Source organism: Streptomyces caniscabiei (genome assembly GCF_014930365.1).
Taxonomy (GTDB): domain Bacteria; phylum Actinomycetota; class Actinomycetes; order Streptomycetales; family Streptomycetaceae; genus Streptomyces; species Streptomyces caniscabiei.
In genome coordinates, this window is sequence record NZ_JABXWI010000025.1 from 57,672 (window position 1) to 114,454 (window position 56,783).

At 71.1% G+C, this 56,783-nt stretch carries 40 protein-coding genes, 1 tRNA gene and 1 riboswitch (1 of these 42 only partly in view); of the genes, 29 read left to right on the top strand and 12 right to left on the bottom strand.

Translation table 11 applies throughout. The annotated features are described in order from the left end of the window. Positions 1-312, top strand: partial view of a glycosyltransferase family 4 protein gene (locus HW837_RS42280; protein WP_193381362.1) — the final stretch only. The gene continues 804 nt to the left of window position 1, outside the view; only the last 312 of its 1,116 coding nucleotides appear in the window; the start codon falls outside the window, past its left edge; its stop codon occupies positions 310-312. A gap of 100 nt (positions 313-412) precedes the next feature. Continuing rightward, on the top strand, positions 413-1,456 hold the full coding sequence (locus HW837_RS42285; RefSeq protein WP_193381392.1) for a serine hydrolase domain-containing protein: 1,044 nt from the start codon (positions 413-415) through the stop codon (positions 1,454-1,456). 490 nt (positions 1,457-1,946) lie between these two features. On the opposite strand, the gene HW837_RS42290 is transcribed toward HW837_RS42285, so the two are convergent. Next, a complete protein-coding gene (locus HW837_RS42290; RefSeq protein WP_193381363.1) occupies positions 1,947-2,111 on the bottom strand; it encodes a hypothetical protein in 165 nt (54 codons plus the stop codon). 1,348 nt (positions 2,112-3,459) lie between these two features. Here HW837_RS42290 and casA point away from each other — a divergent pair. The 14 genes from casA (at position 3,460) to HW837_RS42360 (ending at position 28,104) form a co-directional block, all read left to right on the top strand. Beyond that, complete coding sequence (gene casA / locus HW837_RS42295; protein WP_193381364.1) at positions 3,460-5,073, top strand: type I-E CRISPR-associated protein Cse1/CasA; 1,614 nt, start codon at positions 3,460-3,462, stop codon at positions 5,071-5,073. Further along, the gene (gene casB, locus HW837_RS42300; RefSeq protein WP_193381365.1) at positions 5,070-5,678 is read left to right on the top strand and encodes a type I-E CRISPR-associated protein Cse2/CasB; all 609 of its coding nucleotides are present in this window, start codon (positions 5,070-5,072) and stop codon (positions 5,676-5,678) included. Before casA ends, casB begins: the two co-directional genes overlap by 4 nt. Further along, on the top strand, positions 5,675-6,931 hold the full coding sequence (gene cas7e / locus HW837_RS42305) for a type I-E CRISPR-associated protein Cas7/Cse4/CasC (RefSeq protein ID WP_193381366.1): 1,257 nt from the start codon (positions 5,675-5,677) through the stop codon (positions 6,929-6,931). The genes casB and cas7e overlap by 4 nt, the downstream gene beginning before the upstream one ends. Further along, positions 6,928-7,674 carry a type I-E CRISPR-associated protein Cas5/CasD gene (gene cas5e / locus HW837_RS42310; RefSeq protein WP_193381367.1) on the top strand — a complete coding sequence of 249 codons (747 nt, stop codon included), beginning with the start codon at positions 6,928-6,930 and terminating at the stop codon, positions 7,672-7,674. Before cas7e ends, cas5e begins: the two co-directional genes overlap by 4 nt. Further along, positions 7,671-8,336, top strand: a complete 666-nt coding sequence (gene cas6e / locus HW837_RS42315; protein ID WP_193381368.1) for a type I-E CRISPR-associated protein Cas6/Cse3/CasE — start codon at positions 7,671-7,673, stop codon at positions 8,334-8,336. The genes cas5e and cas6e overlap by 4 nt, the downstream gene beginning before the upstream one ends. Before the next feature lie 77 nt (positions 8,337-8,413). Then, positions 8,414-11,137, top strand: coding sequence for a CRISPR-associated helicase Cas3' (cas3, locus tag HW837_RS42320; protein WP_193381369.1), 2,724 nt, complete (start codon positions 8,414-8,416; stop codon positions 11,135-11,137). 3,486 nt (positions 11,138-14,623) lie between these two features. Next, a complete protein-coding gene (locus HW837_RS42325) occupies positions 14,624-14,734 on the top strand; it encodes a keywimysin-related RiPP (RefSeq protein WP_107050258.1) in 111 nt (36 codons plus the stop codon). Between the two features lie 26 nt (positions 14,735-14,760). Beyond that, a complete protein-coding gene (locus HW837_RS42330; RefSeq protein WP_193381370.1) occupies positions 14,761-16,599 on the top strand; it encodes a lasso peptide isopeptide bond-forming cyclase in 1,839 nt (612 codons plus the stop codon). 42 nt (positions 16,600-16,641) lie between these two features. Then, a complete protein-coding gene (locus HW837_RS42335) occupies positions 16,642-16,896 on the top strand; it encodes a lasso peptide biosynthesis PqqD family chaperone (protein WP_045563313.1) in 255 nt (84 codons plus the stop codon). Continuing rightward, positions 16,893-17,327: a lasso peptide biosynthesis B2 protein gene (locus tag HW837_RS42340; RefSeq protein ID WP_093791039.1), complete on the top strand. Its 435-nt coding sequence runs from the start codon at positions 16,893-16,895 to the stop codon at positions 17,325-17,327. The genes HW837_RS42335 and HW837_RS42340 overlap by 4 nt, the downstream gene beginning before the upstream one ends. Then, the gene (locus HW837_RS42345; RefSeq protein WP_193381371.1) at positions 17,324-19,333 is read left to right on the top strand and encodes an ABC transporter ATP-binding protein; all 2,010 of its coding nucleotides are present in this window, start codon (positions 17,324-17,326) and stop codon (positions 19,331-19,333) included. The genes HW837_RS42340 and HW837_RS42345 overlap by 4 nt, the downstream gene beginning before the upstream one ends. Positions 19,334-19,479: 146 nt before the next feature. After that, positions 19,480-26,220, top strand: coding sequence for a golvesin C-terminal-like domain-containing protein (locus HW837_RS42350; protein ID WP_193382722.1), 6,741 nt, complete (start codon positions 19,480-19,482; stop codon positions 26,218-26,220). Continuing rightward, positions 26,204-26,632, top strand: a complete 429-nt coding sequence (locus HW837_RS42355) for a hypothetical protein (RefSeq protein WP_143110757.1) — start codon at positions 26,204-26,206, stop codon at positions 26,630-26,632. The genes HW837_RS42350 and HW837_RS42355 overlap by 17 nt, the downstream gene beginning before the upstream one ends. A 296-nt stretch (positions 26,633-26,928) precedes the next feature. Continuing rightward, positions 26,929-28,104 carry a beta-propeller fold lactonase family protein gene (locus HW837_RS42360; RefSeq protein ID WP_193382723.1) on the top strand — a complete coding sequence of 392 codons (1,176 nt, stop codon included), beginning with the start codon at positions 26,929-26,931 and terminating at the stop codon, positions 28,102-28,104. A 32-nt stretch (positions 28,105-28,136) separates the two neighbouring features. Here HW837_RS42360 and HW837_RS42365 read toward each other — a convergent pair whose 3' ends face one another. After that, positions 28,137-28,406, bottom strand: coding sequence for a GntR family transcriptional regulator (locus HW837_RS42365; RefSeq protein ID WP_093791033.1), 270 nt, complete (start codon positions 28,404-28,406; stop codon positions 28,137-28,139). 180 nt (positions 28,407-28,586) lie between these two features. Between HW837_RS42365 and HW837_RS42370 the strand changes: the two genes are divergently transcribed. Together HW837_RS42370 and HW837_RS42375 are read left to right on the top strand one after the other, a co-directional pair. After that, positions 28,587-28,934 (top strand): hypothetical protein, encoded by a 348-nt coding sequence (locus HW837_RS42370; protein ID WP_045563317.1) that lies wholly within the window; start codon positions 28,587-28,589, stop codon positions 28,932-28,934. Continuing rightward, positions 28,934-29,302 (top strand): hypothetical protein, encoded by a 369-nt coding sequence (locus HW837_RS42375; protein WP_045563318.1) that lies wholly within the window; start codon positions 28,934-28,936, stop codon positions 29,300-29,302. The genes HW837_RS42370 and HW837_RS42375 overlap by 1 nt, the downstream gene beginning before the upstream one ends. A 71-nt stretch (positions 29,303-29,373) precedes the next feature. Here the strand turns inward: HW837_RS42375 and HW837_RS42380 are convergent, their stop codons facing one another. Continuing rightward, the gene (locus tag HW837_RS42380) at positions 29,374-30,759 is read right to left on the bottom strand and encodes a chloride channel protein (protein ID WP_193382724.1); all 1,386 of its coding nucleotides are present in this window, start codon (positions 30,757-30,759) and stop codon (positions 29,374-29,376) included. Between the two features lie 191 nt (positions 30,760-30,950). Here HW837_RS42380 and cyaB point away from each other — a divergent pair, with 191 nt between their 5' ends. Continuing rightward, positions 30,951-31,523 carry a class IV adenylate cyclase gene (gene cyaB, locus HW837_RS42385; protein ID WP_193381375.1) on the top strand — a complete coding sequence of 191 codons (573 nt, stop codon included), beginning with the start codon at positions 30,951-30,953 and terminating at the stop codon, positions 31,521-31,523. Between the two features lie 87 nt (positions 31,524-31,610). Here the strand turns inward: cyaB and HW837_RS42390 are convergent. Continuing rightward, positions 31,611-31,684 (bottom strand) — tRNA-Met (locus HW837_RS42390). Positions 31,685-31,806: 122 nt separating this feature from the next. Then, the gene (locus tag HW837_RS42395) at positions 31,807-32,964 is read right to left on the bottom strand and encodes a dihydrofolate reductase family protein (protein WP_193381376.1); all 1,158 of its coding nucleotides are present in this window, start codon (positions 32,962-32,964) and stop codon (positions 31,807-31,809) included. Positions 32,965-33,013: 49 nt separating this feature from the next. On the opposite strand from HW837_RS42395, the gene HW837_RS42400 reads away from it, so the two are divergent. The 5 genes from HW837_RS42400 (at position 33,014) to HW837_RS42420 (ending at position 38,268) form a co-directional block, all read left to right on the top strand. Continuing rightward, positions 33,014-33,556: a MarR family winged helix-turn-helix transcriptional regulator gene (locus HW837_RS42400; protein ID WP_045563325.1), complete on the top strand. Its 543-nt coding sequence runs from the start codon at positions 33,014-33,016 to the stop codon at positions 33,554-33,556. Between the two features lie 206 nt (positions 33,557-33,762). Next, a complete protein-coding gene (locus HW837_RS42405; protein WP_045563326.1) occupies positions 33,763-34,422 on the top strand; it encodes a GTP cyclohydrolase II in 660 nt (219 codons plus the stop codon). A gap of 138 nt (positions 34,423-34,560) precedes the next feature. Continuing rightward, entirely contained in the window at positions 34,561-35,673 is a 1,113-nt protein-coding gene (locus HW837_RS42410) for a PP2C family protein-serine/threonine phosphatase (RefSeq protein WP_045563327.1), read from the top strand. A gap of 263 nt (positions 35,674-35,936) precedes the next feature. After that, positions 35,937-36,098: riboswitch (cyclic di-AMP (ydaO/yuaA leader) on the top strand. 10 nt (positions 36,099-36,108) lie between these two features. Continuing rightward, entirely contained in the window at positions 36,109-37,170 is a 1,062-nt protein-coding gene (locus tag HW837_RS42415) for a M23 family metallopeptidase (RefSeq protein ID WP_045563328.1), read from the top strand. 153 nt (positions 37,171-37,323) lie between these two features. After that, entirely contained in the window at positions 37,324-38,268 is a 945-nt protein-coding gene (locus HW837_RS42420; protein WP_093791030.1) for an aldo/keto reductase, read from the top strand. A 57-nt stretch (positions 38,269-38,325) separates the two neighbouring features. Here HW837_RS42420 and HW837_RS42425 read toward each other — a convergent pair whose 3' ends face one another. From HW837_RS42425 to HW837_RS42440, 4 genes are all read right to left on the bottom strand, one after another. After that, on the bottom strand, positions 38,326-39,684 hold the full coding sequence (locus HW837_RS42425; RefSeq protein WP_193381377.1) for a PrsW family intramembrane metalloprotease: 1,359 nt from the start codon (positions 39,682-39,684) through the stop codon (positions 38,326-38,328). A 77-nt stretch (positions 39,685-39,761) separates the two neighbouring features. After that, on the bottom strand, positions 39,762-40,637 hold the full coding sequence (trmB, locus tag HW837_RS42430) for a tRNA (guanosine(46)-N7)-methyltransferase TrmB (RefSeq protein ID WP_234442855.1): 876 nt from the start codon (positions 40,635-40,637) through the stop codon (positions 39,762-39,764). Positions 40,638-40,699: 62 nt separating this feature from the next. Next, the gene (gene lhgO, locus HW837_RS42435) at positions 40,700-41,911 is read right to left on the bottom strand and encodes an L-2-hydroxyglutarate oxidase (RefSeq protein WP_060884142.1); all 1,212 of its coding nucleotides are present in this window, start codon (positions 41,909-41,911) and stop codon (positions 40,700-40,702) included. A gap of 208 nt (positions 41,912-42,119) precedes the next feature. Then, complete coding sequence (locus tag HW837_RS42440) at positions 42,120-43,544, bottom strand: NsdA family TPR-like regulatory protein (protein ID WP_045563333.1); 1,425 nt, start codon at positions 43,542-43,544, stop codon at positions 42,120-42,122. 714 nt (positions 43,545-44,258) lie between these two features. On the opposite strand from HW837_RS42440, the gene HW837_RS42445 reads away from it, so the two are divergent. Together HW837_RS42445 and HW837_RS42450 are read left to right on the top strand one after the other, a co-directional pair. Continuing rightward, positions 44,259-46,352, top strand: a complete 2,094-nt coding sequence (locus HW837_RS42445; protein WP_193381378.1) for an asparagine synthase-related protein — start codon at positions 44,259-44,261, stop codon at positions 46,350-46,352. Positions 46,353-46,531: 179 nt separating this feature from the next. Further along, positions 46,532-47,302, top strand: coding sequence for a hypothetical protein (locus HW837_RS42450; protein ID WP_060884144.1), 771 nt, complete (start codon positions 46,532-46,534; stop codon positions 47,300-47,302). A gap of 37 nt (positions 47,303-47,339) precedes the next feature. Here HW837_RS42450 and HW837_RS42455 read toward each other — a convergent pair whose 3' ends face one another. Next, complete coding sequence (locus tag HW837_RS42455; protein WP_193381379.1) at positions 47,340-49,253, bottom strand: sigma-70 family RNA polymerase sigma factor; 1,914 nt, start codon at positions 49,251-49,253, stop codon at positions 47,340-47,342. A gap of 358 nt (positions 49,254-49,611) precedes the next feature. After that, positions 49,612-50,406, bottom strand: coding sequence for a TetR/AcrR family transcriptional regulator (locus tag HW837_RS42460; RefSeq protein WP_060884145.1), 795 nt, complete (start codon positions 50,404-50,406; stop codon positions 49,612-49,614). 480 nt (positions 50,407-50,886) lie between these two features. Here HW837_RS42460 and HW837_RS42465 point away from each other — a divergent pair, with 480 nt between their 5' ends. Beyond that, the gene (locus HW837_RS42465; RefSeq protein ID WP_193381380.1) at positions 50,887-52,251 is read left to right on the top strand and encodes an NAD(P)/FAD-dependent oxidoreductase; all 1,365 of its coding nucleotides are present in this window, start codon (positions 50,887-50,889) and stop codon (positions 52,249-52,251) included. A 229-nt stretch (positions 52,252-52,480) separates the two neighbouring features. Beyond that, positions 52,481-54,151, top strand: coding sequence for an ATP-binding SpoIIE family protein phosphatase (locus HW837_RS42470; RefSeq protein WP_045563338.1), 1,671 nt, complete (start codon positions 52,481-52,483; stop codon positions 54,149-54,151). Between the two features lie 119 nt (positions 54,152-54,270). Here HW837_RS42470 and HW837_RS42475 read toward each other — a convergent pair whose 3' ends face one another. After that, entirely contained in the window at positions 54,271-55,551 is a 1,281-nt protein-coding gene (locus tag HW837_RS42475) for an MFS transporter (RefSeq protein WP_193381393.1), read from the bottom strand. Positions 55,552-55,702: 151 nt separating this feature from the next. On the opposite strand from HW837_RS42475, the gene HW837_RS42480 reads away from it, so the two are divergent. Further along, on the top strand, positions 55,703-56,269 hold the full coding sequence (locus HW837_RS42480; protein ID WP_193381381.1) for a MarR family winged helix-turn-helix transcriptional regulator: 567 nt from the start codon (positions 55,703-55,705) through the stop codon (positions 56,267-56,269). Positions 56,270-56,783: the final 514 nt, after the last annotated feature.

Below are 56,783 nucleotides of genomic sequence, written 5' to 3' on the forward strand. Positions count from 1 at the left end.
TTCACCAACCACGACCTACTGGTCATGCCCTCCACCACTCTGGAGGCCATGGGCCTGGTCGCACTGGAAGCCCAAGCCTGCGGCCTCCCCGTCCTCTACCAACCCGTACCCGGCCTGAGCGAAGCCCTCGCCGCCTCCGGCGTGGCAACCGACTTCACCAGCCCCGCAGCCCTCACACGCGACCTGGACCGGCTACGCACGACACCTGGCCTGCTTCCGGCTCTGCGCCGGGCGGGCCACGCGAACGCCGCCCGTTACCCGCTCTCCGCCACCGCGCAGGCCCTGACCGATGTGGGCCGCCAGCTCACCTAGGACCACCCTGACCAGCTGGCGTCCGACACGCCATTGCCACACCCCACCCACGCCCGTCACTACGCTGACCGGCGGGATGCCCACGGCGAACAGGGAGACCATGACGTACCGCACCGACCGCATCGAAGCCCTGCTCGACGAAGGCGTCCGCTACAAGGTCTACCCCGGCGCCGTCTGGGCCGTCGGCGACGCCTCTGGCATCCACGCCCACGGCACCACCGGCGTCCTCGACCCCGACGTACCGCACGCTCCGATGCGTCCCGACACCGTCTTCGACGCCGCGAGCCTCACCAAGATCCTTGCCGTCTGGTCCTCCATCGGCGCACTGTGGGAAGAAGGCAAACTCGACCTCGACTCTCCCCTCGGGGAGTTCTGGCCGGAGGTCGACGGCCACCCGCTCGCGGCCGTGACGGCTCGCCAACTCCTCACTCACACCGCAGGGGTCCCGCTACGGGCCCAACTGAAGAACCTGTACGGCACCGACCCCCAGGACATCCGCGACGGCGTACTGCACGAAGCCCTCCACCGCCCACCGGGCGAGGCCGTCGAATACACCGACCGAGCCGCACTCATCCTCGGCTACCTCGCCGAACACATCTCCGGCCAGCCCCTCGACCAACTCGCCACGGAACGGACCTGGCAGCCCCTGGGCATGAAAGCCACTTGCTTCGGCCCCCTACCCGCCGCGACGGTCGCCCGGTGCGCGCCCACCGAACTCGACCCGGACACCAACACCCACCTCAAGGGCACCGCCCACGACTTCTCCGCCCGCCTCCTCGGCGGCGTGTGCGGCATCGCCGGCGCCTTCACCGTCCTCGACGACCTGGCCCGCTTCCTGCGCTACATGTTGAACGACAACGCTGTCCCCGAGCGAGCGGGCTTCGGGTCTGCCTGGTCCGAGGCGTCGCTCAGTGTCCAGACCGGCTCACTTGCCCCCGCACGTGGGCTGTTCTGGCATCCCGCCCCCGGTGCTGATCCAGCCGACGACATCTGGGTGCACTACGGCTTCACGGGAACCGGCATGTGGATCTCACCCCGGCGCCGACGGTGGGCAATTCTGTTGACGAATAAGCTCTACTACACCCGCGACCGCCAACCCCTGACGGATGTCCGCAATGTCTACCGAGCGCTCGCTTTCAACTGAGGCGGCTGCTTTGAGCGGAGTGGGCCACAGAAGCCCACGACTTGCCAAGTTCCAGAGGGAGACGCGTCAACGCTAATGTCACGGCGGAGAGCGTGCCGAAGCCATGGCCAGGCGTTGAATCATGCGCGTATTCCCCTCTCTTGCGTGGCCCGCTCTCGTTGCGTAAACGGCCGGAGTAGTCAAGTGTGGGCGATCGCGAACTCACTGTAACGAGCGCAATGGGCATCCACCGCACCAGAGTGCGCCGTTCGCTCCCGTAGCAACTGGCCCGCCGCCACGAGGCACCCCGCTGTACGACCGGCGGATACCGCTTCAGAAGCGCGATCAGGCCAGGAAGGCCCCTGCCACCACTCCGTTCCGAACGGAACGCCGCGCCCTTTTGTCGCCAGGCCAGCCGCAGAGATCCAACCCAGTGGTGGCAGCGGCGCGACTGCCGAACGCCCTGGCTTGGTGCCGACCGCCCGCCTCCAAGTCGGAGCGAGCGCAGAGATCAGCCGTGGTGTTCCTCCTGCTCGTTCTGCAAGGCGTCGCGCACGGATCGCCAAGCGCGGATTGCGTTACCGATGTCCACCAACAGCCCTCGGAGTTGGCGAATCAGAACCCTCGCGGCACAAATGGCAGCAATGACTTCGAATTCCACCGCGAGCCCGCTCATTGGCTGCTCCTCACCTCGGGCACCAGCCTCTCCGCCTCGCGCCGCGAAGTCTGTACCACGCTAGGTACATTTCGTGATCACCCTCGGATTCGCCCACGCGATCAGGCAGACATGCGGCTGAACTGAACGAGCCGAGCCTCTTTGAGGCGCCGCGTACAAGACTCGCCGCCGTGAAGGCGCGTGTCCGCATCACAGTTGATGCATTTGCTGATCTTGAAGATCCGCGTCACAGAAACGAGGCTGAGTCGATGCGCCCAGGCTGACCGTCGAACGGGCCGGTGTCTGTAGGGTTGGGCCTACTTTTTGTGATCTTGGATGGATCCGCAAGTGCGGCCTGTCCAGAGTGTTCCGGTGCAGTTCATGCGGGGTGCTCTGCGTGAGCGGACGGTTCGGCAGGAGCCGTCATGCACCGAAGCCTGATGTGCGGGGAGGTGCTCCTGACCAGGCGGTTCCGGACGTGGGGAAAGCGTCCGGAACCAACCTCATGTTCTGGCCAGGACTCCAAGGACGGGTGACCTCCGCGGATGCGAAGCGAACGCGACGGTCTTGGCCTTGATCGTCGATCAGTGTGGGCGACTTCCGCGGGTGCGGAGCAGACCAAATCGACCCTCTCACGCGGGCGTTCACCACCGGGTGACCTCCGCAGGCGCGGAGCCAACGACGGCACGCTCAAGTCGTTGTGGGCGCAGCGCGGTGCACCTTCGCGGGCGCGGAGCGAACACCGCGTTGCCGAGCTGGCGCACCTGCTCCCGCGGGGTACCTCCGCGGACGCGGAGCCAACGGACGCACTCTCTACGCCACGCACCGGCCCCTCGAGGCACCTCTGCGGACGCGGAGCCAACCATGCGCTCGCCTACCAGAGTTGGGCCATTGGCGGGGCACCTCCGCGACGCGGAGCCAACCGGCACCGCGTCCTGTACCTGAACTCCCAGTTCGGGGCACCTCCGCGGACGCGGAGCCAACGCGTACGAGCCCGACCAGGTCGCGGAGTAGGTCGGGGCACCTCCGCGGACGCGGAGCCAACCCTTGCTGACCTGCATGGTTAGGGGTGCTTTGCCATTTTGTGCGTTACGACAAGCCCGTTCTTTCGATCGTGACCTATCGCAGTCGTGGGACATGCATTTAAGTCACTCGATCGGGTGGGCGGGGGTGTGAGTCTCCGCTGATGCGGAGCTGGGAGATATTGCGGAGATTTGCCCCATACGTCCCTGGGTTACCTCTATGTGTGCAGAGCGTGTCCACCTGGACTGTATCGGGCGGCTCTGACAGTTGGGGTGAGTTCGGAGGTTCCGGTTGCGCCGGTTCCATACGTCCCCTTAGCGTCACTCCCTGCTTGACGTCGGCGACTATGCGTGAACTCGTCGGTGTTCGGGCGCTGTTGGCGTTTCCGAGAGTGGGAGGAGGGGGGATCTTGCGTGCTTTCATCGCGGCTGACCAGCCGTGCGTCACGCTGGTGTTCCGTCGGGACGCGGATCCCGAGGAGTTGGCGGCCTTGGTGCCGGGGGCTGAGCCTGGTGGTCGCCGAGGAGTCGGTCTGCGCACGGCACTTCTGGCCGCTCATGCTGTGGCGGACCTTGAGGTGGCGAACCCGGCGGTGGAGTCGATGCTGCGGCGCCTTCTGACCGCGCTCGCGGTCCGCGCCGGCGGCCTTGATGTGCCCGACCGGGATGAATGGGAGGAGCGCTTCGACGCGCTGCTGTCGGCGGGCCGGTTCGATGCGGGGGCCGTGAACACGTACTTCGACCGGTGGCGGCACCGGTTCGATCTCTATGATCCGCACCGGCCGTTCCTCCAGGATCCCCGTCTTGCGGCGGAGTGCTCGCGCCAGGCGCCGCCCGGGAAACTGGTGATGCCGAGGCCGTCGGGATCGAACCAGCCTTGGCTCGACCGGACGCCGCAGGATGTCCCCGTACCGTCGGACGAGGCCCTGGGCTGGCTGCTCGCCTGGCGCGGCTACGGCCCGTCGGGCACGGGGGCCCAGCGCCGGCACGGCGGCGTGAACTCCAAGAACATGAAGGCCGCGCCATTGCGGGCGCTGGTGTCTTTCCACCCGCTGGGCGGCAGTCTGTTCACCTCACTCGTCCTGGCGTGCCCCCCGCCGACTGGAGGAGAAGATCCGGCACAGGATCTCGCGCCGTGGGAGCGCGAGGAACTCGAAGACCCCCTGCTGCCATCACCCGTGTGCGGGCCCGTCTCGCTGCTGACCGGCCGGAGCGCCCACCACGTCCTGCTGTCTGCGGACGAGACGGGAGCGGAGACGACAGGCTGCTGGGTGGCCTGGGCCACGCGGACGGATCTGCCCGCGGCCAGGGATCCGTTCGTCATCGACCGCGCCAAGGGTGGCCCGGTGCGGGCGAGTTGGCGCCGTTCCCTGCTGAGGGATTTCGACGCCTTCATCCACGCGAAGAACCCCGCCGCGGCGGGCGTCAAGGGGCAGATTCTTCCGGCTTGGCTGTCCGCGTTCGCCGACCTTCCCGAGGAAGTCCTTGACGGGCTGGGGCCGGTGCGCGTGCGGGCGCTGGGCTGCCACCAGGAGAAACAGGAGAAGGACGAACACTGGTACGCCGTGACGACCCCGGCGAGCATCGCCGCGTTCCTTCCTTCCCGGCATCCGCAACGCGCCGCCCGCGTGGCCGACACCCGCAGAGCGGCGGAGGGCGCGGCGGCCGATCTGGCCAGGGCTCTTCGTACGGTGTGGAAGCACCTGGCGCCCGGTGAGAAGTCCTGCCCGTGGGCGGATGAGGCGACCGCCGCGTACTGGGACCGCGCCGAGGCGCTGTTCTGGCCGGCGATCAGCCACGACAGCGCCGAGGTGCCCCGGTTTCGCGGCCTGGCCCTGGAGATCTACGACGCCATCACCCGGCCGGCCGCGATCACCCCGCAGGGGTTGCACCCGGTGGCCCAGGCCCGCACCCAGCTCACCCACCCCCGGACTCCCGGAAGGAGGGCGAAGGCCGCGTGACCACCGAGTCCCCGCCCGCCCCGTCGGTCAAGAAGAACCCGCTGGAGTCGTTCGAGCGGTTCATGCGCACCGTCCGTAGCGCGTGTGCCACCCCGGGCGGCCGCGCCGCCTTGCGTGACGGCCTGGCCGAGGAACTGTCCTCCCCGTGGCGGCTGTACATGCATCTGCTGCCCGCCGGAGGGATCCCCTCCTACGCGCCCACCCGCGAGGCCGAACTCCCGTATCTGCTCGTGGCCTGTCTGTACGCGGTCCACGACGCCCCCAACCCCCGCACGGCGAAGTCGAACCCCCCGCCCGCTGCGAAACCGGCGGAGATGTGGCAGAACCTGGGCTGGTCCTACGCCCGCGCCGCACGCACGGGCGCGATGCGCCGGGAGAACGCCGCCGACGCGCTGTCGCACCTGGCCGAACTCGGCAGCGAGGACCTGTACCGAGAGCTTCCCGGCGCGATCTCGCTGCTGCGCTCGCAGCAGATCCCCGTCAAGTGGCCGGTGCTGCTGCGGGATCTGACCCGCTGGCCGAAGTGGGCGGACGACGTCCGCGTCGAATGGGCCCGCGCCTACCACACCCCCACCATCCGCACCGCTGAGGAGAAGACCAAGTGATCAACTTCGGCCCCGGAAACCTGCACGTCGATCTCCACCTGATCCAGTCCTACCCCTACTCCAATCTCAACAGGGATCGGCAGGGGGCTCCGAAGTCCGCGCGCTACGGCGGTGTGATGCGCGCCCGCAATTCATCGCAGAACGGCAAGCGGCACACCCGTACGGCTGTGGAGAGGGCGGTCGGCATCCGGGCGTTGCGGACCCGTGGCGTGCCACAGGCCGTCGCCAAGCGGCTGGCAGCACGCGGCTGGCAGCCGGAACTGGCCCGGGCCGCTGGGCAGATGCTGATTCTGGCGGCCGGGGTGAAGGGGCTGGGCATCACCGACTCCGGTGGCACCAACGCCCTGCTGTTCCTGCCGGAGAGCGCACTGGACGAACTGGCAGACCTCGCCGACGGCCACCGAGGCGACATCACCCAGGCGGTCTACGACATCGAGGCCGAAGCGGCGAAGGCGGCGAAGAGGACCACCCGCAGGAAGGCGGACGCCGACCTGGAACCGGCAGCGGACGACGAGGAAGAGCCCGCCGTCGGCGAGGGCAGCCCGCTGGCCAGGTACGCGGCCAAGATCCTGCCGAAGGCGGCGGTGCTCACGATCCTTCAGTCGAAGAACGCCTCGGTCGCTGCCTTCGGCCGCATGCTCGCCAACGAGTCCGGCTCCATCGTGGACGGCGCGGTGCAGATGGCGCACGGACTGAGCACTCACGCGGCCAGCACCCAGCTGGACTACTTCACGGCGGTCGACGACATCCTCGAAGAGGAGGGCACCGAGCGCGGCGCCGGGCACATGGGGGACCAGCGCTACACCTCGGCCACCTTCTACCGCTACACCTCCTTGAACGTCACCGAACTTGTGCGCAACCTCGACGGCGACACCCAGACCGCCCAGGCCGTACTCGCAGAGTTCATGCGCGCCTTCATCACCACGGTCCTGCCGGCCAAAGCCTCCGGCACCGCCCCGTTCACCGTGCCGCACCTGACCTACGCCGCACTGCGGTCGGACCGCCCGGTCAGCCTGGTCGGCGCCTACGAGACCCCGGTGCCCGACAGCGCCGAGGGCTACCTGCCCCGCTCCATGCAGCGGCTGAACGACCACGCCCGGGCCCACCACCGCTTCCTGGGCACAGGGGGACTGATCACCCACGCCCACAGCGGACTGACCGACGATTCCTTCGACGCGCTGGGCGACCGCCTCGACGGCCTGGACGAGCTGATCGCCCGCGTGAGCGACACCGTCACCAAGGAGCTGGCGTGAGCGGCGGGCTCCTGCTCCACCTGTCCGGACCCTTGCAGTCCTGGGGCTCGGACGCGGACTTCGAAGTACGCACCACCCACCGCTGGCCCACCCGCTCCGGCCTCACCGGACTGCTCGCCTGCTGCCTGGGCCGACCCCGCGACAGCGACAACACCGACCTCGCCGAGCTGTCCTACACCATCCGCGTGGACCGGCCGGGCCAGCGGGAGATGGACTTCCACACCGTCGGCGGCGGCTACCCCCGCCATCTCACCCCGCCCACCGCCGACGGCAAGTTCCGCAAGCTGAGGGAGGGCACCATCCTCACCCAGCGCCAGTACCTGACCGACGCCGCCTTCACCGTCGCCGTCACCGGCCCCCGGCCCACGCTCGCCCCGTGCACCCAGGCCCTCCAGCGTCCCCGGTTCGCCCCGTACCTGGGGCGCCGTTCCTGTGTTCCGGACACCCCGATCCTCATCCGGTCCGACGTGAGCGACCCGGTGGCCGAACTCGACCGTCTGCCGCTGCACCGCACCCCAGCGCGGTACGGCGCCCGAGAGCCGGTGACGTTCCTCTACGACGCCGCCCCCGAGCCCGGAGCCCTGCCGGACACGGAGATCCGCGACCAGCCCGGCCCGCACCGCCACTTCACGGGCCGCCCCGTGTGGGAGCGGCAACGCCCGCTGCCCGACGCCGACGACGCGGGCCGGGGCACTGACTGGCTCACCGCACTGACTGATTACCGAGAGGCAGCCGCCGCATGACCACCACCCCGACGGCCGTCACCCAGACGGTGCACCTGGCCCGGCTCCACCTTGAGGCCCGCAGCCGGGACGTCCACCGTGACCTCAAGGACGCCACCCGCCTGCACACCACCGTCCAGGCCCTGTTCCCCGACGCCCTCGGACCCGCCCCCAGGACGGCCACGAACACCCTCTACCGCATCGAGCGCGAGCAGGCCGGTGCGCTGCTGCTGATCCAGTCCACGCTGCCCATCAACCGCAACGCCCTGCCCTCCGGCTACGCCAGCCAGGTCGAATACCGCGACCTGGGCCCGCTGCTCAACTGGGTGGACGAAGGCCGCGTCGTGCGGTTCCGGATCGACGCCAACCCGATCAAGAGCGTGCCGGTGCCCGGTGCCCGGCGCGGCAGGCGCGTGCCCGTCTCGGGCGAGGATGCCCTGGCCTGGTGGGAGCGCCAAGCCGGCCGGGCGGGACTGGCCAACCAACTCGTCCTCGACCTCCCGCAGCCCGACGTGCTCGGCTCTCGCACTGATGCCAAGGGGATCCGGTTGCGTGCCATGCGCTTCGAGGGCGTCGCCACCGTCACCGACCCCGAGGCCCTGCGCACCGCGATCACCACCGGCATCGGCCAGGGCCGCGCCTACGGCCTGGGCCTGCTGTCCATCGCCCCCTACCGCCCCTGACCCCCACCGTCCTTGCCACCCGGCCCCGGCCGACGCCGGGGCCGGGTGGCCCGTCCGTACGAAAGGAATCAGGGCGCGTGTCCGCTCCGTTCGAGCCCCGGCTGTGGGGCAAGGAACGCGGTCTTACCCACCCGTATCCGCTGGGCTGCCACGCCATCGACGCCGCCGTGATGGCGGCAGCCTTGTGGGACCGCTACCTCACCCCCCGCCAGCGCACGGTCATCGCCGACGGCTGGGGACTGACCGAGCCCGAGGCCCGCACCTTCGTCATCTGCCTTGCCGGCCTCCACGACCTCGGCAAGATCACTCCCGGCTTCCAGGGCTGCGTGCCGGGCGCCGGTCCGCTCACCGGAGAACCCGGATACGAACCCGCACTCGCCAACATCAGCAGTCCGAGCCACCAGCGGGCTACCCACCTTGTCCTGCCGGAACTCCTGCACCGCCTGCACCGTCTGCCGCTCAATGGCCGTCCCACCCGCGGTGCGGCCCACCAGATCGGCCAGCTCCTCGGCGGCCACCACGGCACCTACCCGATCGCCCTCTCCCATCAGGGCAGCGAACTCACCTGCCCGCTCGCCGCCGCACCCGGCTTGGGGGAGAAGGCGTGGGACGAGCAGCGCGAACACCTCATGTACCTCATCCACGACCTCTTCGGCACCCCCACCTGGCCCACCCGCCCGGCCACCGGCCCCGCCGCAGCGGTCACCACCGGCCTGGTGATCCTGGCCGACTGGCTCGTCTCCCAACTGCCCTGGATCCGCGCCCGCCAGCGCCGCTGGGACCGCGACCGCACCCACGACTGGCACGCCCACGCACGACGCGCCCGCCGCGCCGCTCCCAAGACACTGCGCGAAGCCCAACTCGTCCCACCCACCTGGCGACGCACCCGCAGCTTTCGCAACCTCTTCCCCCACCTGCGCGGCAAGACCCCGCACCCCCTTCAGACCAGCCTCGCCCAGTCCCTCCCAGCCCTGGCGAAGAACGGCCCCGGACTACTGCTGATCACCGCTCCGCCCGGCGAGGGCAAAACCGAATGTGCCCTGTTCGCCGAACGCGTCATGGGGCCGTCTGCCGGCACCAAGGGCCTGGCTTTCCTGCTGCCGACCATGGCCACCACCGACGCCATGTGGGCCCGCGTCCGCGCGTACACCCGCGCCAACTGCCGTACTCCGCCTCCCATCACGCTGCTGCACGCGATGGCCTGGCTGGACGCCGACTACACCCCTGACCAGCTCGTCACCGCGACCAGCAGCCCGGACATCGTGGCCGAATGGCTGCGCGGCCGCCACCGCGGCTTCCTCGCCGGCATCGCCGTCGGCACCTGGGACCAGGCCGCCCTCGCCGTCCTCCCGCACCGGTTCATGGCCCTGCGCTGGCTCGGCCTGTCCGGAAAGACCGTCATCATCGACGAGGTCCACGCCTACGACGCCCACGGCCACGCGCTGACCCTGCGCCTGCTCGAATGGCTCGGCGCACTCGGCGTCCCCGTCGTCCTGCTGTCCGCCACCGTCACCGGCGACACCGCCGCAGCCCTCATCCACGCCTACCGCCGCGGCGCCGGACACCACGACACCCCACCGATCAACCCCAGCTACCCCGGCTGGACCCACACCGACCACACCACCGGAACCATCACCACCTCACCCACCCTCGGCTCCAACCGAGCCCACCCGCTCACCATCGACACCATCACCTGCACCCACACCCACAACCCGGACCGCGCACGAGGCCGCGCCCGCGCCGTCCTCAACCTCCTCGCCCCCCTCGAACAGGCCCACAAGGGCTGCGCGTTGATCATCTGCAACACCGTCGCCGACGCCCAAGCCACCCGCGACCTCCTCGACACCACCTGGGCAACCAGCACCGACCGGCCCCTCGTACGGATCCTCCACGCCCGGATGCCCGCCCGGCAGCGCACCGCAATCACCCGCCGCCTCCAACGATGGACCGGCCCCAACGGCAAACGCCCCAACCGGCCATTCGTCGTGATCACCACGCAGGTCGCCGAACAGTCACTCGACGTCGATTTCGACCTCGTCATCAGCGACCTCGCCCCACTCGCCCTCCTCCTCCAGCGAGCCGGCCGCGGCCACCGCCACCCCCGCACCGACCGCCCCACCTGGGCGAACACACCCCGCCTGGCCGTCCTCATCCCCTCCGGCCAACTCCCCCCGCCTGCCTGGGGAGACGTCTACCCGGCCTCCCTCCTACGCCGCACCCGCGACCTCCTCACCACCCTCGACGGCGAACCGGTCAACGTCCCCCAAGACGTCCAACGCCTCGTCGACCAGGTCTACGGACCCGAGTTCGCGGGCGCCGACGACACCGCCCGCCTCGCCGACGACACCCAACGCGCCGCCACAGCTCACCTCACCGCCATCCCCGCCCCGGCAGCCGTCCGCGACCTGCACCCCCTCACCAACACCGATGAACACCCCGACCAGATCACCACCCGCCTCGGAGCCGACAGCATCCGTATCCTGCCCACCTACCTCACGCCCGACGGCAACCACTGGCTCCACCCCACCCACCACACCCCCCGAACCGCCCTGCCACAGCACATCGACCCCAACGACCGCCACACCATCAGAGAACTGATGCAGACCACCATCCCCGTCAACCGCCAATGGCTCACCGGCCGTGGCCCCGCCACTCACACCCCCGACAACTGGTCCCACATTCCCGGCCTACGCGACCTCATCCTGCTCCCCCACCCGGTCACACGCACCGCCATCAACCCCTACCGGGCAGCAGGAAGAGCCATCAGCCTCGACCCACAGAACGGCCTCGTACGCCAGTAACCAGGCTGGTCCCCGGCCCTGAGCCACGCACCTTGATAACAAAATGGCAAAGCCGACTTGCCTGTGCAGGTCAATAAGGTCTGCTCCGCACTCGCAGAGGTCACCCGTACCACGCGTCGGCGCGCCAGTCGGGGGACGTGTCTGCTCCGCACCTGCAGAGGTCACCCGAAGTTGACCGCGTACGCCGAGGTCCCCAATGAGTCCGCTTCGTACTCGCGGAGGTCACCCGGACGCGAACGTTTTCAGCCTGGAGAACGGTGTGTCCACTCCGCACCCGCAGAAGTGACCCGCAGTTGCCCGGGCAGAAACTGTCAGCGTCGAGGTCTGCTCTGCACCCGGAGGGGTCACCCAGTAGGCCGGTTTCCCTCATTGGTCCTGCAGGCAATTGCTCCGCACGCGTGGAGGTCGCCCGGTGATTTCCGTGCAGTGCTGCACGGCCAGTCTGCCCGCTCTGCGTCCGCAGAGGTGGCTCCGACCCGACGGGTCAGGCCGTCGGCATCAGTGGATCCGCTTCGTGTTGCGGAGGCTACTCTCAGCTTGTGGCTACGGATGCCTCGGCTGCCAGCTTCGCATCCGCAGAGGTCACCTGGGCTTGATCCGCTTTGACGGACATGCTCTCGGGGCTGAACCCCTGATCTCGAATGTCCGTCAAAGCGGATCAAGCCCATCGATACACCACCTCAGCGGACGTGACCTTCGTTCGAACGACCATGAGGTGGCCGCAGTCTGCTTCGTAGCAGCGGAGGTTACCTGCGGACGTTGATCGTGGAAGACACATGGCACATGTCTGCTCCGCACGTGCGGAAGTCACCCGTTGAACGTGGGCTTCACGACCCCGAATTCGTCGTCTGCTCCGCACCCGCAGAGGTCACCCGGGGTTCGGCGCCTTCGCGCACGCCTTCCCCATGCTGCTCCGCAGCTGCGGAGGCCACCCTCCGCCGAACAGGCCGGACGACTTGGCGAGGTCGTCCGCTCCACACCCGAGGAGATCACCCGTCCTGCTCGCTCACGACCTGGTCGTCCGGGAGTCCGCTCCGCACTCGCGGAGGTCACCCGTGCAACAACGAGAAAGGCGACAGGCTGCCTACGTCCGCTCCGCACTCGCGGAGGTCACCCGGCGTACGAGCAGATACGCGAGCACATGATCGCGTCCGCTCCGCACCCGCAGAGGTCACCCCTGGACGATCGCTGGGCTGATCATTAAGCACTGGTCTGCTCCGAGCCCGCGGAGGTCAACCGAAGCTGACGGCCTACAGTGAGGTCCCCAACGAGTCTGCTCCGCAACGGCGAGGTCACCCGCACGACTTCTGGAAGATGGACGCCATGCGCCGATCTGCTCTACCCCCGCAGAGGCCACTCGATCGCCGCGACGTAGAGGATGTCGATCATCCAGTCTGCTCCGCACCTGCAGAGGTCACTCGGCCGCCAACGGCCGAGTCTGTGGCTCCAAGTGGTCTACTCTGCCCCCGCAGAGGTCACCCGTTCTCGCCCGTGTTTCGCCCTAGATCATCTGGTTTGCTCTGCACTAGCGAAAATCACCTGGGGTCCGGCGCCTTCGCGAACGCCCCCCCATGCCGGCTCCACACTCGCAGAGGTCACCCGTCATCGAGCCAGTGGAGAACGTACATGTCGTCGCCTGCTCCGCTCTGCGGAGGTCACCCAACCCAGAGGGCCCCGCCGTACCAACCGGGGCTGTTCGCTTCGCACTCGCAGAGGCCACTCGGAAGGCGAAGTCACGCTGCTGAGCTGGTCGTCGTCCGCTCTGCACCTGCGGAGGTTACTCGCGGGCCGTCTCGAAGTGGACTCCGCTGTTCGTGTTCGCTCCGCACCTGTGGAGGTGCCCACCATGCCGGTTTCCGCACGTGGCTGCGTATGCTCCGAGCCGCGGAGGTAACTCGGGATCGGTGGGGTGAAGATCCCGAATCCAGAGGTCAGCTCCGCGTCCGCGGCGGTCACCCGTCGACCCCGTACTCCAGCATCTCGCTGTCGGCGTCAGCTCCACACGCGCGGAGGCCACCCGATGTACGCCTATTTCGCGAAGCACTTCATCAAGCCCGCTCCGCCTCTTGGTCGAGGTTCTCTGCGGACGCTGATAGTTGAGGCGGTGTGGCACAGGTGGGCTCCGCTCCCGCAGAGGTCACCCGCCGTCGACGAGGGAGGGCGGTTGGACGAGCTGGTCTGTTCCGCATCTGCAGAGGTCACCGTGCGGTGCCGGAACTGCCCTACTGGGCGCCGAAGTCTGCTCCGCCCCCGCAGAGGTCAACCGTACTTCGCCGACCCCACGCCGGACATCAAGGCGTCTGCTCAGCAGCAGAGGTCACCCGTTGGGCATTACTGCGAACACGGAAAAGGCAGGGGCTGCTCCACACCTGCAGGTACGCCACGCCGCCCAGCGCTTCTCGTTTGCTCCGCTCCCGCAGAGGTCGCCTGGCTTCCGCAACTATGTCGGTGTCGCGGGCGCTGTCTGCTCCGCGCCCGCGGAGGTCACCCGGCCCAGCCGGTCTGGTTGATGTCCCACCTGTAGTCCGCTCTGCGCCAGCGGAGGTCACCCGATGCCAGCTTCGAGACACACTCCGATCGCATCCTCCGCTCCGCGCTCGCGGAGGTCAACCGGCGATTTGACATCACGGTGGAAGGGCCTAGCGTCTGCTCCGCACGCGGAGGTCACGCGCGATCCCGGCCGCCGTCGGCGCCGTACTTGATGAGTCTGCTCGGCAAGTAGAGCCGCGCCAAATGGAGCAAATGCACTGGTCATCAGCCTCTCTTGCGTGAGCGATGCGTGAGCGGACGGTGCAGCACGAGCCGTCACGAGGTAGATCGCCCGGGAGCCTGAACGTGCTCTGACCTGGTGGTTCCGGATCTCGAAGCACCGTCCGGAATCACCCATCACGCCATGGCCAGGACTTTTAATCCATTGGTTGTGGGTTCGAGTCCCACAGGGCCTACGGTTCGCGGGTGGGGGTTACCCCCTCTGACCTGCTACGCGGCGCTCGGGTCGGCTTCGGTCGGCTCGGGCGCCGCGGTGTTTTCGGGGTCGTGTGCGAGGTCTTCGCGGACTCGTAGGGGGAGAGGCCCCGTTGCCGAGAAGTGCGCTCCTCGGTCACCGCCCAAATGGAGCATGCGCCGAGCGGAGTGCGCCCCGGCGGCTCCCTTCAGGGTCCCGTCGTCGAGGCGGGGGGAACGGATCCGCGTACGGGGTCGACGCACTGGTGGAAGCGTTCTTTCGAGCGTGTGTGCCTGCGTGTGCCATCGATGGTGGAACTTTTGACCAACTCGTCGCTCGGCTGAATTTTCCGACGTCATGTGCAATTTGCATACAATCACACTCTCTTGGGCGGTCTTGTGCCGGCATACGGCTGTGCAGATAGCTAGGTGATGCGCCCGCTTCCGCCCCGGGCTTCGGATGAGCCCCGTGCACGCCACCAGCGCACTCGCTGCTCTGTGCGCCGGCAGGAAGCGGTCGCGAGACCGAGCAGAGGAGAGATCATGAAGAAGGCCTACGAAGCGCCGACGCTGGTCCGACTCGGGACCTTCCGCAAGAAGACCGGGCTCCTGCAGAGCTCCGGCAACGACCGTCTCATCCTGAGCAAGAACTGACGGCCGACGGTCCCTGACCTGACGTCATGACGCAACCGCACACAAGTGCGGGGACGGGTCCCGGCGACGCGGACTTCGCGGTCTTCACCGACCGTGCGGACGCGGCCGCCGTGGCCTGCTCCTTCGCCCGCCCCGGAACACGGACCCTGGCCCACGCCTCCGGCCGGCCCTGGCTGGTCGGCCGGTGGGCCGACGAGGAGATCGTCACCGCGCGCGCCGGCCACGCGGCACTGGCCGTCATCGGCTGCTGCCCGATCGACGCCACCGAACTGCGGCGCCACGCGGCACGGTTGCGCGATCCCGCCGAGGTCGGCGCACTGGCCCGGTCCCTCCCCGGAAGCTTCCACCTCGTCGCCGCTCTCGACGGCCGACTCAGGGTGCAGGGCACCGCGTCCGGGCTCCGGCTCGTCTTCCACGCCCAGGTGAACGGCGTGCGGGTGGCCGCCACCCGCGCCGACCTGCTCGCCCACGCGCTCGACGCGGAGCCCGACGCGGAGCAGTTGGCGGTCCGGCTGCTGTGGCCGGTTCCCTACCCGCTGTTCGAGACGTCCCTCTGGCGCGAGGTCACCGCCGTCCCACCGCAGGACGCGCTGCTCATCGGGGCGGACGGGCACAGTGCCCGCCACGCGCGCTGGTGGACGCCACCGGAGCCGGTCCGCCCGCTCGCCGACGGTGCCCCGTCGGTCCGGGAGGTCCTCACCGCCGCCGTCGACGCCCGTACCAGCCGAGGCGGCGTGGTCAGCTGCGACCTGTCCGGCGGACTGGACTCCACGTCCGTCTGCTTCCTGGCCGACCGCTCGGCCGCCCGCGTGGTGGCCAGCACCTGGCCGGGGCGCGATCCGGCCGACACCGACCTGCACTGGGCCGAGCAGGCGATGAGGCATCTGCCGGACGTGGAGCACGTGGTGTGGGACGCCGACGCCTCGCCGCTGGTGTACGACGAACTGCTCTCCATCGACGACCTGCTGGACGAACCCACCATCGGCGTCATGGACCGCTCCCGGGTCCTGCACCATCTGCCGGGCCTCGCCGAGCGGGGCAGCAGGCTCCATCTCACCGGCATCGGCGGCGACCACGTGGCCTGGTGCTCCGAGGCGTACTACCACCGACTGGCGCGCACCCGGCCGCTGTTCGCGCTGCGACAGCTACGCGGCTTCCGGGCCCTGTGGCAGTGGCCGCTCCGCGACACGCTCGGCGCCCTGGCCGACTCCCGCCCCTACGGCACATGGCTGGCCGACGCGGCAGGGCGCCTGCGTGACCCGGTCCCCGCCACCGTCACCACGAGCCTCGGCTGGGGAATGCCCCCACGCCTGTTCGACTGGGTCACCCCCGACGCCGAACGGGCCGCGCGCAGGGCGCTGCGCGAGGCGGCCACGACCGCCACACCGCTGCACCCGGACCGCGGGCTGCACGCCGACCTGGAGCAGATCCGCTCCTGCACCCGCATCATCCGCCAGTGGGACCGCATGGCCGCGAGAGCCGGGCTGCCGATGGCCTCGCCGTTCCTCGACGACCGCGTCATCGAGGCGTGCCTTGCCGTACGACCGAGCGAACGCGTGTCGCCCTGGCGGTACAAGCCGCTGCTCACCGCCGCCATGCGAGACGTCGTGCCCGAGGCGTGCCTGCGACGTACCAACAAGGCCGCCGCCTCCATGGACGCCGCCGAAGGGCTGCGCCGGCACCGCGCCGACCTGATGGCGCTGTGGGAGGACTCCCGGCTGGAGCGGCTCGGCCTGGTCGACGGGAACGCGCTGCGCCGGCTCGCCGAGCGCCCCTCCACCCCCGGGCTGCGCGACGCCATCCTCTACTCGACCATCGCCACCGAGGTCTGGCTGCGCGGCCTGACCCGCGCTCGTACCCCCTGAGAACGCCCCCTGAGAACGCCACCGGAGAAAGGCAGTCGCACCATGGCTTTGCGGTTCGGTCCTGATGTCTCCACCGCGGAGACCGAGTACGGCACCGTCCTGCTGGACGAGCGCGGAGGCGCCTACTGGGAGCTCAACCCCACCGCCACGCTGGTGGTCAGGACACTCCTCGACGGCGGGGACGAGGCCGCGGCGGCCGACGCGCTGGTCGCGGAGTTCGACATCGACCGAGCCCGGGCGGAGCACGACGTCACGGCGCTCGTACGGGAACTGCGGGAATCGGGGCTGGCCCGATGACGACCCCCAGCTCCCTGGAGCGTCCCACCGGAGTGCCCTTCGCCCGGCGTCTGGCCGCCCGTCTCGTACTCCTGCCCGCCCTCGCGCTGTCGCTGTTGCCCCCGCGCCGCATCCGCGCCGTGCTCGAACTCCTCCGCCGCGGAGCCGCCCCGGCCCCCGCCGCGCGGGCCAGGGGGGCACGGGACGCGATGTGCGCCGTCAGCCTGCGCTGCGCCGGGCCGAAGGGCTGCCTGCCCCGGTCCCTGGGGGCCGCCCTGCTGTGCCGGCTCGGCGGGACCTGGCCGACGTGGTGCACCGGAGTGCGCGTCGTGCCTCCCTTCACCGCGCACGCCTGGATCGAGGCGGACGGCCACCCCGTGGACGAGGGCGTGCCGGACGACTACTTCACCCGGCTCATCGTCGTCCCCGCCTCGAACCGAACGGCCCGATGAGCGACAGCTCCGACGACACCTCCGGTCACAGCCCAGGCGGCGGCTCCGAGGGCCACGACCACGCCGTGTCCGGGGGCGACCGCTCCACCCGCGCCGCCGTCCTCACCCTGTTCCGGCTCACCGTCGGCCACCGGGCGTCCATCGCCGTCGCCTCGGCGCTCACCCTCGCGGGCTCGGCGCTGGGGCTGGCGCAGCCACTCGTCGCGAAACAGGTCGTGGACGTCAGCGGGCGCGGCCAGGCGGTGTGGACACTGCTGCTGCTCCTCGCCGTCCTGTTCGGCGCCGAAGCGGCGACCGGTGCGGTGGGGCGCTTCGTCCTGGAGCGCACGGGCGAGGGCGTCGTACGACAGCTGCGGCACAGCCTGGTGGCACGGCTGCTCCGGCTGGAGATGCGGGAGCACGACCGGCACCGCGGTGGCGATCTGATCTCCCGGGTGACCGTCGACACCACGCTGCTCCGGGAGGTCGTCTCACAGGCCCTGGTCGACCTGGTGACCGGGGCCCTCGTCGCGGCCGGCGCGATCGCCCTCATGGTGTGGATCGACGCCCTGCTGCTGCTCCTGGTCGCGGCGACGGTCGGTGCCGCCGCCGTGGTGGTGGCGTCACTGCTGAAGGGCATCCGGGCCGCCTCCGAGCGACTGCAGTCGTCCATCGGCGCGATCGCCGCCGACCTGGAGCGCGCGCTCGGCGCCCTGCCGATGGTCCGGGTGCACCGGGCCGAGGAGCGGGAGGCCCGGCGTATCGGTGAGCGGGTCGAGGCGGCGTACGACGCGGGGGTGCGGACCGCGAAGCTCGCGTCGGTGATGAGCCCGGCGGTCGAACTCGCCGTCCAGGGGTCCTTCCTGCTCGTCCTGGTCATCGGCGGCCTGCGGGTCAGCGGCGACAGCAACTCCCTCGGTGACCTGGTCGCCTTCCTGCTGTACGCCTCCTATCTGGTCCTGCCCCTGTCCTCGGTCTTCCGCGCGGTCGGCCTGATCCAGCGCGGCATGGGGGCCTACGAACGCATCGAGCGGGCACTGTCCCTCCCGGCGGAGCCGGTGGAGCCCTCGGAGTCCGTGAGGCTTCCGGTGTCGGTGGTGTCGGTGGTGTCGGTGGAGCGTCCGTCGACGGCCGAGCGGGTGCGGGTGTCCGACCCCGCCGTGCGGGCCAGGCCGCGCGAGGAACCCGCGCTCGCACTGCGGGGCCTCACCTTCGGCTACGACCCCGACCGGCCGGTGCTGCGCGGCGTGACCTTCACAGTGCCCCGCCGGCACCAGACCGCTCTGGTCGGCCGGTCGGGAGCCGGGAAGAGCACGATCTTCGCCCTGGTGGCCAGGTTCTACGAACCGGACTCCGGGGCTCTTCTCTTCGACGGGCGGCCCGCCGCCGAGCTGACCCGCGCCGAGTGCCGGGCGCGGATCGCCGTCGTCGACCAGAACACCCATGTGGTCCACGGAACGCTGTGGGACAACATCACCTACGCCGTGCCCGACGCCACCGAGGCCGACGTGCGACGCGTCGTCGAACTCGCCCAGCTCGACGACGTCGTACGGCGGCTGCCCGACGGCCTGTCCGGGCTGCTCGGCGAGCGCGGCAACACCCTCTCGGGAGGCGAGCGCCAGCGCGTCGCCCTGGCCCGGGCCCTGCTCGCCCGTCCTCAGCTGCTCCTCCTCGACGAACCCACCTCGCACCTCGACGCCATCAACGAGACCGCGCTCGCCACCGTGATGAGGGACGTGGCCCGGGAATGCGCCCTCCTGGTGATCGCACACCGGCTCTCCACCGTCCAGCACGCCGACCAGATCGTCGTCCTGGACGACGGCCGCACCAGCGCCTGCGGCACGCACGACGAGCTGCTCGCCGGCAGCGCCATGTACCGCGACCTGGCAGCCGGGCAGATGCTCCGCCCGCCCTCCTCCCCTGATGCCCCATCGCCCCTCGGGCGTGTTCTGGACGGGACGGACGGGACGGGCGGCTCGGACGGAGTGGGCGGGGCGGGCGACGGACTGCGGATCGTCCGACGGTGACAGCTCAAGGGCCTGGGCCGGGCGTTTTCGTTCGGATGGCGCACACGGCGACCGAATGTCACGCTATGTAATTTCTCTATCGTCCGACTGTAATGATCAGGTCCGTGGGTCGCCTCGGGATTCCCTCCCGTGCCTGGAGCTGACGCATGCCCCGCAGCCGGTTCCCTCTCGTCCTCCTCGTCGTCGGCTCCGTTCTGACGACCTTGCTGGGTGCGCAGGCCCCGGTCCGTGCGAACGGACCGGACGGAGGAGGGTCCGGCAGGGCGGTGCCCGCTCCCGTGTGGCAGGGCGAACCCGGACGGCATCCGGGCGGGCTGCTCCCGTCCGGAGAGCCGTTGCCCCACCGGCTGCCCCCTGCCTCGGGTACGAGGGACGCTGCCATGGACCGGGCCGAGGGCCCACCGCGCGGGGCGACCTACTTCGCGCCCACGACCCCCCTGCGCTGGGGCCCCGGCGACAGAGCCGACGTGCCGGTCACGGTGACTGACACGGGCCGACAGCCCTGGCGGGCCCAGGACATCGCCCTCGGCGTGCGGTGGTACCGGCCGGACGGCTCGGAGTACACCTACCGGCGGGGCGAACGGCCGGTGGAGCATCTGGCCGCGCTCCCCGAGGACTTGGCGCCGGGCGAGTCCGCCGAGGTGCGGGCCGACGTACGGGCCCCCTCTCTGCCCGGCTCCTCGGCGGCCCGTACCTCGCTGTTCCTCGCCTGGGACCTGTACGACCGGCGCAGTGGAACGTGGCTGTCGGAGGCCGAGCCTCCGACAGCGCGGGTGGGCCAGGCGCGGGAGCGGGTCGTCGTCGAGCGTCCCGGCTCCGACCACCTGGGGCTGGAGCGGTTCTACCAATACACCCGCGCCGAGGCCGGTGTCGGTGCCGGGATCGCCGTCAACGCGGCCGGCGGCAACGCGGCGACGAGCTGGAACCTGTTCGCCCACCCGAGCCTCGGCCCCGCCGCCTTCCTGCGGCTGACCCACAACACTCAGGACGCCTCCGACACGGTCGCCGGCCCCGGCTGGTCGGTGTCGGCCTCCACGCTCACCCGCCTCGGGTCACCGCTGCACTTCGCAGGGGGGCCGCACGGCGTGCCGGGCTTCCCGAAGTCCGTGCACCTGATCGACGGGGACGGCACGGGGCACACGTTCCGGCTCGACCGCCACGGCAGTGCCGACTCCCGCGACTGGGACTACGCCCACCCGGCGGGCGTGCACTTCCATCTCCAGCGCACCCGTGGCGTTCCGGACCGGCGCTGGGTGTTCACTCGGCCAGACCGTACCCAGTTCTTCTTCTCCGCACAGGGGCGGCCGACCGCCGTCGTCGACCGCAACGGCAACACCCTCCGCTTCCACTACGGGGGCGGGGACGGGTTCTTGGTGCCCCCCGTTCTGCGCCGGGTGACCGACGCGTCCGGGCGCCGGGTCCTGACCCTGGAGTACGGCGACGGTGGCGACGGCGGGTACGGGGGCGTGGCGGTACGGCGGCTGGTGTCCGTCACCGATGTGCACGGGCGGCGGGTGGAGTTCTCGTACGGCAGGGGCGGGTCGCTGCGCGAGGTCACGGACGCCGCCGGGTCGGGCGTGGCCCGCTCGCTGGTCTTCGCCTACGACCGGTCCTCCGACGGCACACCCCGGCTGACCGGGGTCACGGACCCGAAGGGCGGGCGCACGCGCATCGGTTACGAGGAGAGGCGCGAGCGGGAGGGAGTGCGCGCCGGCGCGGCGGGCGTAGGCGCGGTGGCGGGCGCGGGCGCGGCCCATGGCCGGGTGACGACGATCACCGACCGCCTGGGCGGCGTCACCCGCCTCGACCGAACTGCCGGGGGCCATCGCGACGGGAGCGCCAAGGGGCACGACGACCGGGGTGCGAAGGCGCAGGCGGGCGTGCGAGGCCACGACGACCGGCGCACGAAGGGCCGCTGGACCACCGTCACCGATGCCACCGGTGAGCGCACCGCCTTCCGCCTCGACGGCTTCGGCCGAGCCGTGGAGTCCCGCAACGCCAAGGGCGAGGCGACCAGGCTGGCTTGGGACGCCGACAACAACGTGCGGCGCCTGGAGGAGCCGGGCGGGGCGGTGACGACCTGGCGCTACGACCAGCGCACCGGCTATCCGCTCGAGATCACCGGCCCGTTGGAGAACGCCCAGGACCCCGAGGACCGTGCCTCCACCGGCCTGACCTACCGCACCGCGCTGCGCGGCCATGTCGCCGATCTGGTGGAGAAGGTCTCGCCGGAGGGCCGCCGTTGGACGTTCGGCGTCGACGGGTACGGCAACGTCGTCTCGGTGACCGACCCACGGGGCAACACCGGGGAGGCCGACGGCAAGGGGGCCGGATCGGAGAGATCACGGGGGCCGCGCAGGGCGCCGTACACCTCGTACAACGTCTACGACGACCGCGGACGCCTGCTGGAGAGCACCGATCCGCGCGGCCATGCCACCCGCTTCGCGGAGTACGGCCCCACCGGCCACCCGGCACGGGCGATCGACGCGCTGGGGCACCGGACCCGCTTCCGATACGACGCCGTCGGCGCCGTCACGGCCGTCACCGATGCCAAGGGCCGCACCAGCCGCTACGAGTACGACCTGCTGGGCCGCCCGCTCGGCGCGGTGCTGCCGCGTGACCTCGGCGCGGAGGACGAGGACAAGCGATGGATCCGCGTCCCCGCACCCGCGTACGACGCCAACGACAACGTCGTACGCGCCATCGACCCCAACGACGCGGTCACGACGGCCACTTACAACGCCGCCGACCGCCTGCTCAGCGTCACCGATCCCCGCGACACCCCCGACGGCCCCCAGCGCACCACCCGTTACGCCTACGACCGCGTGGGCAACCGCGTCGCCGCGACCACTCCGCGCGGCCACCGCAGCGTCTTCCTCTACGACGAGCTGCACCGCCTGATCGAGACCACGGATCCGCTTCAGGGCCGTACGACGTATGTGTACGACCGGGCAGGAAACGTCGCGTCGGTCACCCGGCCGCGCACGAACGCCAAGGCCGAGCAGGCCGATCGTGGCCATAGCCAGGGCCGTGGCCGCGCCCGGGTCCGCCCGCCCGTCCCCGACCAGCGGTTCACGTACGATCTGGCGCACCAGATCAGCGCCGTCACCGACGCCGAGGGCAACGTGGTGCGCAACGGCTACGACCGCGACGGCCATCTGATCTCCGTCACCGACCAGTGCGGGGCGACGACGAGGACGCGACTGGACGCGGTCGGCGCGCCCGTGGAGATCCGGGCCCCGCACCGCCTGGGCGACGAACGCCGCTTCGACTGTTCCTGTCCTGAGGGACAGAACTGCGAGGTGCCCGAGGAGCGGATCAAGTACCGGACGACGCGCTACGCGTACGACGAGGCCGGCAACCGGACGAAGATCTTCACGCCCCGCTCGGTCGCGGAGAATGACGAGGACCTGGCGCAGGAGACGGTCTACGACGCCCTGAACCGGGTCTCCGAGCAGATCCTGCCGCACGACCCGAAGGACCCCGACCTCAAGGACCGGCAGCGCGTCACGAATGTCTACGACGAGGTCGGGCAGCTCACCGAGGTGCACACGCCGCCGTCGGGGAAGTCCACCGACCGGAGCGTCACCCGCCACACCTACTTCGACGACGGCCTGCTCCGCCGCAGCACCGACCCCTGGCAGATCCGCACCGACTACTCCTACGACCCGGTGGGCAACCAGATCAGCCGCACCCTCACCGGTGACGGCGGTGGCGCGAACCGCACGATGAGCTGGGAGTACTACCCGGACGGCAAGCTGAGGCGGCATCGCGACTCCGGCACCCCGGCGAGCCGCGAGACCGTCCTCACCGACAACTCCGACACGGGCCGCACGACCCCCACCGGCCGGTGGACGCTGGAGAAGGCCGACCCCGACCAGAACCCGGACGTCTTCGGCACGGACTACCACACACACCCCGCCGAGGACCGCTCCGCCTCCTTCGCCTGGAACCTCGCGGTGCCGAGCGACGGAACGTACCGGGTGCTGGCCCGCTGGCCCCACCACGACCGGGACGGCAAGCGGGGTGGCCGCGGGGAGTTCGTGATCCCGCACGAGGACGGCCGGGCGACGACCGTCGCCGTGGATCAGAGCACTGCCTCCGGTGGTGCGGAGGGCGGGGGCGGGTGGCGGGAACTGGGCCGGTTCGCGTTCAAGGCGGGTGAGCAGTACGCGGTCACGCTGGCGGGCGCGGAGGAGACCGCAGGGCGGTTGGTGCTCGCCGACGCGGTGGAGCTGGTCAGGACGGAGACGGAGCCCGGGGCGAAGCGTGACGCCGCGGACGACGAAGCGCGTGAGTACCACTACGGCTACGACCCCGACGGCCTGGTGACCCGCATCGCCGAGGGCCCGCAGCCGGAGCCGTCCCGCACCTGGACCGTCACCAACGACCCGTTGGGACGCCCATCCGCGGTGGAGGAACGGGCGCGGGGCGACGAGACCCCACGCACGGCCCAGTTCACGTACGACCCCGACGGCAACCTCACCGACCACCAGGTGACGGCGGCGGGCCGTGACCCGGAGACCTCCCACTACACGTACAACACCCTCGGCCTGCTCTCGGAGGCGCTGACCAAGGGCCCCTCCACGGACGGCGACGAGAAGAAGACCACCTTCACCTGGTGGCCCACCGGCCGCATCAACCGCCAGACCAAGGACAACGGCAACACCGTCGACCACTGGCACTACCTCGACGGCGCGCTGGCGGTGCAGGAGGAGAAGAAGGACGGCGGCGGCGGGGCCCTGGTCTCCCGCCACGAGATCGACTACGACCCCGACGGCAACCGCACCCGTGACGCCTCGCTCAAGATGGACGCCGACGACCATGGGCGCACGCTGGACACGGTGGCGACGTACACGTACGACGCGCGCAACCGCAGCACCGAGGTCAAGAAGGTGGACGGGAACGGCGGCCCGGACCGCACCGAGACCTACCGCTACGACCAGAACAACAACGTCGTCGAGCAGGAGGTCGGTGGGGTCGAGTCCGTCTTCGACTTCGACCGGGACAGACTCCTGTCGTCGACCGCCGGGGGCGTCGCATCCTCCTACCTGTACGACGTGTACGGCCGCCTCTCCCAGGTCACGACCGGTGGCGACCCTGCCCAGAAGAACGTCTACGACGGCTTCGACCGCCTGATCGAACACCGCACGCCGAAGGCGCGAGGTGGCCCGACGTCGCTCGTCACCCGCCACACGTACGACGCCTTCGACCGCCGTACGAGCACGACGACGGACGCGGGCGGCGGCGACAAGGAACGGACGACCGACTTCCACTACTTGGGGCTGGGCGAGCAGCTCCTCACGGAGGAGAAGGACGGCAAGCTCAGCAAGGCGTACCAGTACGGCCCGGCGGGCGAACGCCTCTCCCAGGTCACCTTCGACACGGAGGGCACGAAGGACCCCGACACGGTCTTCTTCGGCTACGGCCCCCACAACGACGTCGAACACGTCACGGACGACAGCGGCGACACGAAGGCGACCTACGGCTACACGGCATACGGGCAGGCGGACGAGAAGTCCTTCACGGGCATCGACAAGCCTTCGTCGTCGGCCGACCCCACCTCGGAGCCCTTCAACTTCTACCGCTTCAACTCCCGCCGCTGGGACGGCGGTTCGGGCACGTACGACATGGGCTTCCGGGACTACAACCCCGGGCTGAACCAGTTCCTGTCCCGCGACATGTACAACGGCGCCCTGTCCGACCTGAACCTCTCCACGGACCCCTGGACCCAGAACCGCTACGGCTTCGCCGGCGGCAACCCGATCAGCAACGTGGAACTGGACGGCCACCTGTTCGGCATGTCGTGGAGCGAGCTCGCGCACACGGTACTGGACGTGGTGGGCATGGTCCCGGTGGTCGGCGAGATCGCCGACGTCGCCAACGGGGTGCTGTACCTGGCGGAGGGCAACTACGTCGAGGCGGGGCTGTCGCTCTCCTCCGCGATCCCGGTGGTGGGCAACGCGATCGGCGCGGCGAAGCTGGCGCGGAAGGCGGGGGAATTCGCGGACGAGGCGGTGGACGCGGGGCAGGCGTTGAACAAGGGGGGGAAGGCGGACGATGCGGGGGCAGCCGGTACGTCGGGAACCCCTGCGACCCCGGCTCAGCCTCGGGCGGCGGAGGGCGCCTCCTGCCCCCTCCCGTCGAGCTTCGTCCCCGGCACCCGCGTCCTCATGGCCGACGGCGCCACCAAGCCCATCGAGGCCGTGCGCAAGGGCGACCGGGTCATGGCCGCCCAGCCGGGCGACGAGAGGCCACTGGCCCGCGAGGTGACCGCCACGATCACGAGCGCGGGGGAGAAGGAACTGGTCCGGGTGACCGTCGACACCGACGGGGCGAAGGGCGACCGGACCAGCACGCTGACGGCCACGGGGAACCATCCGTTCTGGGTGCGGAACACCGGCCGGTGGACCAAGGCCGTTGAGCTCGCCGTTGGGCAGTGGTTGCGAACGTCAGCGGGTACGTATGTGCAGGTCGCGGCGGTCGAGGGCAGTAGGCGAAGCGCCCGGGTCCACAACCTCACCGTCAGGGACGCGCATACGTACTATGTGCTGGCGGGTGAGACACCGGTCCTCGTCCACAATTCGAACCCCTGTGGTCCCCTCGAACCGGAATCAGTGAACATCGCCCAGCACTCGGCGCAACGGGCAGCAGCGGGTGACGGATCGCATTATGTGCGAGGTATCGACCCGAGGGCCACAGCCGAGTACGTAGACGGAGTCCTCACGGGTGATGTTCCCAATCTGCAAGTCAGGTACCTGAAGAGAGGGCGCGTGGGGTACTGGGACCCTGACAAGGGGGCCGTGGTCATCGAGGATCCCAGTACGCAGGGGGGAACGGTTTTCACACCCAAGACTGGAAAGAAGTACTTTGACGAACTCGAGTGACTCCACGAACTGGAGAGTTGACGAATTCGGCGGGATTCTGGAAATTAGTCCGGAGCGGTTCGCAATCGTCTTCCAGGTTGCCAAGGAGCTGCCGAACATTTCGGACCGAGTGATCCACTCCCAAGGGTGCACGCGTGCGGATGCGGACGACTTCCTGCGCATCCTCCGTCTGACGCGGGGTGAAATCGACCAGGCCACGGCCAACGTCCGACTCCGCGTGATTTCGGAAAGCCGTGAGCAGCCGCTCCTCAATGCAGAATCGGCAATCGAGATCGTGGCTGCCCCGGAGGACATCATGAAGTGGCGGCGCATGCTCGAAGCAGCCTGTGCGTCGCTGGGGCCCGACGAATTGTTCTTGCGGAGTGGTTACCGTGAGGAGGAAGTGAGAGAGGTGCTCGATTTCCTGATGTGAGAGTTCTGCCTGCCCGTCCCGTCGGTGACCGGCGGCGCGAAACGGCGCAGGGCTTGCTTGGCCATGACGGGCTCGGTTGGTCTCATTCCAGAGTCCTGACAACTGCGGGAGGTGGCTCGTGCGTGAATGTGGGCGAGGTCAGCCATTCGCCTCGGTCCGCGTGCGCCTGCGGCCGGGATCGTGATTCCGTCCAAGCAGGGATCTTGGCTGTTGTCACAGGCCTGGCACGTGCGGTGCCCCCTGAGATGTGCGGGCGGCCAAACCCACGTCGAGCATCCACCGTTGAGGGGTCTGCCATGCGGAAGAGACCAACCGTCGTTGTTGCCGCCGTGCTCGGCTGGGCCGTTCTCTCGGTGAGTGCCCTGGGCGGATCAGCCACAGCCGAGGTGGAGGGCCGAGGCACCCAGGGTGCGTTGCCGTTGCCCGGTTACGGCGCCGCCGTCGTCGACCAACTGCACCGGCAGGTCTACGTCAGCGGTGGCGCGGTTGGGCAGAGCCTGGCCGTCGTGGGGCTTCCGGAGAGGAAGCGGGTGGGGTCTGGCCCAGGCAGGGACGTCCAGCTGGTCGACGGTCAGCAAGGTGCCCACGGGATGGCGCTGAGCCAGGACGGCAAGTCGTTGTTCGTCGCCCTCGCCGCAGGAGACGCTGTCTCCGTGATCGACACCGAGACGTTGAAGGAGACCGCCCGGTATCGCGCCGGAGCCGACCAGAATCACCTTTGCCCGACCCACCTGGCCCGCATCGGCACCGTCCTGTGGATCGGCTACGGCTGTGACGCGTGGGAGGGCGGTATCGCGCGGCTCGACACCGCCGCCGAGAAGCCCGAGATGGAGCTCGACCAGCAGGGCGCCACCATCCGCTTCGAGCGGGCCCCCGTACTCGCCGCGCCCGCGGTTGACAGTGCGGCCACCAGGAACATCGGCCAGACCATCGTGGCCAGTCAGCCGCACCTCAGCCCCGTCCGGCTGCTCGCCTACAGCATCGGCGCCGACGGGAAACTGACCCTCGACGCCGACGAGCGGCGCGGCGGCAGCAACCTCAACGACCTGGCGCTCACCCCCGACGGCTCACGCCTCCTCACCGCGGCCGGATCAGAAGACCGCGTCCAGGGCTTCACCGCTCGCACGGGCGAGGGACTCGGGGACAAGGGCGCCTGGTTCACACAGCAGGCCCCCGTCGCCGTGGCACCGTCCCCGGACGGAACCCTGATCGCGACCGGCGTACGGTCCGCCGGCCCGAAGGGGAAGCAGGTCAACGTCTACCCCCTCGACGGCACCGTGCCCGCATGGTCCGCAGCACTCCCGCGCCACGAACGTCTGGCCGACCGAGGCCTGGTCTGGCTCCCCGACGGCTCCGCCCTGGTCGCCGTCACGACCCGCGACGACGATCCGGCCCCGCGGCTCGACATCCTGAAGCCCTCTGCCCCCGGCGATTGGCCGAACGGGTGGTCTCTGTCGGATTCGGAGCTGTGACGCCTCGTCCATGCCCGGTGCGAGCGGCCCCTTCAGCCGTCCAGCCCGCCCTCTTCGGCGGTGCCGTCCGCTGAGTCCGGCATCGCGATGACATACGTCCCCTTGGCGGGCAGGGTGGCGACGAGCCCCCGTTTCCGGAGTTCGACGACAGCTCGGCGCACTGTGCCGATGCTGACGCGATACAGATCGGTCATAGCTCGCTCGCCCGGCAGCGCGGCCCCTTGCGGCAACTTGCCGGAGGCGATGTCCGCGGCGATGGCGTCGGCGAGTTTCACGTACTCGTAGCGCGGAAGCTCCGTCATCCCTCCACCGTGCCGCAGCCTTACGCGTACCGCAGGAGTGGAACGCGTCCCGACGCAGAGAGACGCGGAAGTAATCGGAAGGGTGCAGGGGGACGCAGTTAGCGGTATCGTCGAGATCAGAAGACCCCGGCGAGGCGGCAACCTCCCGGGGCACGGCCAACGCTTACAAGGAGCGTCGACATGACCGACCTTATCCCCCGCGCCCTCCAATGGCTGCGCCTCCTCTTCTCCCCCGGCACCGGTAAACGGCGCCTCACCCGCCACCGTCCCTACCTCTGCCTGCACGTCACCGCCGTACGCCACCCGGCCCCCGCCCCCGCGCTCTCCGGACTTCCCCGGCACCGTTCCCCGTACGGCCTCCACGCCCCGATCGACGGCTCCGCGTCCGCCCTGGTCCGTCCCTACCTCGCCGCACACGAGGAGGAGGCCGCCCTCCAGCAGCGCCGCCGGCTCGCGCTCGTCCTCGCCGCGGACTTCGGGGTCGACCTCGATCAGCACCTGGTCGGCATGCGGGAGGTGGCCGTCTGATGGCACACGTCAACGGCACGCCCCCCGTGCCCGGCTGCGCGCCCACACTCCGTCTCCTGCCCTGGCCGTCGCCCGAGGGCAAACCCTGCTATCTGGTGACCGACCGCAACGGCGGCCACGTCTCCCGCGTCGCCGACGCATTGGAGGCCACCCAACTCGCCACCGGCACCGACGTACTCGACCTCGCCCGTGCCGTGCTGGACGACCCGGCCTCGCCGTACACCGAGGTCCGCTACGCGGGCATCCGTCTCGCCGAGTGCCTGACGGACGCCCTGCGCGTCGCCGAGTCCCGGGGCTTGCGCCTGCCCGTACCGGACACCGACGACGTCGAAGTCACCGAAGAGAACGGACGCGGGATGCAGGCGTAGCCCGCGCGCTCTGTCTCCCTTTCCGGTCGGCCGGTACCGCGCCGACCGGAACGGGAGACAGAAGCGAACAACTACACCTCTCGTCGCCCTGACCCTGACCCTGACCCTGACCCTGACCCTGACCCTGACCCCGCCCCTGGCGTCGGCGTCGGCAGCGGCGTAAGCCTCGCCGTAGTCACGTACGACACCACCACCGCCACGATCACCAGCGGCATGACCGTGATCCCCTGGGCCCCGATCAGCAGCGTCGCCAGCAGGACGGAGACCAGCGGCAGGCGCAGCATCGCGGCGCTCATCGCTCCGATGCCCATCGCGAACCCCGCGACCAGGCTCAGCCCCGGCAGATGGGAGCAGAGGATGCCGCCCGCCGCGCCCACGAACATCGCGGGGAAGATCGGTCCACCCCGGAAGGCGCTGAGCGACGCGCAGTAGGCGAGGCCCTTGCACAGCACCAGCAGCACCAGCGCTCCCACCGAGTACGCGGCGCTGTGGGCGAGGAACGGGTCCAGCGCCGTCTGCCCCGAATACAGCACGTCGGTGGCCGGTTTGCCGGTGCCCTCCGCATAGCCGATGGCCAGCCCCGCCACGATCAGGCCGACGACGACCGTGGCCGTGACCCGCCGCCGCTCGACGTGCGTCTTGAGCCGCACGGCGAGCCACCGAATGCCCGCCCCCACGAGCGCGGCCGACAGCCCGATGACAAGGGCCCAGCCGAACTCCGCCGCTGTCGGGCGAGTGGCTTCGGGGACATCGTTCAGGGCCAGCGAGTAGGTGCCCAGCCCGCTCCAGGAGCCCAGTCCGACGAAGATGAGCGCGCCGACGCCCGCGGCCAGCAGGCCGGGCACCAGCACCATGGCCATCATCGGCCCGCCCAGCCCGGAGGCCTCCATCAGGAGGAACGCGCCCAGCAGCGGCGACCCCAGCAGCGAACTGACGGCCGCGAAACTCCCCGCCGCGCCCAGCACGGCGGTCATCTGCTGCGGCGGGTCGCGTCTGACCAGCCGTACGGCAGCGGCGGCGAGCCCGCTGCCGAGCGCCAGGAGGGGTGCCTCGGGCCCGAGGACGGCGGCGAAGCAGAGCGTCGCCAGGGCGGCGAGGAAGATGCCGGGCAGTTCGACGGGCGGGGGCGCGCCGGCGGGCTGGAACCCGGCGCTCGGTTCATGACCGCCGTGTCCGGGCAGGTACCGGACCGTCAACGCCACCAGCAGCCCCCCGACAGCCAGCAGCGGCAAGGGCCACCAGGCCGGCGTTCCGTCGAACCCCAGCGCTTCGGGCAGATCCGAGTAGATCAACGGCTGGGCCTCGCCGACCAACGCGAGAAAACCGAACGCCGCCGCCGACACCGGTACGCCGATCAACGCGGCCATCGCCAGAAGAACCAGGTAGGCCCGGCTCCGGAGAAGCGCCATCGGATCCGACGGCGACACGGCCCCGGACCCGGTCCTCTCCACCGACATGCGCACTGCCTCCTCGCATCGCCACGCCGAACCGCACCCGGGAGGCCTCGCCGACCGGCAGGCCTGCCGCGATATCGAGCCTCACACGCCGTCCTGAGGCAGGCATGCCGACACGGCCCATGTGTGTCACTGCGAGACAGGGGGAGGGAAAGGGCGGAGGGAAGCGCGGTGGGTGAGGAGAGGGGCCCGGCGTGATCGAGGCGGAGTTGAAGGCCCGGGTCCGTGCGCCGGAGGTCGTTGCGCGGGCGCTCGACGAGCGGGGTGTGGGCAGGTCCGAGACGTACCAGGACACGTACTACGACCTGCCCGACGGCAGTCTGCGCGCGCGGGACGAGGAGTTGCGGCTGCGGTTCCTGGCCGACCACGGCACGGGGGAGCGGCGCACGCTGCTCACCTTCAAGGCGGCCGCCGTGGACGAGGTGTCCGGTTCGAAGCCCGAGTACGAGACGCGGGTCGAGGACTCGCAGAACGCGCACGCCATCCTGGAGCACCTCGGCTACGTACCGGCGATCGTGTTCGAGAAGCGCTGCCGCAGCCATGCGTTCGACGCGTACGGGCGACGGATGCTCGCGACCCTCGTACGGGTCCCCGAGCTGGACGGCACGTTCCTGGAGATCGAGACCCAGGTCCAGGAGGAGGCCGAGGTCGCCGCGGCCCTCGACGACATCCGCGCGGTGCTCGCCGACCTGGGTGTCGTCCCGGAGGACCTCACCCGCGAGCTCTACACCGAGGCGGTGGCGGCGGCCCGCCGTACACAGCCCTGACAGCACCGCACCGCACGGCACGCCTAAGCACCTCGCACAAACACCTGGGGCCGGAATCCTTGTCGGATTCCGGCCCCAGGCCTTCAGTAGCGGGGACAGGATTTGAACCTGCGACCTCTGGGTTATGAGCCCAGCGAGCTACCGAGCTGCTCCACCCCGCGTCGTTGAAACCAGTGTACGCCATCCGCGGGACCCCCAGCACACCATTAACCAGCGCCCCCTGTTCACCGGCTGCCCCTGGCCACCGCCGACCCCCGTTCGCCGGCCGTCGCGGCGGCTCCCCTCACCCCACCAAATGCCTGTTCGGTGCCTTCGCCCGCTCCTCGTACTCGGGCAGCACCACCACCTCCGCGCCCTCCGCCGACAGCACCGCGTTGCCCGCTGCCGCGTTCTCGACGAACGTGTCCGGCTCGCGCCACGCCGTGACGACGCGGTGGACGCCCGCGTCGAGGACGAGGCGGGCGCAGGGCGCGGGCCGGGAGGCGCGGTGGGCGCAGGGTTCGAGGCTGCTGTAGACCGTGGCCGTGGCGAGGCGCGGGTCGGCGGGGTCGAGCTTGGCGAGCGCGGCCTCCTCGGCGTGGACCACGGGGTCGTCGCCCTCGCGGGAGTGGCCGCGGGCCAGTTCCGTACCGTCCGCCGCGACCACGACCGCCCCCACGCTGAACGCGGTCCGCGAGGGCGGGCACGCGGCGGCCAGGGTGCAGGCGAGGTCGAGCCAGTGCCGGTCTGCGGGGGAGACGGCCGGGCCCGTGCCGGGGACGGTGGGGGCGTAGCGGATGAGGACGACGTCGCCGACCGGCCGGGTCTCCAGCAGCCGCAGCCGGCTCTTCGGCCCGCCCGGGTAGGCGCCCGCCCCGAACAGCCGCGGCGCGTCCGCCTCGCCGACGAAGAGCGGTGCGACGGCCAGCTGCACCTCGTCCGCGAGGTTCTGCTGGAGGAGCTGGGTGTGGACCCGGCCGCCGCCCTCCACCATGAGGCGGCCCACGCCGCGTACGTCGCCGAGGTGGCCGAGGACGGCCGTCCACTCCAGCTCGGGGCCGACGGGGACGACGACCACGCCGTTCGGTCCCGTGGGCAGGCCCAGTCCGTGCAGCCGTGCCGCGCCCTTGTCGGTGGTGTACACGATCTTCTCGCCGCCGGTGTGCCAGAACTGGGCCGAGGCGTCGAGTTCGCCGGACGCGCTGACCGTGACCTTCAGCGGGTACTCCGGGAGGCCGGCGGCGATCCGGGCCGCGCGCCGCTCGGGGGAGTTGACCAGCAGCCGGGGGTTGTCGGTGCGCAGGGTGCCGGCGCCGATCAGGATGGCGTCGCTGGCCGCGCGCACCTCGTCGACCCGGTCGAAGTCGGCCGGGCCGGAGAGCAGCAGCCGCTCGGGCCCGGTGTCGTCCAGGAAGCCGTCGAGGGAGACGGCGGCGGACAACAGGACGTAGGGCTGGGGCATGGGACGCGCTCCCTTGGTTCAAGTTTTAAACACTAACTACACTGTACGTATGACGACCCGCTGGCTCACCCCCGACGAACAGCGTGCCTGGCGCGCCTACGTGGCGGCGAGTTCCCTCCTCGAGGACGCGCTCGACCGGCAGCTCCAGCAGGAGGCCGGCCTGCCGCACCTCTACTACTCCGTGCTGTCCGCCCTCTCCGAGGCCCCGGAGCGGCGGATGCGGATGACCGAGCTCGCCGAGCGCCTGAAGATCACGCGCAGCCGGCTGACGTATGTCGTGACCAGGTTGGAGAAGGACGGCGTGGTGCGGCGCGAGGACTGCCAGTGGGACAAGCGCGGCAGCGTCGCCGTGCTTACCGACGAGGGCATGACCCTGCTGGAGCGCACGGCGCCGGGGCATGTCGAGACGGTCCGCAGGGCCGTCTTCGACCATCTCAGCCCCGAGCAGATCGGCCAGTTCGAAGAGATCTGCGCGGCCATCGCGACGGCGATCCAGGGCGGAGACCCCCGGTCGGCCCCCGGCTCGGACGACCTCCCGTGGCGCCGCCGCGCGTGTTCGTCGGGCCAGCAGGACGAACGGGACCGCGTGTGACGGACGAGCGGGACGTGTGACGGACGACCGGGACCGCGTGTGACGGACGAGCGGGACCGTGCGGGACGGGCCGATCGCGCGTGACGGGAATGTGACGTATCCCCAAACCGGTTGCTTGAAATTTGAAGCACGGGTTAGAGTCACTCCGAGCGTTGTGCTTCAAAACTGAAGCACAGCGACACCCCGCACCAGGACCGGAGAACCGCATGCCCGACTTTCCCGCTGCCACCCCGCGTGCCCGCGTCCGGGTACCGCTGCGTTTCCAGGACGGCTACGGCGTCGACGCCGAGATGGTCACCTTCCACGACCTCGTCGACGGCCGGGAGCACCTGGCGATCGTCCTCGGCGACCCCGCCCCCGGCGCGGCCCCGCTGGTCCGGCTGCACTCCGAGTGCCTGACCGGCGATGTGTTCGGCTCGGCCCGCTGCGACTGCGGACCGCAGCTGCGCGAGGCGGTGGAGCGGATCGCCGACCGCGGCGGCGTCCTCCTCTACCTCCGCCAGGAGGGCCGGGGCATCGGCCTCTACAACAAGCTCGACGCGTACGCCCTCCAGGACCAGGGCCTCGACACCTACGAGGCGAACGCGGCGCTCGGGCTGCCGGAGGACGCCCGGGACTACACGGCGGCGGCCCAGATGCTGGGTGCCCTCGGCATCGACGAGCTCGATCTGCTCTCCAACAACCCCGACAAGGCCCAGCAGCTGCGCGACCTCGGCGTGGCCGTCCGCGACCGCGTCCCCACGGGCGTCTTCACCACCGCCCACAACGTCCGCTACCTCCGCGCCAAGGTCCTCCAGACCCAGCACACCCTCCCCCTGCACGAGCTGACGGGCGCGACGGGCCTGACGGGTCTCACGGCCGGCTGACCCGGCCCGCCCCCGCCCACCCACTCACCTGCCCTCCCGCACCGCACCCCCTCCGACAGGCCCTAGCCCACTCGGCCCCGTCGACTAGCCCCGCCGTCCGCCCCCGGAAACCCTGTATCCGTGGGGCACCGAGAGGGCGTGGAGGTCGTGCGGGAGCCGGGTGGGCGGCGGTTCTCGTACGCCCGTACGCTCGCCCGCGCCCTTCCCGTGCTGCTGATCGCCACCGGCCTCTTCTACGACCACTTCACCCCGCGCGAGTTCACCGCGGTCCCCTTCTTCACCGCTGCGCCCCTGGTGACGGCCCCGCTCTTCACACTGCTCGGCACGGTGGTCGTCGGCGTCACGTCGGTGGCGGGGATCGCCTTCGTGCGCTTCTACTACGACGACGCGGGCCGGGTGGACGAGCTCACCGAGATCGCCACGGTGGCCACCGTCGCCGTACTGGCCGTACTGATCAACCGCCTCGTCCGCCGCAGCGACGCCCGGCTCGCCACCGCCCGGGAGATCGCCGAGGCGGCGCAGCGGGCCGTACTGCCGGTGCCGCAGGAGCGGATCGGCGGGCTGGAGGTCGCCGCGCGGTACGAGGCCGCGCAGGCCGGGGCGTCGATCGGCGGCGATCTGTACGCGGTGCAGGACTCGCCCCACGGTGTACGGCTGATCGTCGGCGACGTCCGCGGCAAGGGGCTCGGGGCGGTGTCGGCGGTGGCGGTGCTGATCGGGGCGTTCCGGGAGGCGGCCGAACAGGAGGCGACACTCGAAGCGGTGGCCCAGCGGCTGGAACGCGCGCTGGCCCGGGAGGGGACACGGCGGGAGGCCACGCGACGGGACGCGGCGGTCGAGCACGAGGGGTTCGTGACGGCCGTGCTCGCCGAGTTCCCGCACGGCGTCGGTCGCGCCCGGATCGTCAACCGGGGCCACCCCTCGCCCCTGCTGCTGCACGCCGACGGCACCCTGTGCACGCTGGACGCCCGGCAGCCCGCTCTCCCGCTCGGCATGGACGACCTCGGCACCTGGCCCGACCGCGCGGAGGAGACCGGATTCCCGTCCGGCGCCACGCTGCTCTTCTACACCGACGGCCTCTCCGAGGCGCGGGACGCGGACGGCGTCTTCTACGACCCGGCCGCGCGCCTGGCCGGCCGCAGCTTCACCGCCCCGCGCGCCCTGTTGACGACTCTCGCGCAGGAGGTCCGCCGGCACACGGGTGACCGCACCACGGACGACATGGCCCTCCTGGCGGTCCGCCGCCCCTGAGTGACGGCCCCACCCCCACACCGATGCCACCGATGTCACCGAGCGTGTCCGTGTCACCGTGTTCCGTAGAGAAACTGACGTCCCGTCAAGGCAACTGTTACTCGTGAGTCAAGGTCAACTCGCCCGTTTTCCACCCCTCATGACCCGTAAAGTCCAGCGCGAAAGCCGGAACGATCATTCAGAACAGCTTGGAATGGAGTACTCGCGTCTATTAACGTTCGATAACGCAGCGCGGTCGTCCCAGCCGTCACAAGAGACGGCTCCGTGCTCACGCGCCGAATCCCGCAAGGGAACCGGGGAACCACCACCCTGGGGTGAATCGCACGGAAACCGCCGTGGCTGTACGCACGACCGGTTTACGCGCGTAGGAGACCTTCCTGCTCCGAACCCGTCAGCTAACCCGGTAGGCGAGGAGGAAGGAAGGAGTACGCCCACGTGGCGTCGAACCGGTCCGCGACCGAAGCCCCGTTCGTGCCGGCCCAACGTGACGGCGAGAGCCAGACGTTCGGCTACGGCAGCTATGACAGCGACAACGAGGGCCCCTGGCAGGAGTGGAATCCGAACGAGGACACCCTGCGCCCCGCTCGCGGCCGGCACCGCGTCGCCAAGAAGAGCGGCGTACTCGCCCGTAACGGACTGGCCCGTAGCTCCACGGTCCTCGGCGTCGGTGTCATAGCCGCCGTCAGCGGCGCCGGCATGGCCAGCGCGCAGTCCGGCAAGGCCCCGGTCTCCATATCGATGCCCGACATGCCGAACGTCGGCTCGGTCTTCGAGGACGAGGCCGACGAGCCGGAGCCCGAGGCCTCCAGGACCCCCCTCAGCAGCGCCGGTCTGACCGCCGCCGAGACCGAACAGGGCACCGCGGACGCCGGCGAGGCGCTGCGCGCCCGCATCATGGCGCAGGCCGAGTCCCAGCAGGACGCCTTCGACAAGGCCGCCGCCGAGGCCGCGCAGACCGCCGCCGCGGACAAGGCCGCCGAGCAGGCCGCCAAGGAGAAGAAGGAAGCCGAGGCCAAGGAGGCCGCCGCCAAGAAGAAGGCGGAGGAGGAGGCCGCGGCGAAGAAGGAAGCCGAGCGTCTCGCCGCCCTGGCGAAGCAGTTCACCCTTCCCACCTCCTCGTACACCCTCACCTCCACCTTCGGTCAGGCCGGCCCGTACTGGTCCTCCGGCTACCACACCGGCCTCGACTTCGCGGCCCCCACCGGCACGCTCATCAAGGCCGTCCACAGCGGCACCATCACACAGGCCGGCTACGAGGGCTCCTACGGCTACAAGACCGTCCTCACCCTCGATGACGGCACCGAGATCTGGTACGCCCACCAGTCCTCCATCGGCGTCAGCGTCGGCCAGAAGGTCGCCACCGGCGATGTCATCGGCCGCGTCGGCGCCACCGGCAACGTCACGGGCGCCCACCTCCACATGGAGGTCCACCCCGGCGGCTCGGCCAGCGGCATCGACCCGGCGGCCTGGCTCCGCAGCAAGGGCCTGACCCCGTAAGCCGCAGCCCCCACAGCACAGCGAACGCCGCGTACGCCCCCGGGCTGACGCGGCGTTCGTGTGCTCTCCGGAGCGCCCCGCGCCTGGCGAACCGTCGGCATCCCTCCCACCGATGGGGAATGCTGGCGTCCGGTCCGCTGGTTGACGTCGGACATGACTTCTCTTCGCAGGCTCGGCTCGTCCGACATCGAGGTCTTCCCGCTCGCCCTCGGCGGCAACGTCTTCGGCTGGACGGCGGACGAGGCACAGTCCTTCGCCGTCCTCGACGCCTACACGGCGGCCGGCGGCAACTTCATCGACACGGCCGACTCGTACTCGTCCTGGGTCGAGGGCAACGAGGGCGGCGAGTCCGAGCGGATCATCGGCAACTGGGTCAGGTCCCGCGGCAACCGCGACGACGTGGTCATCGCGACCAAGGTGAGCCAGCACCCCGAGTACCAGGGCCTGACGGCGGCCAACATCAAGGCCGCCGCCGACGCCTCCCTGGCCCGCCTCGGCACGGACCACATCGACCTCTACTACACCCACTTCGACAAGCCCGAGGTCCCCGTCGAGGAGATCATCACCGCCCTCGACGACCTGGTGAAGGCCGGCAAGGTCCGCGCGACAGCCGCCTCCAACATCAGCCCCGAACGCCTGAAGGCCTCCCTGGACTTCTCGGACGCCGAGGGCCTGGCCCGCTATGTGGCGCTCCAGCCCCACTACAACCTGGTCTCCCGGGACACCTACGAGGGCCCCCTCCAGGCCGTCGCCGCCGACTCCGGCCTCTCCGCCGTCCCGTACTTCGCCCTCGCCAAGGGCTTCCTGACGGGCAAGTACCGCCCCGGCACGACGGTCGACAGCCCCCGGGCCGCGGGCGCCGGCGCCTACCTCGACACCCCGGCGGGCCCCCGCGTCCTGGCCGCCCTCGACGACATCGCCGAGTCCCACGGCGTCGCCCCCGCCACCGTGGCCCTGGCCTGGCTGGCAGCCCAGCCGACCGTCGCGGCCCCCATCGCCTCGGCCCGCTCCCTGGACCAACTCCCCGCACTCCTGGGCGTGGCCGACCTCACCCTCACCCCCGAAGAACTGACCCGCCTGACCGAGGCCTCGGCGTAACCCCTGGTCCGGACGGAACGCACCGGCACGGCCCCGACCCCGCCCTCACCCGGCGCGCTAATACCGATAGGGGTTGTACGAGGGATACGCCGCCGCCCCGTGCCTCTCGTACGCGCCGTACCCCTCGTACGCCCCGCCGGCGGCCCCGTACCCATACCCCCGCGCGGCCCCGTACCCGTACCCGTACGCGTACTTCGCCTCGACCTCCCGCCCCGCATACCCCATCGCGGCCCGGGCCAAGTCCCGCCGCCGCCACAGCTCGAACAACAACTCCCGTTCCCGCAACGCGAAGTCACCCCCGGCCCGCCCCCGCAACCCCCGGTACCGGTGGAAGGCCAGCTTCGTCGCGCACACCTCGTACTCCGCGATCGACCGGCCCCCCGCCTTCCCGAAGTGGTGCGCCGCGTACTCCCGCGCCACCCGCCGAGCCCGCATCGACCCCAGCACGGACGGCTCGACCGGCGTCAGCCACCCCGCGGCCGCATACGCAGGCAATCCCTCCCGCACGATCCGCAACTCCCGCTGCCGGGCCCAGATCACCCACCACGTCAGCAACCCGAACGCCGGCACCATGAACGCCGCGTACACCGCGAAGAAGCCGTACTCCCCGAACGTCGCCGACCCGTTCCACACCGAGTGCATCCCCACGGCGAGCAGGAGCCCGCCCACCGGTACGAGCACCCGCCGCCCCCGCTGCCACTCCGCGGCGAACGCCGCCACCCCGAACCCGATCCCGGTCAGCACGGTGAACAGGGGATGCGCGAACGGCGACATGATCACCCGCACGAAGAACGTGGCCGCGGTGACCGACGCGAGACCGCTCCCCCCGCTGAGCTGGTCCGTCCCGAAGGCGGTCCCCAGGTACAGGATGTTCTCGGTGAACGCGAAGCCCGTCGCGGTGAAACCCGCGATCACCACCCCGTCCACGACCCCGGTGAAGTCCCGTCTCCTGAACAGGAACACGAGTAAGACGGCGGCGGCCTTGGCGGTCTCCTCGACCACGGGGGCTATGACGGTGGCCCCCAGGGTGTCGGCGTGCGAGGGGTCGGCCGTGGCCGTCGCTATCCACCGCGTCGCGAAGCTGTTCGCCACGATGGCTATCAGCGCCGCCGCGCAGGCTCCCCAGGCGAACGCGAACACCAGGTTCCGCCAGGGCCCGGGCTCCACCTGGTCCAGCCACCGGAACGCCGCCATGAGCAGCGGCACGGGCAGCACCGCGAGCCCCAGCCCGACGAGAAACCCCTCCGTGCCGGTCTGCTCCCGGACGAGCGCGAGGATGACGAGCCCGGAGACGGCGAGCAGTCCTATGAGCGCCCCGTATCTGACGCTCTTCCGCTGCCACCAGCGGGTGGGCCTGAACACATACCCACCGGTGGGACCGCTGGGGTGCGTCGGGTAGGGGGAACTGGTGGCCATTGCGTTGACCCTAACGAGGGACGGGCGCCGCCCGCGACGGCGCGTGGTACGCCCCGCCGGGCGGTGAAGGCTAGTCGTCAGGCGCCTGTGGGGGGCAGTTCGGACTGCTGCTTCTGCTCCTGCTCCTGCTTCCGCTTCGGGTTCCGCTCCTGCTCACGCTGCTGTACGCGGCGGAAGAGCAGATCGTTCACCACATGACCCTTGTCCAGTCCCTGCCCCTCGAAACGGGTCAGCGGCCGGAACGCGGGACGTGGCGCAAAGCCGCCGTCGACCCGGGTGTTCTCGAAATCGGGGTGCGCGGTGAGCACGTCCAGCATCTGCTCGGCGTACGGCTCCCAGTCCGTCGCGCAGTGCACGACTGCCCCCGGTCTGAGCCGTGACGCGACGAGGGTGAGGAATTCCGGTTGGATGAGCCGCCGCTTGTGGTGCCGCTTCTTGGGCCAGGGGTCGGGGAAGTAGACCCGCAGCCCGTCCAACGAGTCGGGCGTGAGCATCTCCCGCAGAAGGATGATCGCGTCACCGTTGGCGACCCGGATGTTGGACAGACCGCCCTGGTCCGCGAGGTTCAGCAGGTTGCCCTGGCCCGGTGTGTGCACGTCCACGGCGAGGACATTGGTCTCGGGGTCGGCGGCGGCCATCCGCGCGGTCGCCTCGCCCATTCCGAAGCCGATCTCCAGCACGACGGGACGGTCGTTGCCGAACAGCTCGACGAGGTCCAGGTCCCGCCCGTCGATGTCGAGCCCCCACTTGGGCCACAGCCGTTGCAGGGCGTCCGCCTGCCCGGCCGTCACCCGGCTTCGCCGCGGCTGGAAGCTCCGGATCCGCCGCTCGAAGTGCGACCCGGCGGGATCCGCCCTGGGCCCGTCGGGGAACCGGGGCTCACCCTTGGCCCGGGTGTGCCGAAGGGAGGCACCGGGGGTGCGGGGCTCGGGGGCATCGATGGAGTCAGACACAGTCCCACAATTTTACGACCCCCGACCGAAGCGGCTCCCACGCGCGTCCACCCCGAGGCACCTCACGCCCCGGCCAGCGCCGCCAGCGCCCGCCTCCCCACCTCCCGCCCGATCGGCAGCGAAGCCGTGGCCGCAGGGGAAGGCGCGTTCAGCACATGCACCGCCCGCGCTCCCTCCCTGATCAGGAAGTCGTCCACCAGCGTCCCGTCCCGCAGCACGGCCTGCGCCCGCACCCCGGCCGCGGCCGGCACGAGATCGCCCTCCGAGACCGCCGGCAACAACCGCCGCACCGCCTGGGTGAACGCCTTCTTGGACACGGACCGCCTAAGCTCCCCGGCCCCGTACCGCCAGTGCCGCCGCGCTATCCGCCAGGACCCGGGCCACGCCAGCGTCGCCCCCAGCTCCCGGGGCCGTACGGTCCCCCAGCCGTACCCCTCCCGGGCCAGCGCGGGCACGGCGTTGGGCCCGATGTGGACGCCCCCGTCGATCCCCCGGGTCAGATGCACCCCGAGGAACGGGAACGCCGGGTCGGGCACCGGATACACGAGCCCGCGCACCAGCTCGGGCCGCGCCAGCTCGTAGTACTCCCCCCGGAACGGCACGATCCGCATCCCGGGGTCGTCCCCCGTCATCCGGGCCACCTCGTCGCAGTGCAGCCCGGCGCAGTTCACCAGCACCCGCCCGCGGACCACATCGCCGCCCCGCACCCGTACGGCGACCCCCAGTGACGCCCGCCGGTCGATCCGCTCGACCTCGGCGCCGTACCGGATCTCGGCGCCGGACGCGCGGGCGAGCTGCCGCGCGACGCCCACGAAGTCGCAGATCCCGGTGGTGCCGACCTGTATGGCCGCGAGCCCGCGCACCTCCGGCTCGTACTCGGCGATCTGGGCGGCGCCCAGCTCCCGCACCGGGATCCCGTTCTCCCGGCCGCGCTGCACCAGCGCGTGCAGCCGGGGCAGCTCCGACCGCTCCGTCGCGACGATCAGCTTGCCGGTGACGGCGTGGTCGATGCCGTACTCGGCGCAGAACTTCACCATCTCGGCGGCGCCCTTGACCGCGTACGCCGCCTTCAGCGAGCCCGGCCGGTAGTAGATCCCGCTGTGGATGACACCGCTGTTCCGCCCGGTCTGGTGCCGGGCCGGTCCCGGTTCCTTCTCCAGCACGGTGACCCGCGTGCCCGGCGCCGCCCGCGTGATCGCGTACGCCGTGGACAGCCCGACGATCCCGCCGCCGACGACGAGCACATCACAGTCGTAAGCGCCCTGCCTCCGCACGCGCCCCACCTCCCGACTCCGATAGTGCACTGCACCACTGACAATGCCCTCAAACCCGGAAGCCGTCCGCATGACGCCGATCACGTTCTTCGTCGCCGGGCACCCAGAGCCGCGCCCTTCAGGGGCGCGGGGAACTGCGCGATCGGCCCCGACGCACCCGCACTCGCGCAAACCACATAAACCCGGCAGATGATCAGGCGCCCAAAACCTACGCCGGCGTCATCAACAACGGCCGAGCCCTCTCCCGCAGCTCGATCACCCGCGGCTCATCCCCGTACGGCTCCAGCCGGTGCAGCAGATCCTTCACGTACTCGGTCGTGCGCGCCGACGAGATGCGCCCCGCGACCTCCACCGCCCGCACCCCCTGCTCGCACGCCGCGTCGAGGTTGCCGGACTCCAGCTCGGCGACCGCCGACACGACGAGCCGCAGCCCGTGCGAGCGTACGAACTCCTCCGTCGGCCGCGACAGCGCCTGCTCGGTGAAGCGGCGCACCTGACGCGGCGCCTTGAGGTCGCGGTAGCACTCGGCCGCGTCCGCGGCGAACCGGTCGTACCCGTAGAACCCGAGCCAGCTCGGGTCGTGGTCGCCGTCCCGGGCCCGCTCCAGCCACCCCTCGGCGGCCTTGAGGGCCGCCCCGGCGGCCGCCGCGTCGCCCGCGCGGGCGTGCGCCCGCGCCTCGACGAGCCGGAAGAAGCTCATGGTGCGCGCGGTGGCGAGCCCCCGGTTGCGCTCCAGCGCGGCCTGCGCGAGGTCGACGCCCTCGTCCCCGAAGCCCCGGTAGGTCGCCTGCAACGACATGGTGGCGAGCACATACCCGCCCAGCGGCACGTCGGCCGCGGCCCGCGCCAGTCGCAGCGCCTGGATGTAGTACCGCTGCGCCGCCTCCTGTTGACCCGTGTCAAAGGCCATCCAGCCGGCGAGGCGGGTGAGTTCGGCGGAGGCTCCGAAGAGGGCGCGGCCGACCTCGTCGGAGTACGAGCCGAGCAGCAGCGGCGCCGCCTCGACCCGCAGGCACTCCGGCACCATCGACGAACGCCAGTCGCCGCCTCCGTACTTGGAGTCCCAGCGCCTGGCGTCCTCGGCGGCCTCCCGCAGCTTCTGCACATCGCTGTGGCCGACCTTCAGCGGCGACCCGGAGCCCTCAGCGGAGCCCGCCTCGCGCGCCACCGAACTGTCGGCCGGGGTTATGAGCCAGCGTGACGCGGGTGTCGCGTACGCGCTCACCGCGAACGATCCGGCGAGGGACTGCCAGATGCCGCCGGTGCCCGCGCGGCGGCCGGCGAGGTCGAGGCGGTAGAGCTCCGTCGCCGCGCGCACCGCCTGGCCGACGTCACGGGGGAAGGCGAGGCCCACTTCGGGGGCGGGATCCGCGTCCGCCAGGCCGATCTCGTGGAGCGGCACCGGGCGACCGAGTTTCTGCCCGATCGCGGCCGCGATGAGATGCGGCGCGGCACCCTGGGGGACCATGCCCTTGGAGACCCACCGCGCCACCGAGGTCTTGTCGTAGCGAAGTGTCAACCCGCGTTGGGCGCCAAGATCGTTGACGCGACGCGCGAGTCCTGCGTTGCTGATTCCCGCGAGGGCGAGAACGGCGCCGAGCTTTTCGTTCGGCCCGCGTTGCTCCCTGGACATTGCGCCACCCCTCGAACAGACGGCTGCCGCGGCGGCATAGGCACGCGGCATTCGTAAACCCAGCGTAGTTCGCCGCATCCCAAGCGTTAAGGGGCCCAAATCCGGATGGCGGGATTGTGGTCCGTACGAAAGTGCGGACGAAGTACGGAGTGTTGTCACGTGCTCCCGCTGTGTGGCCGTGCGCCTGTCCGTGCGCTCTTCTCCGGCCATGGGGGGAGCGGTTCCATGGTCGTGCGTGGGTCGGCCCGCTGTACTGGATCCAGTGGGCTGGGGGACACCGCCGCCTACATCCCCGCGGGCGGCGGACCGGTCCGGGGGGCGAACTCCGCCTCCCGGACTGTGCGTTGACGCTGAGTCGCCATCGGGGGTGGAGGAGCGGGCCGGTGAACTTCGCCCCTCGTGGCCGATTTGGCTGAAAATCGACGGTGGTCGTCGAGGGTGAATACCGCCCCGACCACGTCTCTTGAGGGCGCGTTAGGTGTTTTGGGGGAGCGTACCGGGGGCGCATTCACGTCGTAGACCCGGGGTCCACCTTTGTCGACCACCCCTCCTCGGGGGCGACTTGAGGGTGTGACGGGGGAGCGCTCAGGGCTCCCCAGGGGCGCACTTACCGGTGTGCAAGCCACGCCGCACGCCCTCCGACAAGCCTCCTTCGTGGCAGCATGGGAGCCGTTCGTGCGGTGCACCGGTTGTCCACAGCCTGTGGAGGCGTCGATGCGGTGGTTGGTGGGATGGAGCAGTACCGCCGCTGGCGCGCCCGCCCACGGCTCCGTCGGCGCGACCGGACCCGACGGCGAGACCGTGCGCCCGGTCGGTTCGCACGTGCTCTGGGGCGGCCCCGATCCGCTGTGGGCCGTCGGCGACTGGCGCCCCGACGAGGTGCGCGTCGTGCAGGCCGACGCCCAGACGCGCCTCGCCGTCCTCGGTATCTGCGGCGCCTCCGACGAGCAGCTGCGGGTGGGCCTGTTCGCCGCCCGCGGCGGTGCCCTGCGCCATCTCACCGCCTGGCCCGGCAGCTACACGGCCGTCGTCCAGGTCGGCCGCCGGGTGACCGTCTGCGGCGACCTCGCGGGCGCGCGCCCGGTCTTCCACACTCCCTGGGCGGGCGGCACGGCGTACGCGACCGCCGCCCTGCCCCTCGCCGACCTCGTCGAGGCCAACCTCGACTTCGGGCATCTGGCCGCCCTGCTGGCCGCCCCCGACGTACCGGACGCCCTCCAGGACTCCACTCCGTACGACGGCGTGCGCCGCATTCCTCCGGGGCACGCACTGATCCTGCGCGCCGGGGCGCGGGAGATCGCCGGCTACGAGCAGGTGGCCTCCCTCGCCGTCGCCGCGCCCTCCGCCGACCCGGCCAGCGCGGTGGACGCCGTCCGCGACGCCCTCGTGGAGTCCGTACGGGTCCGCCTCTCGGCCCCCCGGCACGTGCCCGACGTCGATCCCGGCCCGGTGCCCGGCATGGGCCCCGCCGAGCGCCGCGCCGCCCGGGGCATGCCCGTGCCCGGCATCGGCGCCGACGTCTCCGGCGGCCCCGCCTCCGGCACCCTGGCCCTGCTCGCCGCCGGACTGCCCGGCGCTCCCGGCACGGTCCTCGGCCACGGCACGGGCGCCGGTGAGCGCCTCCTCGCCGTCACCTTCAACGACCTGGCCACCTCCGGCCGCGAGACCGAACTGGAGCGCGCGGGCACGCTCGCCGCCAATCCCCGCCTCCACCACGTCGTCGTGACCGGCGGCGAAGAGGTCCTCCCGTACGCCGACCTCGACGTCCCCCTCACCGACGAGCCGGGCCCGTCCCTCGTGACCGCCGCCCGCCACCGCGCCCGTCTGGCCTCCGGCAGCGCCGACCACTTCACCGGCTACGGCGCCCGCCAGGTCCTGGACGCCCACCCGGCCCGGCTGGCCGACCTCCTGATGGACCGCAAACGCCGCCACCTGGTCCGCCCGGTCGCCGCCCTCGCCAAGGCCGACGGCTCGGTGCTGGTCCCCGCCCGGGTCTACGGCGCCGCGCGAAAACTGGCCCGCACCCCGTACCGCGCCGGCGTCGAAGTCCTCGCCACCCGTCTGATGCAGCGCCGCTTCGACGAGCCCGGCGGCGCGGTGGGCGCCTCCCTGGCGGCCCTCACCTGGGCCAGACCCGGCCCCGCCGCCCGCTGGCTGACCGGCGAGGCCCTGGCAGAAGTATCGATTCGCCTGGGCGCGACGACCGGCCGCTCCACCGTCGGCCCCGGCCAGCGCCCCGGCGACTTCCGCGCCCGCGCGGCCCTGGCCCGCCACACGGCCGACCTCAGAGTCCTCGAACAGGCCGCCGAGATCCGCTCCCAGCGCCTCCACACCCCCTTCCTCGACAACCAGGTCGTCCGCGCCTGCCGGGCCCTCCCCGAGGCGCTGCGCGTCCGGCCGGGCGCCCGCGCCGCCATACTCCGTACGGTCCTGGAGGGCGCCGGCGTGACCGACCTCCCGCCCGGCTGGGGCGCCCCGTCGCACGCGACCTCCACCGCGGCCGCCCGCACCGGCCTCCGGATGGCCGCCGACACGCTGATCACCCTCTTCGACACGCCTCTCCTCGCCCAGGCGGGTCTGGTGGAGGCCCGCGTGGTCCGCAAGGCCCTCCGCGCGGCAGCCGAGGGCGAGCCCCTCCCGCTGGACGGCCTCGCCGATCTCGTCGCCCTCGAACTCTGGCTCCGCCGCCTCCTCTCCCGCCGCGGCACGTGCTGGACCGGCACCCCGGCCAGACAGCGCGCGGTCCCGGCCGGCATCACCCCGCAACGGGGCGCCCTGGGCGCGGGGGCGACGGCCCGACGGGCCTGACAGGTGAGGCAGGAGGGGGAGCGGAATCTCGGCATCCGGATGCGTACAACCAATCGGGTCCGCCGACGGTCTCCATCGAGATCGGACAGACGTCCGGCTCCCCAGCACCTCACGTGCACGTAAGCGCCCCCACCGCACGGCGCGCCCCGAGGTGCCGTAGCTCCTGTGCCTGGAGAACCATGCGTACACGTACGGCCGCGGCCGCCACCCTCGCCACCTCGGCGCTGCTCTCGCTGCTCGTCCCCGCCGCCGCCCACGCGGACACCGCGAAGGGCGACACGGTCTTCACCTCGGTGAACTTCAACCAGAAGACCTTCAACATCGGCGTCAGCGCGGCCCAGACGGTCAGCGTCGCCGCCACCGCCAAGGACGGATCGGGCATCAACGGCATCCTCGGGGCCAAGCTCGTCAGCTCCGACGACCGGATCATCCACGCCCGCAGCGCCGACTGCGCCAGACCCTCGTCCACCACCATGCGCTGCGTGTTCAAGTTCACCCTGGACGCCGACCGCACCGACTACTACGACCTCAGGAACAGCTCGGCGGGCACCTGGCGCTTCACCGCCGAGGCGGCCGCCAAGGACCAGGACTTCTACGACCTGGAGACCAGCGCCAAGATCCAGGTGAAGCGGCTGGCCAAGCTCGCCACCACCCAGGCCGGCCCCGAGCCCGTGGCCAAGGGCGGCAAACTCACCGTCACCGGCGCCCTGACCCGGGCCGACTGGAACACCAACACGTACGTCCCGCACGCGGGCCGCTCCGTGGCCCTCCAGTTCAAGCGGTCCGGTACCTCCACGTACTCCACGGTCAAGACGGTCACCACCGACGCGGGCGGAAAGCTCCGCACCACCGTCACCGCCAGCACCTCCGGCACCTGGCGCTGGAAGGCCACCGCGACCTCCACGACGAGCGGAGCGACGGCGTACGGCGACACGGTGACGGCGAAGTAGCCGACGCTGTACGAGATGACGCGGGCGGCCGCCCCCCTCACTCACACCTGAACGACGACTCCGCCCAGTCCGCCAGCACCGCCAGGTCGTGGGGGCCGTCCGGCTCGACGACCAGCCGCACCGTCTCCCGCCCGCTGAGGTTCACCTGGACCGGAACCGCCGGGTCACCGCCGCGCACCAGCCCGGACTTCCACAGCCGCACCCCGTCGCCGTAGACGGAGAAGTAGACCCTGGCGAGGCCGTGGGTCAGGTCGTCGACGCCGATGAGCGCGTTGTACGAGGTGCAGCGGCGGTTGAGGTCGATGGTCACCGAGGAGCGGCCGTGCACGGTCACCCCGTTCGCGTACCGCCTCCCGGCGACCGACATCCCGTACCGCTGCCAGACCCAGCCGCTCTTGCCGAGCCGCATCTCGGGTTCGGTGCCGTCGCCGAGGACGCCGTACCGCAGTTCGTTCCACCGGTAGACGGCCGAGGGAGGGGGCGGGGGCGGGGGAGCGGGTGTCGGGGGCGGCGTGGGGGACGGCCTCGGCGGTGCGGGTGTCGGCGTGGGGGTGGGTGTGGGAGCGGGAGTCGGCTTCGCGGACGGAGCCGGAGCCGGAGTCGCGGCGCGCGGCCGGGAGGGCGACGGGGTCGGTGTCGGCAACGGCTCGGACGCCGGCACCATCCTCGCGGGCACCCGCGGCGCGGGCCTCTCCTCCGGCTCCGTCGGAGGGTCCGGCTCCGGGGCGGCCTCGGCGGGCTGCGAGGCGGGCGGTCTGGCCAGTGGCTCCTTGGGTTTCACCTCGTCGTTCGCCAGCGCGAGCGCCACGGCCGCGGCGACCATCCCGGCCACACTCACCGCGATCCCGGCCTTCGCCGGCGCGCCGAGGCCCTCCGCGGCGGCCCCGCCACCCGCCCCCGCGCCCCCGGAGCCACCGCTGGCCCCGGCCCCCGCCGCCGCGCCCGCGGCCCCGGCCGCACCGGTCCCCGCGCCACCCGCGACGAGCGCGGCCACCTTCGCGTACCCGGCCGCACCGAACCACCCGATGACCGCGACGGGTACGACGGCGGGGATCCCGCTCGCGACGTCCTTGATCTGCCCGGCGGCCAGCCGGCAGGCCGCGCACTCCTCCAGATGGGCGCGCAGCCCCCGTTCGGCCCGGGTCCGCAGGCTGCCGCGGGCGTACGCCCCGAGCCGGTCGGCGTAGCGGGCGCACTCCGCCGAGTTCCCGGCGAGCGTGGCGCTCACATGGGCCTGTAGATACGCCTGCTTGAGCCCTTCCCGCGCGCGGCTGGCCAGCACCCGGGTGCCGTTGGCGTCCAGTCCGAAGAGCGTGGCGACCTCGCTCGGCGACTCGTCCTCGACCTCCGTGTGCCAGAGCACGGCCTGCCACCGCTCCGGCAGCGAACGGAACGCCTGCATCGCCATCGACTGCTCGGCCTCGTGCATCGCCCGCACATCGGCCCCGAGGTCCAGCGTGTCGCTGTCCGACACCTCGGCCCCGCGCGACGCCTGCGCCGCGAACACCGCGAAGTCGTCGACCAGCTGCTCCCGCTTGGCGGAACTCGTCCAGGTCGCGGCGACCCGCCGTACCGAGGTCAGCAGATAGGCCCGTACGGCGTGCTCCGGGCCGGAGCCCCGGCGGACCGCCTGCAGCATCCGGGCGAAGACCTCGGCCGTCAGATCGTCGGCGGTGTGGGCGTCCCGGCAGCAGGTCCGGGCGTACCGACGCACGGCCTGCGCGTGCCGCCGGTACAGCTCCTCGTAAGCCGAGTCGTCCCCCGACCGCATCCACGCGATCAGATCGGCATCGGAGGGCGCCCTCGGCGGCAGCACACCGGAGTCGGAACGGTCCCACTGCGCCGGAACGCCGCGCCCCCCTTGCCGCGGCACCTGAGGCCCGGCCTCCGTGCCGGCCTCCGCCTCCGCCCCCTCCGCCGACTTCGACTCGTCCCGCCCGTCAACACCCATCGCGGAAGCCCCCGCCGCCAGCCGACACCGTCCCGAACACCAGGGCAGAGTGCCATATTGGCTTTTGTTCAGTCCCTAGCACTACGGGCATACCACTCGTCCGAGCGCACTTCCCAGACCTCAGGCCACGCATTCACTCGAACGAGGATCGACGAGCCCGCGCCCCGAGAGGGCCGCAGGCCCTTAAGGGGCGCGGGGAACTGCGCGAGAACCCCCACCGAACCCGCACCCGGCAACGTATCCGAGCGGCCCCCCCCCGGGGTCGAAGGGGCAGCGCCCCTGGGGAGGGAACGGGTAAGGGCGGCGGGGGCGAAAGAAACCACCCCGCGCCGCCCCTGGGGCGAAACCCCACCTACCCTCAGGCAGGCCGAGACCGCAGCCCCTCCAACAAGATGTCCAGCAACCGCGCCGACGCGGCAGCCTGCTGCGCCGCATCCGGCAACGAAGGCGCACCCGTGGCGATCACGAGCAACACATCCGCCACCGTCACGTCCTGGCGCAGCTCACCCGCGGCCCGGGCCCGCTCCACCAACTGCCCCACGACCTCGAGCAGCGCCGAAGCACCGGCATCGTCCACCGGCCCACCGAGACCACCGGCGGAGCCACCCGCACCGGAGTCCGCCGACACCAGCCGAAGCTCGGTCGTCGGCTGCATCCGCTGCTGCGGCACCCGTGCCTCGTCGACGACGATCCCGCCGACCTCGTCGGACCCGTCCTCGGCGACGCCGACCCGCAGCACCTGCGGCGGCAGCAGCCGCCCGGCACCGGAGGCCACCGACGTCCGCAGGAACCGCGACAGCGCCTGCCACGGGTCCTCCTCCTGCCCGAGCGCCACCCTGGCCTGTTCGGTGAGCCGAGACGTCTCCTCCTCGGCTATCCGGCGGACCAGGACGTCCTTGCTCGGGAAGCGCCGGTACACCGTGCCGACGCCGACCCGGGCGCGGCGGGCCACGTCCTCCATCGGCGCGCCGTATCCCAGCTCGCCGAAGACCTCGCGCGCCGCGCGCAGCACGTGCTCGAGGTTGCGCTGTGCGTCCACGCGGAGCGGAGTGGACCGCACTCCGTCACCGCGTCCGTTGCCGCCCGCCGAGCCGATCGCACCGCTGGGTGCGATGGTGGACGCGGACGACCAATGAGACTCCTGAATATGCATACGTGTTCCCCCGGTAATGACGTCTCCCCCCGGAGACTCTCCCCGTCATCGGAAGCCGGAGCGGCGGAACGAGCGTCCAAGGCCCTCGGTGGTCACCGATCACCTTCGTCGGAGACCCGGTCCCCGGACCGACCGCCCGTCGCGGCCCACCCGGAATCCGGACCCGGACCCGACATCCACGATCTCGACCCCGGACCCGACCGAATCTCTTGAACGCATCCCCCCTACACCCCGTCGACACACGAACATAGTTGAGAGGGAGTCAATTCAGAAGGGGCACGTTCCGCACGGAGCGCCCCTCGATCGGAGTACGGGCGGTTTACGTCCGGTTTGCGCCCCCTCCTGCAACCGGTCTCACACCTCCTGACCTGCGCACCTGTCGTGCACGCCGGTAAATCGGCCAACCCCGCGCCCCCTGGGCGACCGGTCACACAAATTGCCGGGCCTGTGGACAAACCAACGAGCAAGGTGCGTCATGGGATGGTGAAGGAACCGATGCGCATCCTCATCGTCGGCGGCGGTTACGTCGGGCTGTACACAGCGCTGCGCTTGCAGCGACAGCTGAAACCGGAACTCGGACGCGGCGACGTCGAGATCGTCGTCGTGTCCCCCGACCCCTATATGACGTATCAACCCTTCCTTCCGGAGGCGGCCGCGGGCTCCATCTCGCCCCGCCATGTCGTCGTACCGCTGCGCCGCGTCCTCGACAAGTGCAAGGTCGTCATCGGCGAGGCCACCGCGATCAACCACGCCAAGCGCGTCGCGACCCTCACCACCCTCGCCACCGAGGAGGAGGGCTCGACCGCCGAGCAGCTGACGTACGACGAACTGGTCCTCGCCCCCGGGTCGATCTCGCGCACCCTGCCCGTCCCCGGCCTCGCGGACCACGGCATCGGCTTCAAGACCGTCGAAGAGGCCATCGGCCTGCGCAACCACGTCATCGAACAGATGGACATCGCCTCCTCCACCCGTGACCCCGCGATCCGCGACGCCGCCCTGACCTTCGTCTTCGTGGGCGGCGGCTACGCCGGCGTGGAGGCGCTCGGCGAGCTGGAGGACATGGCCCGCTACACCGCGCGGTACTACCACAACGTGAAGCCCGAGGACATGAAGTGGATCCTCGTGGAGGCCTCCGACCGCATCCTCCCGGAGGTCGGCGAGGAGATGGGCCGCTACACGGTCACCGAGCTGCGCCGCCGCAACATCGACGTACGGCTGCACACCCGCCTCGAATCGTGCGCCGACCGCGTCGCCGTCCTCAGCGACGGGGCCCGCTTCCCGACCCGCACGGTCGTCTGGACGGCCGGGGTGAAGCCGCACCCGGTCCTCGCCGCCACCGACCTGCCGCTTAACGAGCGCGGGCGGCTGAAGTGCACCGCCGAGCTGGCGGTGGAGGGTGTCGCGCACGCCTGGGCGGCCGGTGACGCGGCCGCCGTCCCCGACGTCACCGCCGAAGCCGGCAAGGAGACCGCGCCCAACGCCCAGCACGCCGTCCGCCAGGCCCGCACTCTCGGCGACAACATCGCCCACTCGCTGCGTGGCGAGCCTCTGGAGACGTACTCCCACAAGTACGTCGGCTCGGTCGCCTCGCTGGGCCTGCACAAGGGCGTCGCCCATGTCTACGGACGGAAACTGAAGGGCTACCCGGCCTGGTTCATGCACCGCGTCTACCACCTGAGCAGGGTGCCCACCTTCAACCGCAAGGCCCGCGTCCTCGCCGAATGGACCCTCGCCGGACTCTTCAAACGGGAGATCGTCTCGCTCGGTTCACTCGAACATCCCCGTGCGGAGTTCGAACTCGCGGCCGGTGGAAAGCCTCCTGAGAACCCGAAGGGGTCGTCCTGACCGGATCCAGGAACTCCGGCGTCCAGGCCGACGTCTGACGGATGTCGGTCCGGTCGGCCAGACTGGTCCGTGACGTGATCCATGATCCCGGGCGGGGCCACCCCCTCGCCCACAGGCACCCACGACCAGGCGTCCCCCACCGCCGCACCCGGGGCAACCCCCCCCCGGGCCACCGGCCGGATCCGGAGCCGGCCACAGACGACCACACGAGGCACGAGGCAAGGATTCGGTGAACTTCACGCGCTGGAGCGCCCGGCTCCCCGGTACGCAGCGCCGCGCCGCAGCGCGGACCGAACACACGGTCACCCCGGACCGGCGGGGGGAAGGCTCCGTGCCCGCGGCCCGTGTCGAACGGCAGAGCGACGACCCTCCGGACGACCACCCGGCCGTGCCCGCCGTCGACGACCTCCCCACCCGCGAGATCCTCGACCGCATCCCGGCCCTCGTCGCCCTCGTCCACGGCCCCGACCACCGCACGGCCTACGTCAACGACGCCTATGTCGCGGCCTTCGGCGTACGCCCCCTCGGCGAACCCGCCCGCGCGGCCCTGCCCGAGCTGGACGCCCTCGGCCTCCTCCCGCTGCTCGACCAGGTCCTGCGCAGCTCCAGACCCCGCACGGTCAAGTCCCGCAAGGCCCCCGGCGGCCGCAGCTACACGATCACCTGCACCCCCGTCGACGTACCGAGCGGCACCGGACAGACCGAGGGCGGCGTACTGATCTTCGCCGCCGACGTCACCGACCACGCCGAGGCCGGCGAACGCCTGCGCGCCAGCGAGCGCCGCCAGCGCGAGACCGCCGTCACCCTCCAGCGCTCCCTGCTCCCGCAGGAACTGGAACAGCCCGACGACCTGCGCATCGCCGCCGTCTACCACCCCGGCGGCACCGAGACCGCCGTCGGCGGCGACTGGTACGACGTCATCACCCTCGGCGGCGGCCGCACCGCCCTCGTCATCGGCGACGTCATGGGACGGGGCGTCCGCGCCGCCGCCGTCATGGGCCAGCTCCGTACGGCCGTCCGCGCCTACGCCCGCCTCGACCTCCCCCCGCACGAGGTCCTCCAACTCCTCGACGGCCTGGCCACGGAGATCGACCCCAACCAGATCGCGACCTGCGCCTACGCCGTCCACGACCCCAACGAGGGCCGCCTGGTCTACGCCTCCGCCGGCCACCTCCCCATCCTCGTCCGGGACGAGAGCGGCACCGTCCTGCGCGCCGACGAACCGACCGGCCCGCCGCTCGGCACCGGCGGCTGGACCCACGCCTCCGGCTCCATCCCCCTCGGCCCCGGTTCCACGGCCGTCTTCTACACGGACGGCCTCGTGGAACGGCGCAACGAGGACCTCGACGAGGGCATCGCCGCCCTGGAGCGCGCCCTGTCCGGCGCCACCGGCACCCCACAGGTCGTCTGCGACCGCCTGGTCCGCTCCACCGGCGTCACCGCCGACCACGACGACGACGTGGCCGTCCTCGTCCTCCAGCACCCCTCCCGCACCGGCCCCGACAGCGAACTCTTCCGCAACGCTGCCCTCGAACTCCTCGGCGGCGTCGAAGCGGCCCCACGCGCCCGCGCGTTCGCCTCCGGCGTCCTGACCAGCTGGCGCTTCCCTCCGGAACTGCACGACCTCGGCGTCCTGGCCGCCAGCGAACTCGTCGCCAACTCCCTCCAGCACGGCACCCCGCCCATGCGCCTGCGCCTGCGCCGCACCGACCGCCGCCTCATCGTCGAGGTCACCGACGGTAACGACCACCTCCCCCGGCGCCGCCGCGCCGAGCCCGCCGACGAGTCCGGCCGCGGTATCGCCATCGTCGCCACCATCGCCTCCAACTGGGGCAGCCGCCGCGCACCGGGCGGCGGCAAGGCGGTGTGGTGCGAGTTCGCCCTGCCAGGAACCGGCTGAGCGGCCTGGGGCACACCCCGGCCGCGGTCCGTCGCGCCGTGCCGGAGCGGGTGGCGTGTGCCGTGGCCGGTGCCCTGGCTGAAAGGGGCCGCGCCCGACCCCTTCCGCGGGCCCGGTTGTCAGGCCCGGGCCGCCACCGGCTCCACGGCGGCCGTCCCGCTCCCGGCGACCACACGGCTGCTCGCGAGCGCGGGCTGGTCCTGCACGGCCGTGAGCTGCCGCCCGAGCCGCAGCGCCAGCACACTGATCCCCAGCGAACACAGCAGGAACGCCACGATGTACGGCGCGTGCAGCGAGGCGCCCATCGGTCCGCCGACCGCCGGACCGACCGCCAGCGCGAGCTGCTTCACCAGGGCGAAGGCCGAGTTGTACTGTCCCGCCAGCCCGGCGGGAGCGAGGTCCGCGACCAACGGCGCGACGGTCGGCGACAGCATCGCCTCCCCGAGCCCGAACAGTGCGTACGTCGAGACGAACGCGGCCACGGCCATCTCCCGGCTCCCGTGCCCGAGCCCCGCGAAGCCCGCGACAGCCCAGGCCACGGCCCAGATCAGACCGACGGCCGCGATCACCCGGGACCGCCGACGCCGCGTCACGAACCGCAGCACGGCGAACTGCGCGACGACGATCACCGCGGTGTTGGCCGCCAGCGCCGTCCCGAGCGCGGAGGTCGATATCCCGGCCGCCTCCACCCCGTACGCGCTGAGCCCCGACTCGAACTGCCCGTAGCAGGCGAAGAACAGCACGAAGCCCAGCACACACAGCTGCACCATGGCCCGATTGCCGAGCAACTGCTTCCAGCCGCCCTTGCTCGACGCTCCCGCGGACACGCCCTCGACCTTGGGCGCACGCGGTATCCGCACGGTCGCCATCACACCCACGAGCAGCAGGAACATCGCCGCCTGTATGGAGAACAGCAGAACGAAGGAGCCCGCACGCGTGGCATCGACGAGATGCCCGCCTATCAGCCCGCCGACCCCGAGCCCGAGGTTCTGCAGGAAGAACTGAGTGGCGAAGGCCCGCGACCGGTTCTCCGCCCCCGAGCAGTCGACGATCATCGTCGCGAGCGCCGGCTGCATCACGGCCTGCCCCGCCCCGAGCACCGCCGCGGACAGCAACACGCTCGTCGCACCCGTGGCCAGCCCGAGGCTCAGCGACCCGACGGCGGCGGTGACCAGGGCGGCGAGCAGCACCGGAAGCGACCCGCGCCGGACTATGGCCCGCCCCGCGAACGGCAGCACCACGAGCGCGGCGACGGCGAAGACCGCCAGCACCAACCCCGCCGTCATCGCACCGAGATCCCGCACCTGCGCCACATAGACGTACAGATACGGGACGGTGAAGCCGAGTCCGAACGCGCCGAGCGCGTTGGCCACATGAATCCGGCGCATCGCTGCGCCCATCCCCCTGGTCACGTTCACCTGCCTAGGTAGGGAAGCCCTCCGCACACCTGGGTAGGTATTAGCAGTGAAGACTTCGAAGCTAAAACTTAGACCTAAACAGTACACCTCGAAGGACTTCGATGCCAAGCGGTGGCGTGCCATACTGCGGCCCATGGGCGACACCCCCGGCACCTCCGGCACCTCCGGCACCGCCGAGCCGACACTCGAAGAGCAGATCGCCGCCTACCAGCGCGAGTTCCAGGACCTCGACCCCCAGGTCGAGAAGATCGTCTCGGCCCTCTCCCGGCTCCACCGCCGTATGAACGTCGCCTACGGCCGCCAGACCTCGGAGCTCGGCATCAGCAACGCCGAGTGGGAGGTCCTGAAGGCCCTCGTCCTCTCCGGTGCCCCGTACCGGATGGGCCCGAGCGAGCTGGCCAAGCGGCTCGGCCTGACGCCGGCCGCCATGACCCACCGCATCGACCGCATGGTCACGGAGGGCCTGGTCACGAGGGAGCGCGACGAGAACAACCGCGTACGCGTCATCGTCGAGCTCACCCCCGACGGCCGTGAGAAGTGGCTGGCAGCCATGCGCCTCGCCTCGGTCTTCGAGGAGGACCTCCTCCAGGACCTCTCTCCACTGGAACGCACGGTCCTGGGCGAGGTGCTGACCCGGCTCCTCCGTCGCGTCGAGCACGCCCAGCCGGACGCCGGCGGCCGTCTCACCGACCTGGACTGAGGCCGTACGTCGGCGGCGGCCGAGGTTTGGCCGCGGGTCACCCGGGGGAGGCTTGACAATCCACCCCGCGATCCGTAGAGTTCTTCGGGTTGCCGCGGAGCCGTAACGGTTCTGCGACAGCACCTCCGCCGCTCAAGCGGCACCCAAACCAACCAGCACGATCTCCCAACGGGGCGAATTCGGTCTGCCCGAATTCAATTCGATTTGGGTTCGGTATGGGTTCGACAGACCCGATTGGGAACTGCCGGACAGATCCGCTAAGGTTTGGGACGTCGGAACGGCCCAACGGCCGCGAAGGCAACTCCCGCTGACTGGGAATCAGGCCCGAAAGGATCTGATAGAGTCGGAACCGCCGGAAAGGGAAACGCGGAAGCGGAAACCTGGAAAGCACCGAGGAAATCGGAACCGGAAACGGTCTGATAGAGTCGGAAACGCAAGACAGCAAGACCGAAGGGAAACTGCCCGGAGGAAAGCCCGAGAGTAGCTCGGGTGAGTACAAAGGAAGCGTCCGTTC

Excerpts from the sequence above, each read along its gene's own strand:
- HW837_RS42285 (WP_193381392.1), top strand. The coding sequence starts at position 413 with ATGACGTACCGCACCGACCGCATCGAAGCCCTGCTCGACGAAGGCGTC.
- HW837_RS42290 (WP_193381363.1), bottom strand. The coding sequence starts at position 2,111 with ATGAGCGGGCTCGCGGTGGAATTCGAAGTCATTGCTGCCATTTGTGCC.
- casA (WP_193381364.1), top strand. The coding sequence starts at position 3,460 with ATGCGTGAACTCGTCGGTGTTCGGGCGCTGTTGGCGTTTCCGAGAGTG.
- cas6e (WP_193381368.1), top strand. The coding sequence starts at position 7,671 with ATGACCACCACCCCGACGGCCGTCACCCAGACGGTGCACCTGGCCCGG.
- HW837_RS42325 (WP_107050258.1), top strand. The coding sequence starts at position 14,624 with ATGAAGAAGGCCTACGAAGCGCCGACGCTGGTCCGACTCGGGACCTTC.
- HW837_RS42330 (WP_193381370.1), top strand. The coding sequence starts at position 14,761 with ATGACGCAACCGCACACAAGTGCGGGGACGGGTCCCGGCGACGCGGAC.
- HW837_RS42335 (WP_045563313.1), top strand. The coding sequence starts at position 16,642 with ATGGCTTTGCGGTTCGGTCCTGATGTCTCCACCGCGGAGACCGAGTAC.
- HW837_RS42340 (WP_093791039.1), top strand. The coding sequence starts at position 16,893 with ATGACGACCCCCAGCTCCCTGGAGCGTCCCACCGGAGTGCCCTTCGCC.
- HW837_RS42345 (WP_193381371.1), top strand. The coding sequence starts at position 17,324 with ATGAGCGACAGCTCCGACGACACCTCCGGTCACAGCCCAGGCGGCGGC.
- HW837_RS42350 (WP_193382722.1), top strand. The coding sequence starts at position 19,480 with ATGCCCCGCAGCCGGTTCCCTCTCGTCCTCCTCGTCGTCGGCTCCGTT.
- HW837_RS42360 (WP_193382723.1), top strand. The coding sequence starts at position 26,929 with ATGCGGAAGAGACCAACCGTCGTTGTTGCCGCCGTGCTCGGCTGGGCC.
- HW837_RS42365 (WP_093791033.1), bottom strand. The coding sequence starts at position 28,406 with ATGACGGAGCTTCCGCGCTACGAGTACGTGAAACTCGCCGACGCCATC.
- HW837_RS42370 (WP_045563317.1), top strand. The coding sequence starts at position 28,587 with ATGACCGACCTTATCCCCCGCGCCCTCCAATGGCTGCGCCTCCTCTTC.
- HW837_RS42375 (WP_045563318.1), top strand. The coding sequence starts at position 28,934 with ATGGCACACGTCAACGGCACGCCCCCCGTGCCCGGCTGCGCGCCCACA.
- HW837_RS42380 (WP_193382724.1), bottom strand. The coding sequence starts at position 30,759 with ATGTCGGTGGAGAGGACCGGGTCCGGGGCCGTGTCGCCGTCGGATCCG.
- HW837_RS42395 (WP_193381376.1), bottom strand. The coding sequence starts at position 32,964 with ATGCCCCAGCCCTACGTCCTGTTGTCCGCCGCCGTCTCCCTCGACGGC.
- HW837_RS42400 (WP_045563325.1), top strand. The coding sequence starts at position 33,014 with ATGACGACCCGCTGGCTCACCCCCGACGAACAGCGTGCCTGGCGCGCC.
- HW837_RS42405 (WP_045563326.1), top strand. The coding sequence starts at position 33,763 with ATGCCCGACTTTCCCGCTGCCACCCCGCGTGCCCGCGTCCGGGTACCG.
- HW837_RS42420 (WP_093791030.1), top strand. The coding sequence starts at position 37,324 with ATGACTTCTCTTCGCAGGCTCGGCTCGTCCGACATCGAGGTCTTCCCG.
- HW837_RS42425 (WP_193381377.1), bottom strand. The coding sequence starts at position 39,684 with ATGGCCACCAGTTCCCCCTACCCGACGCACCCCAGCGGTCCCACCGGT.
- HW837_RS42440 (WP_045563333.1), bottom strand. The coding sequence starts at position 43,544 with ATGTCCAGGGAGCAACGCGGGCCGAACGAAAAGCTCGGCGCCGTTCTC.
- HW837_RS42445 (WP_193381378.1), top strand. The coding sequence starts at position 44,259 with ATGCGGTGGTTGGTGGGATGGAGCAGTACCGCCGCTGGCGCGCCCGCC.
- HW837_RS42450 (WP_060884144.1), top strand. The coding sequence starts at position 46,532 with ATGCGTACACGTACGGCCGCGGCCGCCACCCTCGCCACCTCGGCGCTG.
- HW837_RS42455 (WP_193381379.1), bottom strand. The coding sequence starts at position 49,253 with ATGGGTGTTGACGGGCGGGACGAGTCGAAGTCGGCGGAGGGGGCGGAG.
- HW837_RS42460 (WP_060884145.1), bottom strand. The coding sequence starts at position 50,406 with ATGCATATTCAGGAGTCTCATTGGTCGTCCGCGTCCACCATCGCACCC.
- HW837_RS42465 (WP_193381380.1), top strand. The coding sequence starts at position 50,887 with ATGGTGAAGGAACCGATGCGCATCCTCATCGTCGGCGGCGGTTACGTC.
- HW837_RS42475 (WP_193381393.1), bottom strand. The coding sequence starts at position 55,551 with ATGGGCGCAGCGATGCGCCGGATTCATGTGGCCAACGCGCTCGGCGCG.
- HW837_RS42480 (WP_193381381.1), top strand. The coding sequence starts at position 55,703 with ATGGGCGACACCCCCGGCACCTCCGGCACCTCCGGCACCGCCGAGCCG.